Below are 56,378 nucleotides of genomic sequence, written 5' to 3' on the forward strand. Positions count from 1 at the left end.
CTGTCGTTGAAGGGCGGAAGACTCGCTTCATCTCTGATTGCGACGATGACCCGCTCCATCACGCAAGCCGGATGGACGGCAGCTTCGCGACGCCGGCACTCCCTTCGCTTGACCTGCCGTCCGATGAAGCAACACTGCGTCGATCTGATGTCGACAGGTGGCGAGCACACGAAGGCTTCTCAAGGCACACAAGCATCGTGACCGACACACGTAGTGCGTTCCCCGGAGTACGGAATCGAGTCCCTCTCGATTCTGGACGCCCTGACCGATCCTCCCAAAGCTCAATCGTCTCCGATTGAGGCTGTCGCTAGCGAGGAGCCAACGATTCGTAGTCGCGTCAATACAACGAAACGCGCGTTTTCCAGTACTATCACATGCGCAAAGAACAAAAAATAGGCCAAATTTCCCCACGACGGCGCGATCTCGGACGCGCGGCGTCACGGGAACTCGAGGAGAAGAAAAATAATGGGCTGGGGCTTTCGGAAGAGCATCAAGGTTGCACCGGGAATCCGCATCAATCTCAGCAAGAGCGGAGTCAGCACCTCAATTGGCGGAAGGGGATTCACGTACAACACGCGCGGCCGCGTAACGACGAGCATTCCCGGCACTGGAATACGGTTCACACATAACCTGAGAGGCGCGCGGACGTCGCGCCCTGTCAGCTCAGTCCTAACGGCAAGCCGAAGCCTTGATGCGGACGGCTCGGCGCGCCTATCAAAGCGCGAGCAGGCGACGCAAGAGTTCGTGGTCAAGGTCCAGGAGCGCACCGCAAGCGCGCTGGTCGACTACTTTTTTTCTCACGGCGTTTATGTGCGCGCCGAGGACCTGAGCGATGCCGTGACCCTGGAAACGCATCAGGACTTCCTGCAATCGCTCTCACGGGAGTTTGAGGCCACCACAGACGCTATCCGGCTAGCCGTTGACATCGGCTCGATCTCCCTTGCCGAGAAAGAGAAAGCGATGCGCGCGGTCTATGCGATAGAAAAGCAGTGCTCTGAGCATCAGGGCTCAAGAGCGGAACTGAGCCAGGCGTCGTCTGTCCTGCTTACCGCGATACGCAGCTATCCTTCGGCGCCTGCCCTGATAAGCCCGCTCATCATCGGATTGGTGGGTGCTTTCATAACCTACGCGGTCAGTATCGGGGCTGGCCTAGGGTTGACCGCCCTCGCCCTACTGTACGGTTACGTCAACGCATCAAAATACCTTCGCCAGCGCAACGCGACATTGACCAACGTCGAAGCCGCGGCCCAATACTTCGACTCATTGCTCACCGCCGAAGTCACACCCCGCCCCTCGCTTCTAGTCGGCCGCGACATTGTCCGCCCAAAGGCGGTCGGTTTTGCCGCGGTAACGCTGGTTGCGACGTTGTGCGCTATCGTAACGCACTTCTCGCATCCAATTCGGACCGTCGCCGATACCGTCGAGTCGGACGCTCCCAGCCCTGCCGATACCGCCCCTACGCCTTCTCCGTTACCTCTCGCGGGAATGCCGACCACCGGCCTTTTGTGGATGGCCGGCAAGTATCCGTACGATGTCGTGAACGACCGGCGGTTCAGGGCGGCCTTCCAGGGAGTCTCTCGGGCCGATTGGAAAAAAATCGCCGACCGGCTGACCGTGGTCAATGAAGCCGGAATCCAGTCAAAAGACGGCTACCTAGTGGGTGAAGGCTGCAAGGCTCACGAATGCAATTCCGAGAAGGCAGCGTTCGCTATCAATGAGAGCACTGGCAAAGGCGTGCTCATAGTGATGGAGACGCCGGGAAGCTCCCCCATCTTCACAACGTACCGCTGGAAGCAGCTGACCATCGGCCAAACTCCGCTGGCAGCCTGGAAGCAACAGCAACTCGCCGATTCGGTCAGTGTGTCATCGACGTCCTCGCCAGGCTCCCCCACCGCTCCAGCAACCCCGACCTTCGCAGCAAGCTTCGACTGCTCCAAAGCGCGCTCGGATGCTGAGCATCTGATCTGCAGTGACGCAGAGCTTGCCGCCGCCGACGTCGATTTGGTTGCGATCTACGCGAGGGCGAAAGCAGCCGCTATGGACCAGACGGCTTTCCGCGAACGCACGCGCGCAGAGTGGAACTACCGTGAGCAGACCTGCCACGACCGTGAGTGCGTAACTCGTTGGTACGCTGACCAGAAGGTAGCGCTCAACGAGATTGCGGCGACGGGAAATGTCGGCCCGTGACAGCTCTGTCCCGTCGGTCGCCGAAGTTTGTATCCGCGAGCGTAAGTGGTTTAACGCCAGCGATGAGTTCGACAAGCGATCGCACCCCGAAGAAAAGCGTGACTCTCCACGATGAAAGGCATGAACAACGAAAATAGAAACGCTCAGGTGGACGAACCCACGCTGGAGAACTCCTTGGGAAGCGACGCGCCACAAATACATCCCTCCCTTGATGAGTTCGGCTACGCGCCCTTCGCTCGCGCGATTGCTCGGGCCGTCCGAACCACTCCGAGCCCGAAGGGCTTGGTCATGGCAGTCGACGGACCGTGGGGAGCCGGAAAGACAAGCTTACTCAACTTCGTCGCGCACTATCTGACTGAGGCTAACGCACCGCTTGCGGATGGGCTCGTCAGCGATACGCCGGTCATTGTCGCCTTCAATCCGTGGTGGTTCGCTGATGGCGAGCAGCTCGCAATGCAGTATCTAAGGCAACTTCGGGCGCGCTTTCCCTCGGAGAATGCGAAGCTCATGGCCGTCGCGGATACGATCGCAGAGTACGCCGACACCATCGGTTCGGCAGTCGAAAAAAGCATCGCCACGACGGGCTTCGCGATTCCTCTGCTGGGTCCGGTTATTTCATGGCTTCTCAAAAAACTCCGCGGTACCGAGAAAGACGTGCCCACGTTGAAGGCCGAGGTTTCTGAGGCGCTGAGTGAATCACATGTTCGCTTCGTCGTTTTCGTCGACGACATCGACAGACTCGCGCCTGACGAGGTCCGTGAAGTATTCACGGTTATCAAAGCGGTCGCGGACTTTCCGAACGTCGTATACCTCTTGGCGTTCGATCGGAAACTGGTCTCCGGCTCGTTGCAAGCCTCCCTTGGAATAGACAACGGCGATGCTTATCTTGAAAAGATCGTGCAAGCGCAGTTCGTCTTGCCTGCAGTTTCACATGAGCTTCTCATTCAGAAGCTGTTACGAGACCTCGATCGCCTCATCGGTACACCGGGGGACGATGAGTTTCCCGTGGATCCCGCGCATTGGGCCAACGTGCTTCATGACGGGCTGGCGTCGCTCGTTCAAACCCCTCGGGACGTCGTGCGTGTAGTCAACGCGCTTATGGTCACCTTCCCTTCAGTTCGCGGTGAAGTGAATCCGGTTGATTTTATAGCAATCGAGTTTTTGCGTGTCTTCGTTCCCGCGGCATATGCAGTCATACGTGACAACAAAGAGAAGTTCACCGGAGCATCGGATCGCGGAAATCGCGATGAAATGGAGCGATTTCACGATGGCTGGCTTGAGTCAGTGGCAATCAAAGACCGCGGTTCAGTCAAATCGCTAGTCAAGCGCCTGTTTCCCCGCCTTCAATTCGTGTGGGACAATGTTTCATACGGTGAGAATTCACTTCGCAGATGGAGCGCAAAAGGCTTAGTGTGTGCCCCCGAGAAATTCGACCGATACTTCCAGTTCAGCGTCGCGCCTGACACCCTCAGCGAGCGGCAAATTCGTGCCTTCGTAAATCTCGGCGACAACGTAGATGCGCTCGCGAACGCATGGCTCGAGGCTTTCAAAGTTCGCCGCGCCGCCGGCACATGCAAGGCCAGTGACCTAATCAACGCCTTGGTTGATTTCGACGACCTTCCTGAGCCGTTCGCTCTCGCGTGCACTGAGGCTTTCTTTCGAGTCGGGGATACATTTATAGCCGACCCGCGGAACTCGCTACCCGGATTTTTCAGCGTTCACGCTGACATTCAAGCCTTCTGGTTGATCAACCATCTCGCCGCCAGAATCCCGGACGAGTTGCGAGAAACTACATTCATCCGTCTCGCTCGCGATGGTGACGCGTTGGGAGTCGCCCTACGCCTCACGTACAGCATCACCGGGCTCACGCGGCCAGATGCGACCCAGCGGGACTCCATCTTTCAGACGTTCGCGCCTGAGGCCGTGCAGCAAATGAAGGATGCGGTGATCGCGCGCGTGCGTCACGCCGCAGAGAACAATACGCTCACCGCCCTACCGGATGTGTACCTCGCATTACTCGCTTGGAGCAATTGGGTTGATGTCGCTGCGGTTCAAAATTGGCTCGAAGGCGCTCTGCAAAACGACGACACGCTGCTTAAGTTGTTGGTCGAGGCACGCCAGATTGGAACCTCTCATACGCTCGGGGAGCACACGTCGCGTCGCATTGTTTCCATAAATCCCAAGACTATTGGGCAGTACCTGCCGCCGACTATCAGCCTCGAGGACCTATCCCGCCGCGTTCAGGAGGTTAGCGCTCGCCGAACTCTCAGCGATGGCGAGACTGAGGCAGTTCGCGAATTTGCACGAGGCATGGAGGAGCTCCTGAAAGCCGCGTCATCTCCTGATGATGCAACAGCGCCGGAAAACCCATAGGGCCAATCGAGTCGCTCACGCAATTGCACTTGCGGAGTGCGCACTGCGATGCGGTCGTGTGGTAATCACTTCTTCACTGAATTCTCGTTTGAGTCCGCGGTCTTTTCCACACCTGACGGTCTACACGATTGGACGAATTGCTCGCCGCCTGCATGGCGGTCGAAGACGAGTCCTCGTTTCGGATCGACATGAAAGAGCAACTGGAGGGACATGCCTGTGAAGCCGTTGAACACGACCGTCAGCGCGACCGCTTGCTCGCCCGATGCCGACGCGCGCCTCGACGCAATTACTTGGCTCATTCTCCATCGATGGCTCATATCGAGGATGGCAGCATTCCAAGCCGCGCTGTTCGGTGCAAGCGCTTTTCCTGATGTTGAGGGTAGCGACCTGTTGGCTCTATCTCGGATGGTGGACGCATACGGGCTGTTGAGTTGAGCAGCGAGATCAATATCGCACGTGACCCCGTGGTCGGGAACGGCCTGGAGACCGGACGAAGAATCCAAACGGAGCCGCGTGAGAAGTACGTCGAACCGAAGCATTGGGTCAGCGACGTCGTCGGGCGTAGCACACATATCCAGGCCGCGTTGACGTGCGTTCGTGAATCGCGGGAGGAATATCTGGGCCTCGTCCATCTGCGGGAAACGCGCGATGATCGGTGGTATTTCCATGTAGCAGTCACGTGCTTCCGGCATCAAATCCACGAACTTCCCCTCGCTGGGAAGTCCATTCGGACCCAGCAGCCATGTCCTAAGTCGCGGATTCACGTCGCGCCGCTCGCTTTCTTCCTCTCGCCAATCCACCCCGATGAGCGCACTTGTCCCATCACCACGCACACGTACCAGACTCAAGGGTTCGTTCTTTTCCGTGGCATCCAGCATGAAGCGCTGGGTGGCGCCGTCGGGCCCGTCGCCGAGTCCTTGTCTCGTCACGAGGACTTGCTTCGCAAATTCCTTTGCGGAGTTATCGGTCAGATAGTGCCCGCCCGGGTCCACACCCACGCCACGGGCAAGCACCAACACATGCGTCGCATTTCCCTGCGCATCCTTTTCGACGAGCAGGTCATGTACGAGGAAGCGGTACGCGTTGTGGACATTCTGTGTATCCAAGCCGTGAGTACGGTATGCCAGAGGGGGATCGAGGCGATGCTCCAACAGCTTAGGGCCCGTGCCGTTACCAAGCGACCCTCTGTGGGTGAATGAGAGAATCTCTGCTTCGTCGCCTTTTTGCGTAAACTTTGAGACCGAGACATCGCAATCAGTCACCCCGTTAGCGCCTTTACACTGCATCACATCGCGGCGGGATTCGAACTTCAGCGCCGCGTCCTTTTCACCGGTGCTCGAATGGAACATCTCGACTTCCAAGCTCGTGTCCGTGAATCCTGCTCGTGCGAGCGACGACAGCGGCGCATCCGAACGGCCATGCAATACTTGGGGAGGCGTTGCCATTCGTGCATTCGGAAAGGCAACCGGATCCGATATAAGGGGGATCAGCGTGCCTGTCGGCGGGTCTGTCTCTTTCTCACCGACCATCGTTACCGAGTTGCGCTTGAACAGAAAAGCGCGTATTCCGAGATCGCGAGGATCCGCAGTGACCGTGCTCTGTGGCATTGCGCGCGCAATCAGGTAGTTATCCGCGTGCTCGGGCATCGGATCGTATTCAAAGTATGTCGACCTACCGGGGCCCTTGTAAGATCCGGCCCCCCCGAGCGCCACGCCAAGAAGCACCTTCTTCGCTTCTGTCTCGCAGTAGCTATATGGATCAGTCCCCGCTTCCAACTCCCCTTTGGAATCACTGCCGCCCTCGCGTTGAATCTGCCGGCATAACCGAAAAGCCGACTCTTGCAACGCGAGGTCGCAGTCATTTTGGGTATATCCGTAGGTCGCGAAGCCGTGCCGATAGCAGAAGTCATGATTTACGCATGCCTGCCGAAACCGCAAACGGATGTCCGACACGCCATCCGGGCGCTTGAACGCGACGTCGCCTAACGAAGGAATTGAGCAATCAATCCCTCTTCCCTCTCCACCGATGATCGCCTCCGTTTCCAACGAGGAAGGGTAAGCGACGAACGTAGAAGGCGCTTCCGACTCGAACGGTCGCTCAAGGTTGGAATACACCTTGTTTGAGATCTTATCGGTGATCCATGTGCAGCTCGATAACGTTGACCAGGCGAACACGAGAAGTAGGACCCGCGTCCCTGAGGCGAAGCACGTAGGAACCACACCGGGACGAGAGAACCGGATTCGATCCATGATTCACCGCTTATTTGAGGATGACCGTTCGCCGCCCGAGCAGCGGCCGTGTATCTGAATTTAGGTGAACGCTCCAACAACTTCCAGTGTTTGGCGGATAGAATCGCGTTTTGGCGGCCGCGTTCTATGTGAAGAACAGTACCGGTGCTTTCGCCGATCGTTAGCTTCGGGAGACAGAAGCACAACGCTCTCTGTGCGCGAATCACATGCTTGGCGGGCAGCATGGATCAGCAAACGGGCGAGGAGCAGTGATTCGGCGCCAAGCCAGCGACAGCGCGGTTCGAGGATCGCCTGGAAAAACCGAGGGACGCTGTAGTCTGGGCCGACTTTCTAGTCGAAGAAAGCGCCTTTCACGGGCTTTCTTCATTGCGCTCCGCGCACTCCGGGACTGCCGCAAGCGATGCTTGTTCAGCGTGCGAGTCAATGGCCCTTGCGGCTTGGGAGCGGCGCGTTTAAGATTTTTGAAGGCTCTGCTTCCGCCAACCGTCCACCGCGCTGGCTAGCCCGCCGACTTGCGCATCTTTGGCCCAGCATTCCCAGAACTCAACTGTCCCGCTGTTTGGGCGTTGCTGCGGCTCGGTGATTCTAATCCGAGTCGGCAGAAGGCTTGCGTCCCCGACTACAAGTGCTTCGCCCGTGTCCAAAACAGGCAGCAGGTCACCAAACCCTCCAAGAGAATCCGGCAACAGGCGGCGTACCACGGCCTGGTCGTCGCCATTGGTCAGCCGCATCGCGACCAGGTTATTGCATTGACTGAGCACTGTCCGGTTGACTTCGGAGGGTCGCTGGCTGATCACTACCAGACCTACACCGTACTTTCTCCCCTCTTTCGCGATTCGCTCAAAAATCTCGACGGAGATATCAGCCGCGCCGCCCGCTTGGTGCCGCTCGGGAATGTATAGATGCGCCTCATCGCAGAAGATCGCAACGGGATGCCGGTTGTCTGGCAGTGTCCACTGCTGCACAGAAAAGGCCAGTTTCGCCACGAGACTCACGATGAGGGGCAAGATGTCCGACGGTACCTCTGAGAAGTCTATGATCTTGACGCCACCCTTTTTGTCCGCCTGGTCCTTACTGCCAGCAAGCAGCGCAACGACGAGCCTCTCCAGCCAGCCGAACTCCATCGTTTCCGCTGCGCCCTGAAATAAGAACCCAAGCCGTCGATCAGTCCGCTTGTTCTCCAGACGCTGAATCAACCTGCTTAGTTTTCCGTTGAAGTCGCCGGCCTTTTCGGTCCGGGCCCCGGGGACCATTTCGGTGTTGAGGGCGTTCAACTCGTCTACTACCGACTGTAGGCTGAACGGTATCGGACTGTCGATGGTGAAGTTGGCGAGGACTTCCCCATGGTCGCCTGCCGTCAGGTAACTGCGTTTTGCGTCGACCACTGCGCGCGACATCACCATGGTCTGGTTCGGCGCGTTGTTGTCGGAACGATCTACGAACATCGACGTCATGGCTTCGTACCCGAGCAACCAGTAGGGAAGGAAAATCACGCCGTCCTTCAACGTAGAGCCTGCGTCCAGATCAACCGGGCCAGCAATCTTGAAGTGCCTGATACCGTCGCCTTGGAGTGGCGAGTATTCTCCGTGGATGTCGAAGACGATAGCGTTCGCGTTCTTGAGCATAGCCAGTTGTTCAAGAACGCGCGCGGTTGTCCACGATTTCCCTGAACCGGTGCTTCCGACGATGACAGCGTGACGTTGGAAGAACTTGTTGCCGTTCAAAAAGGCTTCTGCCTTTTCGTCCAACGTGTAGTGGCCAAGAGACAACTTCTGGGAGTCCGAACCGATGTTCGCGACAACGCGCATGAAGTCGGTCAGTTGCGCCCCTTCCAATGCGAAACAGTTTGCGTCGATCTCCGGAACCGTTTCGAGCGTTCGGAGAAAGACATTCTGCTTCGCGCCGATCATGTCCGCGAGGGTACCGATGAGAGCTATGCGGACCACGTTGACTTCCGTGATCTCGTCTTCCTCATCGTCGTCTCCTTGCCCCGCACTGCCGCCATCGATCGCCGTGCGAGTGATCTTCTGGATGATGCCGATTAGATGTTGTCCCGGCCGGCTGCTCTGCAGCACGGCAAGACGATTGACCTGCAGCTTACGCAACCGCTCCACGTCCTCCACCGCGACCACTACTGTCGCGGTATCGACGGAGCGAACACGCCCAAAGGCTTCGTTATCGTTGTATCTCAAGATAGCCATTCGGCCCTCACATAACTAGGTTCAAAAAATTGTCCAGTTGCCAGTACTCGACGCCTTCCAAAACCACTCCATCAGGCGTGTCGTTGCAATACATGCGCGTGCCTTCGGAACACTGTTCCAGCGCCATGTATCTGGCGAATCTTCCCCGCTTGAAGAGATCCCTTGCCTTCTCCGTGATCGTCTGCGTCAAGAGAACGAGTGGTACGCCTTTCGTCTGGCACCGCTCAACGAGCAGCGGTTGGAGGTGCGAGTCATTGAAACCGAAGCCAACGCAAAGGAAGGCGTTAGCGGATCTGATGGCCTTGTCCGCATTAGCTTTGATCGAGAGGAACGGTTCTTCATGGGTGAGCCGGTACTTCTCAATTCCTGGGGTGATGATCACGGGTCGCAGTTTTGCCGGGCAGCTTCGACGCGGCGGCAGGCCAGTAACCACGCCATCCTCGTCGACAAACCAGCCGAAGGAACCATGCACCTTCCAAATCGAAACCGTGCGTCCCTCGACTTTTCCATGCTTTATACTGGGCGCTCTCTCTGTTCGTCTTCCGATGAAGCCATAGCTGAAACCAGTGTATGCCGCAAACCCCGCGGCCTCGGCTGCATATTCTCCGAGCCTATCGTAGTTTGGGGTGACGACATGGATTGTCGACACGGTACTGTCAAGCAAGTGGCGGAAAAGTCGAGACAGCGGTAATAGTTGTCGATTCGCGACTACTTGATCGAAGATCTCCAGATCGAATGGATTGAGGTAGTTCCATGTCGTTGTGACGACATGATTCGTCATTGCGCTGGAAAGTTGGACTTCGGTAAGGGCCGACTCGAGGTCAGTCACCTTAACCTTTTCGCAGAATGACTTCCAGCCATCGAGGTCTTGAGCTCCGGCATTTTCAGGTGGCGACGAAGCGACCAGATGGTCGCCCAAGCGCCCCATTCCCGGAATCTTATGGGCTGCGGACGCCCCGCTCCCGAGGACGATGAGCGGCAGTTCTTTAACACACTCTTGCGCAAGTGTCGTTACAAGCTTGTTGTAGTCCATCGAAGGTCAGCCGAAGGTTACGGTAGTTAACGAACCGACCGGGCAAGTTAACTCTGCGGCCGAGATCCTAACAAATTCCAAGGCCGTTGTTTCCTGTTCTGGTCGCTATCCAACAGCGGCATGTCAACTAACACTTTTGGCTGGAAGGATCAGTCAAGTTGGTCGACGATGAAGTTAAGCATGGCGGATCGTTCACGACGTCCAAAGCTTGCACGTCGTGGGACGCGCATCGCAGGCAACGAGTCAATCGACGAATAGCGTTCCCCACCGAGCGCGTTAACTTGTGCGTTCCGTATAGCGTAGATTCTTCGCAGTTGCTGCCCGCTCCGTCGCCAGGAGCCAAGAGCATGCTTGCTTTCCTCAACGAGGCGCAAAGGCAGACGTAGCAAGGCCGGCCAGGCTTTTTGTGCGTCGCCAGCTTCGTCGCTTTGAGCCCGGTACAGACTTTTCGCTCGCTGGGGAGCCGTCCACGGTCCAAAAAACAAGGACTTGGACGATGATTTGGTACGACCTCTTTTGCGCATCATCAGCTTGATCGGCATGATGCGTGGATGTCCGTAATCGAAGAAGTGACCGGATTCTAGAAAGCCGCGCATGAAGCGACATTCAGAACAAGATGAAAGCCATATCGCGCGCGTGAAAAGGAGCATTAACGTCATTGCGATTCGTTCGAGCGCGTGAAACGATGCACGGCGATTAATTCGAATTGCGCCACATTTGGCGCGATGGAAATTTATCGACAGTTGCAAAACCCGCCCTCGACGCCGTGCGATTTTCAACTTGAAAAGATGCATTTCTTAAACCAACAATGGATCCATTTTTCGCGCTGGCCACCCCACTTCGCCAACCGAGATCTGACGCGCCCCATGGATGAGAAAGACGAAATACGCAAATCCGAAGAGTTGCGCAGCTTTCTGTTTCTGACCGTCGTCATGGTTCCCGTGCTCACGGTCATGATCATCGCCACTTACGGATTCGCGGTCTGGTTCTATCAGATGCTGATCGGCGGACCGCCACATCATTAACGAGCGTCGCGACTATTTGAATTAAATGGAGCTCAAACCCGTCGATATCAACGATCGTTACGCCGACAAGACCGACGAGTCTTGCGAGTTTCACATAGCCGGCGTCGTTGTATTCGGCCGTATAGAAGCGCTGCAACGAATTACGCGCGCGCTCGCGGCTTTGCCTGGCGCGCAAGTTCACGGATCGAGCGCCGACGGCAAGATCGTTCTCACGCTCGAAAGCGATCGCTCCGCTTGCGTCGCCGAACAATTGCAGGCGGTGCAATCCATTCCCGATGTCATCAGCACCGCGCTCGTCTATCAGCATCACGAAGCCGCCGATCCGCTCACCGAGGACATCGACGATGAAACTGACTCGTCGCGCGTTCATTAAGCAGACGGCCGCCACCACGGCGGCCGCATCCGCGGGCATCACGCTGCCCGACATGCACGCCGTCGCGCAGAGCGACGACATCGCCTGGTCGAAAGCGCCCTGCCGCTTCTGCGGAACGGGATGCGGCGTGCTCGTCGGCGTGAAGGGCAATCAGGTCGTCGCGACACAGGCCGACCCGCAGGCGGAAGTCAACCGCGGACTCAACTGCGTGAAGGGCTACTTCCTCTCGAAGATCATGTACGGCCAGGACCGTCTGACGACGCCGCTCATGCGGATGAAAGACGGCAAATACGACAAGAACGGCGAATTCCTGCCCGTGTCGTGGGATGTCGCGTTCAACGTGATGGCCGAGCAGTTCAAGCGCGTGCTGAAGGAGAAAGGGCCGACGGCCGTCGGCATGTTCGGTTCGGGGCAATGGACCGTCTGGGAAGGCTACGCAGGCGTCAAGCTGATGAAGGCGGGATTTCGCAGCAACAATATCGATCCGAACGCGCGGCATTGCATGGCATCGGCCGTGACGGGCTTCATGCGGACCTTCGGCATGGACGAGCCGATGGGCTGCTACGACGACATCGAAGCCACCGACGCCTTCGTTCTGTGGGGCTCCAATATGGCCGAGATGCATCCGGTGCTGTGGTCGCGCGTGACGGCGCGGCGGCTTTCGAATCAGGACGTGCGCGTCGTCACGCTGTCGACGTTCGAGCATCGTTCGTTCGATCTCGCCGATCAAACCATCGTCTTCACGCCGCAATCCGATCTCGCGATCATGAATTACATCGCGAACTACATCATCAAGAACGGCAAGGTGAACCGCGATTTCGTCGACAAGCACACGAACTTCAAGAAGGGCAACGCGGACATCGGTTACGGGCTGCGGCCCGACCATCCGCTGCAAAAGGCGGCGAAGAACGCGGGCGATCCGAACGGCTCGCAGCCGATCACCTTCGACGAATTCGCGCAGTTCGTCTCGCGCTACGACGCTGCCTACGTGACGCAAATTTCCGGCGTGCCGAAGAACAAGCTCGACCAGCTCGCGCAGTTGTACGCGGACCCGAAGACGAAAGTCGTGTCCTTCTGGACGATGGGCTTCAATCAGCACACGCGCGGAACCTGGGCCAACAACATGGTCTACAACCTGCATCTGCTGACGGGAAAGATATCGACGCCGGGCAACAGCCCGTTCTCGCTGACGGGCCAGCCGTCCGCGTGCGGCACGGCGCGCGAAGTCGGCACGTTCTCGCATCGGCTGCCCGCCGATATGGTCGTGACCAACCCGAAGCATCGCGAGGAAGCGGAGCATATCTGGAAGCTGCCCGCGGGCACCATCCCCGACAAGCCGGGCTTTCATGCCGTGCTGCAAAACCGCATGCTCAAGGACGGCAAGATCAACGCTTATTGGGTGATGGTCAACAACAACATGCAGGCTGCCGCGAATATCAACAACGAAGCGCTGCCGGGGTATCGCAAGGATTCGAATTTCGTCGTCGTGTCGGATGTGTATCCGACGGTCACGGCCGTCGCCGCCGATCTGATCCTGCCATCCGCGATGTGGGTCGAGAAGGAAGGCGCCTACGGCAACGCGGAACGGCGCACGCAGTTCTGGCATCAGCTCGTACAGGCGCCAGGCGGCGCGCATTCGGATCTCTGGCAGATCGTGGAATTCTCCAAGCGCTTCAAGGTCGAGGAAGTCTGGCCCGCCGAACTGCTCGCGAAAAAGCCCGAATACAAGGGCAAGACGCTCTACGACATCCTGTATCGCAACGGCCAGGTCGACAAGTTTCCCGCTTCGCAAGTCGATCCGAAATATCGCAACAACGAGGCTGCGGCGTTCGGCTTCTATATCCAGAAAGGTTTGTTCGAGGAATACGCGAGCTTCGGACGCGGCCACGGCCACGATCTCGCGCCGTTCGACATGTATCACCAGGCGCGCGGCATCCGCTGGCCGGTCGTCGATGGCAAGGAAACACGCTGGCGTTACAAGGAAGGCTCCGATCCGTATGTGAAGGCCGGCGCCGACTGGCAGTTCTACGGCAATCCGGACGGCCGCGCGGTGATCTACGCGCTGCCTTACGAGCCGCCCGCCGAATCGCCGGACAAGGACTATCCGTTCTGGCTCGCGACGGGCCGCGTGCTGGAGCACTGGCATTCGGGATCGATGACGCGCCGCGTGCCCGAGCTGTATCGCGCGTTTCCGAACGCGGTGTGCTTCATGCATCCCGACGACGCGAAAGCGCTTGGCCTGCGACGCGGCGTCGAGGTGCGCGTGATATCGCGGCGCGGCGAGATGCGTACGCGCGTCGAGACGCGCGGCCGCGACAAGCCGCCGCGCGGGCTCGTCTTCGTGCCGTGGTTCGATTCGAGCCAGCTCATCAACAAGGTGACGCTCGACGCCACCGATCCGATCTCGTTTCAGACCGACTACAAGAAGTGCGCGGTCAAGATCGTGCGGGTCTAGGGTCCGGGAGCCGACGCCATGCGTACGTTGACAGCCATCGTCATTGCATCGCTTCTTGCGCTGGCCGTGCTCGCGATCGCGCAGCCCACGGTGCCCAGTCTGCCGTTCCACGATTCGCTGCGCGGCACGGCACCGCTCGATGAGGAACCGAAAGCCCCGCTCATCGCGCCGACCGAAAACAAGGACGTGATACGCGGACTCAACTACGCACAGCAGCCGCCGACGATCCCGCACAAGATCGACAACTATCAGCTCGACAAGAACGCCAACCGCTGTCTCGGGTGTCACGCGCGCAGCCGCGCCGAGGAAAGCGGCGCGGTGCCGGTGGCGGTGTCGCATTACATGGATCGCGAGGGCGGCGTGTCCGGGCATTTGTCGCCGCGACGCTACTTCTGCACGCAATGCCACGTCCCGCAGGCCGATACGAAACCGCTCGTCGGCAATACGTTCGTCGCCGTCGAAGACGTCAGGCAGCAGCCGGACAAAACCAAGAAGCGATAGACGATAAACAAGCGACCATCATGTGGGCACTGATCAAGCGCTACTGGATCACCATTCGCCGGCCGAGCCTCTATTACAGCCTCGGCTTTCTGACGCTGGGCGGCTTCGTCGCCGGCGTGGTGTTCTGGGGCGCCTTCAACACGGCGATGGAGCTGACCAACACCGAAGTCTTCTGCACCGGCTGTCACGAGATGCGCGACAACACCTACGCCGAACTGAAGAACACGATCCACTTCAGCAACCGCACGGGCGTGCACGCGAAGTGCTCGGACTGCCATGTTCCCCACAACTGGACCGACAAGATCGCCCGAAAGATGCAGGCGTCGAAGGAAGTGTGGGCGAAGATTTTCGGCGCGGTGAACACGCGCGAAAAGTTCCTCGACAAGCGGCTCGAACTGGCCGAGCACGAATGGGCGCGCTTCAAGGCGAACGACTCGCTCGAATGCCGCAATTGCCACTCGTTCCAGTACATGGACTTCACGCGGCAAAGCCCGCGCGCGCAGCAGGCGCATCAGCGCTTTCTGGAGACTGGCGAGAAGACGTGCATCGATTGCCACAAGGGCATCGCGCATGAACTGCCGAACATGGCGAAGGCGCAGGAAATCGACGACAGAAAGAAGCAGTAAACAACGCCAAGAGAGGAAACATTCATGCTCAGCGCCCGGCAACTCGACGTGATGCGCGGCAGCCGCACGATCGTCGCCGGCGTGAATCTGTGCGTCGATGGCGGCGCGGCGTTGCTCATCCACGGCGCGAACGGCAGCGGCAAGAGCTCGTTGATCGCCGCGCTCGCGGGTCTGTTGCCGCCCGCCGCGGGGAAGGTGTCGTGGCGCGGCGTGAACGTGCGCGACGATCCGGCGCGCTTCAGACGCGACCTCGCGTATCTCGGCCATGCCGACGGCTTCAACGGCGAACTGACGGTCGCGGAAAACCTGCGCTTCGCGGCGTTGCTCGGCGCGAACGCCTTGCACGCGAACGAGCGCGACGTGCTCGAGCGCGCCGGTTTGCAGCCGCTGATGCACGCGCGCCTGAACCGGCTGTCGGAAGGTCAGCGGCGGCGCGTGGCGCTCGCACGGCTCGTGCTCGCGGCCAAGCCGCTGTGGCTGCTCGACGAACCCACCGAAGCCGTCGATGACGCGGGCGCGCTCTGGTTCGCCGCATGCATCGACGATCATCTGCGCGAAGGCGGCGCGCTCGTCGCGACGACGCATCGCCCGCTTGCCGTCGATGCCGCGCGCGCACGTCATCTGCATCTCGAACGGAGCGCGGCATGATCGCGCTGACGCTTCGGGTGATCCGGCGCGAGCTGCTCTTGAACTGGCGCTCGCGCACCGTGACGCTTTCCGTGCTGCTTTTCTTCGTGCTGGCGTCGAGTCTGTTTCCGCTCGGCGTCGGTCCCGATCCGAAGCTGCTGCACGCAATCGCGCCGGGCGTGCTGTGGGTCACGGCGCTGTTCGCGGCGCTGCTTTCGGCTGGCCAGCTCTTCAGCAACGATTTCGCGAGTGGCGCGCTCGAACAGATGCTGCTTTCGCCGCAGCCGCTCGCGGGCATCGTGCTCGGCAAGATCGCCGCGCACTGGATCACGACCGGTCTCGCGCTCGTCGTGCTCGCGCCCGTCGTCGCGCTCGAATACGGGCTCGATGCGCGCACGATCCTCATGCTGATGGCGTCGCTCCTGATCGGCACGCCGCTGCTTTCGCTGATCGGTTCGATGGGCGCGGCGCTCACGCTCGGCGTGCGCGGCGGCAGCGTCGTGCTCGCATTGCTGATTCTGCCGCTCTACGTGCCGGTGCTCGTATTCGGCGTCGGCGCGGCCGATCCCGCCGCGAGCGCCGCATGGGCGAACGCGAATTTCTCGCTGCTCGCGGCGGCGTTGTGCATCGCGCTATGGCTGTGTCCGTTCGCGAGCGCGGCGGCCCTGCGCATATCGATGGAATAGCGCCTATGAACTGGTTCCGCTACGCGTCCGCCCGCAACTTCGAACGCTTCGCCGCGCGCGCGACGCCGTGGTTCGCGTTCGCGTCGGTCGTGTTCATCGCGATGGGACTCGTGATCGGCCTCGGCGTCGCGCCCGCCGATGCGCTGCAACGCGACATCTACCGCATCATGTTCGTGCATGTGCCCGCCGCGTGGATGTCGATGCTCATCTACCTCGTGATGGCCGCGTACAGCGCGCTGCATCTCGCGATGAACGCGCGCCTTTCCGCGATGATGGCCCGCGCGCTCGCCCCGACCGGCGCGTCGTTCACGGCGATCGCGCTGATTTCGGGCGCGTTGTGGGGCAAGCCGACGTGGGGCACATGGTGGGTCTGGGACGCGCGGCTCACGTCGGAGCTGATCCTGTTCTTCCTGTACGTCGGCTATCTCGCGCTGCACGCGGCCATCGACGGCACCCGCCGCGCCGATCGCGCGTGCTCGGTGCTCGCGCTGATCGGCGTCGTGAATGTCCCGATCATCTATTTTTCCGTGCAATGGTGGTACACGCTGCATCAAGGACCGTCGCTCGGATTCGGCAGCGGCGTCGCGATGGAAACGTCGATGGCTTGGGGCATCGCCGTGATGACGGCGGGATTCTGGTCGTATGCGATCGCCGTGGCGTTGGCGCGCGCGCGCGTCATCCTGCGCGCGGCCGAACGCGTGCGCGCGAGCGACGAGCGTCCGTCGCGAATCGAGGAGCGTGCCGCATGAACACGCTCGCATCCGTCCCGACGATGCTCGCCGCAAATCCGCTGCTTTGCGCCGCGTTCGCGATCACTTTTCTGCTGATGGGCGCGGAAGCGTGGCTGGTCCACCGCGCGCTGCGCCGATGAAAGCGCGCCATCGCCGCTTCGCGTTCATCGCGCTCGGCCTCGCGAGCGCCGCGCTCGCGTGCGCGTTCGTGCTCAACGCGTTCCGCGCCAACGTGATGTTCTTCGTCAGCCCGAGCGAGATCGCGTCGCACGAGGAAACGCGCACGCAGCGCTTCCGGCTCGGCGGACTCGTCGAACGCGGCTCGCTCTTGAAGCACGCCGACAGCCGCACGGTGAGCTTCGTCGTCACGGACGGGCGCGCGTCGATTCCTGTCGTCTACACGGGCGCGCTGCCCGATCTCTTTCGCGAAGGCAGCGGCGTCGTCGCGCAAGGCACGCTCGGCGCCGACGGACGTTTTCACGCCGACGAAGTCCTGGCCAAGCACGACGAAAAGTACACGCCGCCGCCACTCGAACGCGCGCTGCGTGAAGCGCGCGCATCGGCGGACGGGAACGCGGGAGCGCGCCGATGATCCCCGAGATCGGCCATTTCGCGCTCATCCTCGCGATGCTGCTCGCGCTCGTCGCGGGCATCGTGCCGATGCTCGGCGCGCGACTTGCCATCGAAGGATGGATGCGCGTCGCCGCGCCCGCCGCGTGCGGGCAATTCGGCTTCGTCGCGATCGCGTCCGGCTGTCTCGCGGCGTCGTTTCTCGACGACGATTTTTCCGTGATCTACGTCGTCGGCAATTCGAACTCGGCGCTGCCGGCCATTTATCGGTTCACCGCGGTCTGGGGCGGTCACGAAGGCTCGCTGCTGCTGTGGGCGCTGCTGCTCACGCTCTGGATGAGCGCGGTCGTGTGCTTCGGCAAGCGCCTGCCGTTGCCGTTCGCGGCGCGCGTGCTCGGCGTGATGAGCGGGATCGACGCGGGCTTTCTGCTTTTCATGCTGCTGACGTCGAATCCGTTCACGCGCATCATGCCGCCCGCGATGAACGGCCGCGATCTCAATCCGCTGTTGCAGGATCCCGGCATGGTGATTCATCCGCCGCTGCTGTACATGGGCTACGTCGGCTTTTCGGTGGCGTTCGCGTTCGCCATCGCCGCGCTGCTCGATGGCAAGCTCGACGCCGCCTGGGCGCGCGCCTCGCGCGCGTGGACGCTCGCCGCGTGGACGTTCCTGACGCTCGGCATCATGCTCGGCAGCGCGTGGGCGTACTACGAACTCGGCTGGGGCGGATGGTGGTTCTGGGATCCGGTCGAAAACGCGTCGTTCATGCCGTGGCTCGTCGGCACCGCGCTGATTCATTCGCTCGCCGCGACCGCCAAGCGCGGCGCGTTCCGCGCGTGGAGCGCGCTGCTCGCGATCTGCGCGTTCTCGCTCTCGTTGCTCGGCACGTTTCTCGTGCGCTCGGGCGTCGTGACATCGGTGCACGGCTTCGCGTCCGATCCGGCGCGCGGCGTGTTCATCCTCGCGCTGCTCGCGCTGTTTTCGGGCGGCGGTCTCGCGCTGTTCGCGTGGCGCGCGCCGCGAGCCGTGTCGGCGGTCGGTTTCGAGCCCGTATCCCGCGAGGCGTTGCTGCTGTCGAACAATCTGCTGATGCTCGTCGCCGCTGCATCGGTGATGCTCGGCACGCTCTATCCGATGGTCCTCGACGCGCTCGATCTCGACAAGATTTCCGTCGGCGCGCCGTACTTCGACAGCGTGTTCGTCCCGCTGATGACACCCGCGATCTTTCTGATGGGCGTCGGGCCGCTCGCGCGCTGGAAGGCCGCGCGTCTGCCGCAGCTTGCCGTGCGGCTGCGCTGGGCCGCGCTCGTGAGCGTGGCGAGCGCGTTCGTGCCCGGCGTGTCGCGTCCGTTCGTGAGCCTCGGCTTGCTGCTCGCCGCGTGGACGTTCGCGACGATCGCGACGAGCGTGATCGAGCGCATCATCAAGGGACGGCAGCGCGTGCGGCTCGCGACCGTCGGCATGTGGCTCGCACACGCGGGCGTCGGCGTGTTCGTCGTCGGCGTGACGATGGTGAAGGGCTTTCCCGTCGAACGCGACGCGCGGCTCGCGCCCGGCGAGAGCGTCGATGCGGGCGGATATCGCTTCCGGCTCGGCGACGTGCGCGCGATCGACGGACCGAACTATCGCGCGACGCGTGCGACGATCGCGGTGACGCGCGACGGCAAAGCTATCGCGACACTGCATCCGGAGAAACGCGAATTCCTCGTCTCCAACACGCCGACGACCGAAGCCGCCATCGATCGCGGCGTGCTGCGCGATCTGTACGTCGCGCTCGATCAGCCGGCGGGCGGCGGCGCGTGGACCGTGCGTATCCAGATCAAGCCGTTCGTGCGCTGGATCTGGGGCGGCTGCGTGTTGATGGCGCTCGGCGGCCTGCTCGCGGCGGCGGATCGGCGTTACGCGAAGCTGCGCGCGCCGCAACGGGCCGCCGCCGTTGCGATTGCCGTGGAACCGCGGCGAAGCATCGGCGAGACAGGACGATGAAGCGCTTTCTGATTCCGCTCGCCGTGTTCGGTCTGCTCGTCGCGGTGCTCGCGGCCGGTTTGCGCCACGATCCGCGTCGCCTGCCTTCCGCGCTCATCGGCAAACCCGCGCCGGAGTTCGATCTGCCGCGTCTCGATGCCGCGAACCGGACGATGTCGTCGCACGCGCTGCGCGGACAGGTGTGGATTCTGAACGTGTGGGCGTCGTGGTGCGAAGCGTGCCGCGATGAGCATGCCGTCCTGATGGATTTCGCGGCGAGCGGCGCGGCGCCGGTGTACGGCCTGAACTACCGCGACGAACGTGCGCCCGCGCTGCAATGGCTCGAGACGGCGGGCAATCCGTACGTGACGTCGTTCGTCGATCGCGACGGGCGCACCGGCATCGACTATGGCGTGTACGGCGTGCCGGAGACGTTCGTGATCGATCGCGCGGGCGTCGTGCGCTATCGGCAGGCGGGTCCGCTCACGCGCGCGTCGATCGATGGCGTGATTGGTCCGCTCGTCGGCAAGCTGCAAAAGGAGAACGCGCGTGATTAGGCGGCTCGCGTGGATGGTCGCTGCGTGCATCGGGTGCGCTCAGGCGCAGCAATCGCCCGATGACGAACGCGCGCGCCATCTCGCGGAGCATTTCCGCTGCGTCGTGTGCCAGAACCAGAGCCTCGCCGATTCGACCGCCGATCTCGCCGCCGATCTGCGCGCGCGCATTCGCGAGCAAGTCGGGCAAGGCGCGAGCGACGAGCAGATTCAGGCGTACATGGTGCGCCGATACGGCGACTTCGTGCTGTATCGGCCGCCCGTGAAGCCCGTCACGTGGGCGCTGTGGTTCGGGCCGTTCGCCGTGCTCGCGGCGGGCGCGGTTGCGATGGCGCTGCATATCCGGCGCGCGCATCAGACCCGAAGAAAAAGGAGCATGAGCCGATGATCCCGTTCTGGCTGATCGTTGCCGCGATGCTCTTCGCCGCGCTCGCATGCGTCGTGCCGCCGCTGTTGCGCGCGCGCGTCGCGAATCAGCGAACGACGCACGCCGCGCTCGCCGGCTTGCTGATCGCGCTCGTGCCGGCGTCCGCGCTGACGCTTTACATGCGTGTCGGCGATCCGGCGGCGCTCGCGATTCAAGCGGCGGCGGGTTCATCGGCGAGCGAACACGCGGACACGCCCCGGTCGATGGAAGCGGCCGTCAGTCTTCTGGCCGCGCGGTTGCGGCGCAATCCCGACGACGCCCAAGGCTGGACGATGCTCGCGCGTTCGTACATGGTGCTGACGCGCGCCGACGATGCCGCGCAGGCGTATCGGCGGGCGGTTGCGCTGAATCCGCGCGATGCCGAATTGCTTGCCGATTACGCCGATGCCATCGCGAGCGCGACCGGCGGCGATCTCAACGACGCGGCGCTGAAGGTCATCCACTCGGCGCTCGCGCTCGACGCGACGCAGCCGAAAGCGCTGGCGCTGGCTGCATCGGCGGCATTCGACCGGCGCGAATACACGCAAGCCATCGGATACTGGGAGCGTTTGAGGCAGGTGCCGGATCTCGCGCCGCAGGTCGCGCAGCAGGCGCAGAAGAATATCGACGAAGTGCGGGCGATCGCGGACGGCACCGGTTCGGCGTCGATCGAAGTCCGCGTGCAGTTGAGCCCTGAGTTCGCGTCGCGCGTCCGTCCAACGGATACGGTCTTCGTCTACGCGCTCGCCGATGATGGCTCACGCATGCCGATCGCGGTCCAGCGCCTGAGCGCGAACCAGCTTCCTGCGACGGTTTATCTCAACGATTCAATGTCGATGACGCCGAACCGCCGCCTCTCGGATTTCGAGCGCATCGACATCGCTGCGCGCGTGTCGGCGTCCGGGAAAGCGCGGCCATCGCCCGGCGATCTGAGCGGATCGAGCGGACGGGTATCGACGAAAGATGCGGGCGTGATTGAAGTGACGATCGGCGAAATCGTGCGCTGAAGTCGCGATTCAGCGCGCTTTGGCGACGGACGGTTGAATCGACTTGGCGTTGTCGGCGATTTCGAGGCCCCAATCGCCTTGCTCGTACCAGTCTTCGCCAAGCAACTCGGCCGGATGCTGCGTCCGGCTCGAACCGTTTCCGCAACGCATGGCGTCCGTCGCGCAATAGTGATCGCAACCCCAGCAATTGCGCTCGGGATGCTTTGGGTTCAGGGGAAAGCGCTTCGACATCGTGCGGTACTCCGTGGATTGCGGCGTGCGAGCCAATCGGCATCAAGCCTAAGATCGGCCCCGTTCCGAGCCAATAGGAACGGGACGATCGGTCACGGCTCGCAGCGAAACACGATGTTTCCGCTTCTCAGCACGCCGCCGGGGACGATTTCGTCGCGCCCGTCAACAGGAGTTCGATCAGATCGCGCACGTTGCGGATCGCTGCGCCGAACGGCAGTTTTTCGCGCCCGCGGAAGAACAGTCCATTGCCGACGTCGCCCCGCAATGCCGCGGCAAGCCGCGTATCGATGCAGAAATGCCCGAATTTCTCGATGCCATCGCGCAAGCCGCACGCGCTCAGGCATTCGAGCGCCGACGGACACGTCTGTTTGCGCGCGCCGATTTTCGTTCGAATGCGTTCTTCGTTACGCAGATAGCGCATGAGCCACGGCGTCTTGACGGCGCGCGCGGGCAGGCCGGTCACGCTGATGAACTCGACGATATCTTCGGGCTCCGCCTCGACCAGCACGCGCTTGAACTCCGGATGCGCGTCGCCCTCCTCGGTGACGGCGAACGGCGTGCCGACCTGCACGCCGTTGGCGCCGGCCGTGAGCCACTTGCGCACGGCTTCATGGCTGTTGATGCCGCCCGCGACGATCACCGGCACGTCTTCGCGCTTGAGTCCGAGCGCCGCAAACGATGCATCGAGTTCCTTCAGAACGCGCTCGAAGCCGAAGCGCTCGTCGTTCATATCGGCGACGTCCGCGACGCCGAGATGGCCACCCGCGTGTCCGGGATGCTCGATCACGATGGCGTCGGGCAAGCGGCCTTTCTTCATCCATTTCTTGAGGACGAGCGTGACGCCGCGGCTATCGGAGAGAATCGGAATGAGCGCGATATCGCAACCTTGCGTGAGATCGGGCAAGTCGAGCGGCAGGCCCGCGCCCATCACGATGGCATCGGCGCCCTCTTCGCACGCCACGCGCACGTAATCGGCGTGCGCGCTCACGGCTTTCATCACGTTCACGGCGATCATGCCGCGTCCTTGCGACAACTCGCGCGCCGACTTGATCTCGCGCGCGAGCGCGATGAGGTTGGCGCGCTCGAGCGTCGGCCGCGAGTGGTCTTCGCGGCAAATGGCGAGCAAGTCTTCGTGATGATGACGCAAGTCGATGCTCGCGATGGTGCCGACCGCGCCTTCTCGCGCGACGCTGCCCGCGAGCCGATGCGCGGAAATGCCGACGCCCATGCCGCCCTGCACGATCGGCAGCAGATTGCGGCCGCGAATCGTGAGCGGCGCGAAAGAATGATCGTGAGAGGTCATGGGCAAATCAGTTTGATGTGAATTCATGGTGTACAGCTTGATGTGATCCGAGCTTCGATGCAGCGCGACGACCGTTCAAACGGCTTCCGTTGCCTGCACCGCATCGTGCCCGACCGCGTAGATCGCGACCTGCACGCGGCTCGTGAGATTGAGCTTGCGCAAAATGTTGCGCACGTGGATCTTCACCGTGCTTTCCGCGAGCATCAGCGAGCGCGCGATTTCCTTGTTGCTTGCACCGTGCGACAGTTCGCGCATGATGTCGCGCTCGCGCGTAGTGAGTGGATCGGCGGCGACCGCTGGAGCGGGAACCGGCGCGGCCTTCGGTGCACGCATGCTTGCGATGAACTTCGCCGTCATGTCGTCCGCGATGACGGGCTGGCCCCCCGCCGCCTTGCGGATCGCGCTTGCGAGCGTCTCCGTTTCGATGCTCTTGAGCAGATAGCCGCACGCGCCATCGCGCAATGCCAATGAAAGTTCGTCGAGATCTTCGGATACGGTCAGCATGACGACCGCCGTTTCCGGTACGTCCTGCACGAGCAACTTGAGCGTTTCGAGGCCGGATAGTCCGGGCATGTTGAGATCGAGCAAAATCACGTCCGGGCGAAATTGCTTGGCGCGCTTGAGACCTTCGAGCCCGTCGGACGCTTCGCCGACGACTTCGAAGTCTGACTGCCGTTGCAGGAGCGCGTGAACGCCTGAGCGAAATAACGCGTGGTCGTCGATCAACAGAATGCGGATGGTCATGACACAACTCGAAGCAACTCTCGAAGCGAGCGCGCGTGACCATATTCAGACAGCCTGACGCGCCGGGGCGGGCAAGACGAGTTCGACGCGCGCCCCGCATGCTGGCGCTCCGGTCAGCCGCAGAATTGCGCCGAGCCTTTGCGCGCGCTCGCGCATGATATGAAAGCCGACATGCGTCTCGCCAAGGACGGCCATCTCCTTTGGATCGTAGCCCTGACCATCATCTTCGACAAGGAGGCTAAAGTCACGACCATTGACGATCGTCACGAAAACGCGCTGAGCTTCCGCGTGTTTGCGAATGTTCGACAGCGCCTCCTGCAAAATGAAAAGCACTTGCAACTGCTGATCCGGCGGCAAAGGCAAGCCGCCTTCCTCCCGATAATCGAGCGATGGCGCAATGCCCGTTTGCATGCCAAAGCGTTCGACGGATTCGTTTACCGCCCGCCTCAGATCGCCGGTGCCGAGCCTAGTGCGGAAATTCATCAGGAGTTCCCGAACGTCGTCGTAGCTTTCCGCCAATCCGCCCGTAAGCATAGGCACGATTTCGCGGATTTCGTCCATGCGTTCTTCGCGCGTGGCCGCATCCAGAAGATGTACCTGCATCTTCATGAAGTTCAGGCTTTGCGCGATGCTGTCATGCAAGCCCTGCGCAACGAGATTTCGCTCCTCCGACACCGCAAGCTGCCGCGCCAATGCCGCAAGCCGTCGGTTCTTGAGCGCTGTGCCGAAGTGCGTGCCGAGTGTTTCGAGCAAGTGCGCTTCGGTTGCGGGAATAGTCCGCTCGCCGCCGAAGTGCAGCGAGAACGCGCCGAGCTTCTCGCCTTGCGAAACGATGCTGAACGCCGCGACGCTCGCGAAACCCGCGCGTTGGCATGAACGCTGCGCGCATGCGCAGGCGTCTGCGGCGAAGCAACTTTCATCCTGAAGCAGCGCGGCCGGCAATCCTTCCGAGCCGATCAGACGCACTTGACCATCTTCGGTGAAGAGACGAACCGCCGCGCCGTCGGCGTCGAATTGACGCATGAGGCGTGCAAGAAAGCCTCGGCACAGCGCATCGACGTCATTCGGCTGATTCACGAACGCCGCCATTTCATAAAGGGCCGTCAGTTCGCGGTTCTGCGCGGCCAGCTCGGCGGTCTTCGCTTCGACCCGGCCCGCAAGGTCGCGATAGAGCGTCTGCAATTCCGCGGCCATGCGATTGAAGCCCGCGGCAAGATGTCCGAACTCGTCCTGCGTTTCGACGGGCAGACGCGCATCGAACTCGCGTGCCTCGATGCGCGCAAGCCCGTCCTGCAAGCGCTGAACGGGCACGACGATCCACAAGAAGAGCAAATAGACGATCGCCGCGGTGCCGATACACGCCATCGCCGCAAGCGCCATCTGCGACGTGCGCAGCCACGCGGTCTTGCGTGCGTTCTCCCGCTCGATCAAGCCGACGAGGTCGTCGGCGCCAGTGACGAAAGTGCGCAATTGCAGCAGATAGCGCGCCACCGCCTGTGGGTCTGCGCTCGCCATGCCCTCGCGAACATCGGGTTCGAGTCGCGAATGCCACGCGTTCGCGACGTGATCGAACTGTCGGCGCACATCGACATCGTCTGGAAGGAAGAGCGGGCGCGCTGGATCGCCTTTACGCAGGCGGTCGAGCGTTGCGTTCATCTGCTCGATCTGCAGTTGCAGCAACGGCGATGGCGCCTTTTCACCCTTCAATAGCGCAATTGCGACTGCGTTCGCGCGCATGCGCAGGCTGCCTGCGTCGTTGATCGCGGCGCCTGCACCCTGCAGTTGCCATGAGAGCCAGAGTGTCCCGCCGATCATCGCGAGCACGAGAACCAGCGACACCATCGACAGCGTGACGATGCGTGTGGTTAGACGTTCGCGAAACGACGACAGGAACATGCTTCTCGATCAAGGGAATCAGCGGCTGCGGACCAATTGCCAGGCCCGCCCAAGATAGCCGAGCGAAGCGAAGCCGCTCCACACATGCACGAGACGCGTGAACGGGAATATCACGAAGAGACTCATGCCCATGAACAAATGTATACGGAAGAGCAGCGGCGCATCTGCGACATAGTGCGCGGCATCGGCTCTGAACGTGAAGATGTGCTGGGCCCAGGTCATGAGCCGCACCATCATCGAGCCGTCCATGTGACCGGCCGATACGCCAATCGTCGATAGACCCAGGAGCAGCGTGATCAAGATCCACAGCAACAACACGCGGTCGCCGACTTTCGTCACGGCGGACAGGCGCGCGCTCGTCAAGCGTCGATGCAGCAGGATCAGCAAGCCTGCGAGGCATAACGTGCCCATTACACCCCCAGCGATCATTGCGAATACCTGCTTGACGCTATGCTCGACGCCGAGCGCGTCCCATACGGCGACCGGCGTGAGCAGGCCGACGAGATGCCCGAAGAACAGCCCGAGAATCCCGACGTGAAACAAGATGTTGCCAAGTCTGAGATTGCCGCGATCGACGAGTTGGGTGCTATCCGCCTTCCACGAATATTGCTCGCGTTCGAAACGCACGAAGCTGCCGAAGAGAAAGATGCTGGCGGCGATATACGGATAGATACCGAAAAAGAAGGAGTTGAGCATGTTCATCGTGCGTCCTTTGCGGCAAGAGCGGCCGCGCCGGCAGTCATTGCGCCGCGCGGATGAAAGCGAATGGTCTGCGTATCCTGGCGCATGTGCGGTGCGAGCAGCGGCTCGACGCCGTCCGCGCCGGGACCGAAGGTTTCGAGCATTTCGTCCATGTCGCGCACGGGCGGCTGCGTGAGCGGACGCGGCTCGACCGTCGCGAGCTCGCGCAACACCGCGAAAACCGTCGAATACGGGCTCTCATTGCGCGCGAGACGTTCACCGATGGCATCGAGCACATGAATGGCGTCATTGAGCAGCGACTGCGCGCGGGCCGGCTCGATCGCGCCCAGCGCTTCGAGAAAAAGCGGCACGTAGTCGGGCAGTTCGTTCGATTCGATATCGAGGCCGAGACCGCGATACTCGTCGAGCAGATCGACCATCGCCTGACCGCGATCGCGGCTTTCGCCATGAACGTGTTCGAACAGATGCAGCGAATGCGACGGATTGCGGTCGAACGTGGCCACGTATGTAAGTTGCACTTCGATCAGCGGACGCTTCAGCGACGCGATGAGCGGTGCAAGGCGCGTTTGGGCCTGCGGCCAGTCGTGCAACGCGGCTTCGATTTCTGGCAGCGCGTCATCGTGCAACGCGGCTTCGATTTCTGGCAGCGCGTCAAGAAGCGCGGGCTCGGGATAATCGAGCAGCGCGGAAAGTATGGAATAGAGCGACATGTGTGATCCTCGGTCAGCCTTCCTGCAGTGCCTTCTTGCGCGACTTCGGCAACGCCGCGTAACTTACTTCGCCGTGCGTTCGCGATCCGAAAAGCGATCCGTCCGATACCCCCGATGATCCGCAATTGCCGAACGAGAAACCGCAACTGCCCTTTTCGTCAAAGCTGTCCTGCGCCATTTCCTTGTGCGACGACGGCACGACGAAACGGTCTTCGTAGTTGGCGATCGCCATCAATTGATACATCTCTTCCACTTGCGACGCGGTGAGGCCGACATCGTTCAGCACGGCGTCATCGTTCACGTTGTTCACGTTCTGCGCACGCTTGAACGCGCGCATCGCGAGCATGCGGTTCAGCGCGGAGACGATCGGCGCCTCGTCGCCGGCGGTGAGCAGGTTCGCGAGATAGCGCATGGGAATGCGCAAGCTCTTCACGTCCGGAATCACGCCGTTCATGCCCATGTGACCGGCATCCGCGGCCGACTGGATCGGCGAGAGCGGCGGCACGTACCAGACCATAGGCAGCGTGCGGTATTCCGGATGCAACGGGAACGCGACCTTCCACTCGCACGCCATGCGATACACCGGCGAGCGCTTCGCCGCGTCGAGCCAGCTTTGCGCGATGCCCTGACGGAGCGCTTCGGCCTGAACTTGCGGGTCGTGCGGATCGAGGAACAGATCGAGTTGCGACTGATAGAGATCCGTCGTCGCTTCGACCGACGCAGCCTCGGCAATGCGGTCCGCGTCGTACAGCATCACGCCGAGATAGCGGATACGGCCTACGCAGGTTTCCGAGCACACCGTCGGCTCACCCGCTTCGATACGCGGATAACAGAACACGCACTTCTCGGCCTTGCCCGACTTCCAGTTGAAATACATCTTCTTGTACGGGCAACCGGACACGCACATGCGCCAGCCGCGGCACTTGTCCTGATCGACGAGCACGATGCCATCGTCTTCGCGCTTGTACACCGAACCCGACGGGCACGACGCCACGCATGCCGGATTCAGGCAGTGCTCGCACAGTCGCGGCAGATACATCATGAAGGTGTTCTCGAATGTCGAGTACATCTCCTTCTGCACGTTTTCGAACAGAGCGTCGCGTCCGCGCGAATCGAATTCGCCGCCGAGATCGTCTTCCCAGTTCGGGCCCCAATGGATCTTGTCCATCTTCTTGCCCGTGATCGCGGACACCGGGCGCGCCGTGGGCGGCGTTTCCGAAAGCGGCGCGTTCTGCAGGCGCTCGTAGTCGTATGTAAACGGCTCGTAGTAGTCGTCGATGGCAGGCAGATTCGGATTCGCGAAAAGGTTCGCGAGCACTTTCAGCTTGGGCCCTTGGCGCGGCTCGAGGCGTCCGTCGCTTTTGCGAATCCAGCCGCCGTTCCACTTCTCCTGGTTCTCCCACTGCTTCGGATAGCCGATGCCCGGCTTCGTCTCGACGTTGTTGAACCACGCGTACTCGACGCCATCGCGCGATGTCCACACGTTCTTGCACGTCACCGAACACGTATGGCAGCCGATGCACTTGTCCAGATTCAGGACCATCGCCACCTGGGCGCGGATCTTCATGATGCTGCTCCTTCCTTCAGCGGGCCTTCGAGCCAGTCGACTTTCTTCATCTTGCGCACGATCACGTATTCGTCGCGGTTGCTGCCCACGGTGCCGTAATAGTTGAAACCGTAAGCCTGTTGCGCATATCCGCCGATCATGTGCGTCGGCTTGAGCACTGTGCGCGTGACCGAGTTATGGATACCGCCGCGCATGCCGCTCGTCTCCGCGCCCGGCACATTGATGATCTTTTCCTGCGCGTGATACATGAGGCACATTCCGCGCGGCACCCGCTGACTGACGACGACGCGCGCCGTCAGCGTGCCGTTCACGTTGAACACTTCGACCCAGTCGTTGTCCCTGAGACCGGCTTCCTTTGCTTCCGCTTCCGAGACCCACACATGCGGGCCACCGCGCGACAGCGTGAGCATGCGCAGGTTGTCCGTGTACGTCGAGTGAATGCCCCATTTCTGGTGCGGCGTGATCCAATTCAGCACCAGTTCGTGCTCGCCGTTAGGCTTTGCACCGAGCATCGGCGCAATGGTTTTCGTGTCGATCGCGGGCTTGTAGACGCACGAGCCCTCGCCGAAATCGAGCATCCAGCGGTGATCCTGATAGAACTGCTGACGCCCCGTGAGCGTGCGCCATGGAATCAGTTCGTGAACGTTCGTGTAGCCCGCGTTGTAGCTGACTTCTTCCGACTCGAGCCCGGACCATGTGGGCGCGGAAATGATCTTGCGCGGTTGCGCCTGAACGTCGCGGAAACGGATCTTGTCGTGCTCGCGACCGAGCGCGAGGTGCGAATGATCGCGTCCCGTGATCTTCGAGAGCGCTTCCCACGCCTTCACCGCGACGTGGCCGTTCGTTTCAGGCGCAAACGTGAGAATCATCTCGGCGGCGTCGATGGCCGTCTCAAGACGCGGACGTCCCTTGCTCTGACCGGATAGATTCCCGAGCTCTTCGACTTCGTACGCCGTATTCCAGTTGATGCCCTTGCCGCCGTTCCCTAGTTTCTCCAGCAGCGGACCGACCGACGTGAACTTCTCGTAGATCGCGGTGTAGTCGCGCTCGACGACCGTCATCGAGGGCGCCGTCTTGCCCGGGATCAGGTCACATTCGCCGCGACGCCAGTCCTTCGGCTCGAACGCCTGGCCAAGTTCGCCCGGCGTGTCGTGCATGAGCGGCGTGCAGACGAGGTCCGTGCGCGTGCCGAGATGCTTTCCGCCGATTTCCGCAAACTTCTTCGCGATGGTCTTATAAATTTCCCAGTCGCTCTTGCTTTCCCATAACGGTTGCACCGCTTCTGACAACGGATGGATGAACGGATGCATGTCCGACGTGTTGAGGTCGTTCTTCTCATAGAACGTCGCGCTCGGCAGCACGATGTCGCCATAGAGGCAAGTCGTGCTCATACGGAAATCGAGCACGGTCAGCAGATCGAGTTTGCCTTCCGCCGCGTCGCGCACGTTCACTTCGCCGGGTTTGATCGCGTCGGCTTCATCGCCGAAGAGCGCGTTCTGCGTACCGAGAAGATACTTCAGGAAGTATTCGTGTCCCTTGCCGGAGCTGCCCAGAATATTCGACCGCCACACGAACATGTTGCGCGGGAAGTTCGCCGGATTGTCGGGGTCGTCGCATGCGAAATCGAGCTTGCCCGACTTGAGTTGCTCCACCGTGTATTCAATCGGATCGCGACCCGCGCGCTTCGCGGCGTCGACGATATCGAGCGGATTCGCACCGAGTTGCGGCGCCGAGGGCAACCAGCCCATGCGCTCGGACTTCGCGTTCATGTCAAGCATCGAGAGATTCTCGTAACGCGACTTGTCGGCGGTCGGCCCGAGAATTTCGTCGACGGCGACTTTCTCGTGACGCCATTGGCTCGTATGGTTATAGAAGAACGACGTGCCGTTCATCTGGCGCGGCGGACGGGACCAGTCGAGTGCGAACGCGAGCGGCGCCCAGCCGAATTGCGGACGGAGCTTTTCCTGGCCGACGTAATGCGCCCAGCCGCCACCGCTCTTGCCGACACAGCCGCACATCATCAGAAGGTTGATGATGCCGCGATAAATCATGTCGTTGTGATACCAGTGATTCAGCGCTGCGCCGACGATCACCATGCTCTTGCCTTGCGTACGGTCCGCATTGTCGGCGAACTCACGCGCCACCTGGATCACGAGACGGCGTGGCACGGTCGTGTGCTTTTCCTGCCATGCGGGCGTGTACGGGGTGTCGTCGTCATAGGACGTCGCGACGTTCGCGCCACCGAGGCCCTGATCCACGCCGTAGTTCGCCATCTGCAAGTCGTACACGGTCGCAACGCGCGCGCCCGTGCCGTCTGCGAGCGTGATGCGCTTCACCGGCACGCGACGCGCGAGCAGTGCGTCATGCTCCGCGCCGAAGTATGGGAAGCTCACCTCTGCAATCTCGTCATGAGCGTCGATCAGCGACAGGCACGGATCGATGTCGCGACCCGAACCGCCGTCCTTCTGTTCGAGGTTCCAACGGCCGACTTTCGCGCCGTCGTTGTGATTCGCCTCGCCCCAGCGGAACCCGATCGTGCCGTTCGGCGCGACGATCTTGCCGCTCGTCTCGTCGATGACGAGCGTCTTCCATTGCGGATTGTTCGCTTCGTCGAGATCGTTCTGCAGTTGCGATGCGCGCAGGAAATGATCGGGCACGAGCGTGCCTTCGTGTTCGCGCAGCACGACGAGCATCGGCATGTCGGTATAGCGCTTCACGTAGTCACGGAAGTACGCTGACTTGCCGCTCGCGTGGAATTCCTTCAGCACGACGTGGCCCATCGCCATGGCGAGCGCGGCGTCCGTGCCCTGCTTCGGCGCGAGCCAGATGTCGCCGAACTTCACCATTTCGCCGTAATCCGACGACACCGCGACCGTCTTCGTGCCCTTGTAGCGCACTTCGGTGTAGAAGTGCGCGTCGGGCGTGCGCGTCTGCGGCACGTTCGAGCCCCAAACCATCAGGTACGTGGAGTTGTACCAGTCGGCGGATTCGGGCACGTCGGTCTGCTCGCCCCAAATTTGCGGCGATGCGGGCGGCAGATCACAGTACCAGTCGTAGAACGACAGGCATGCGCCGCCGATCAGGCTCAGATAGCGCGCGCCGGCCGCATAGGAAACCATCGACATCGCTGGAATCGGCGAGAAACCGATCACGCGGTCAGGCCCGTACTTGCCAATGGTGTACGCATTCGCCGCCGCGATGATCTCGCTCGCGGTGTCCCAGTCGGCGCGCACGAAACCGCCGAGGCCGCGCACGCTCTTGTAGCGCTTTGCCTTCACGGGGTCTTCGCAAATGGACGCCCACGCCGCGACCGGATCGAGCGTCTTGCGCGCTTCGCGCCACATTTCGATGAGACGGCCGCGAACCATCGGATGCTTCACGCGCTGCGCGGAATACACGTACCAGCTATACGACGCGCCGCGCGGACACCCGCGCGGTTCGTGATTCGGCAAATCGGGGCGCGTGCGCGGATAATCCGTCTGCTGCGTTTCCCACGTGATCAGGCCGTTCTTCACGTAGACCTTCCACGAGCACGAGCCCGTGCAGTTCACGCCATGCGTGGAGCGCACGATCTTGTCGTGCTGCCAGCGGCTGCGATAGCCGTTTTCCCATTTGCGGTCTTCGTTCACGACCGCGCCATGTCCATTCGAGAACGTGGACTTGATGCGCGACATGAACTTCAGCCGATCCAGAAAGTGACTCATCCGTTTCTCCGGGCGTGGCGGCCATGCGCCGCCATGAATACGTTGATTCGAGTGTAGGGACGCGATCGCCGCGCGCCCATTCCCCGAAAGGAGGCGTCGACGCGCATCAGACGGACTAGTGCGCGTACTCCTTTCGGACTAGGTCTATCTCCGCGCACGCGGACGAACTTGAGGCCCGACTACGCGCCCCGCGTGCCGGAGGGTTCAGCAAGGCATGTCCGCATTGCGGCGTGCGTAGCAGAACCACGTCACCGCCGCGCACAGCGCATAGAAGGCGATGAAGCACCAGAGCGCGGTGTCGGGCGAGCCGGTCATGCTCATCGACGTGCCAAAGCTGCGCGGAATGAAGAAGCCGCCGTACGCGCCGATTGCACCGGCAAAGCCGAGCACCGCCGCCGATTCTTTTCCCGCTTCGTGCAGCGCCTGCTTTTTCGCCGAGTCGGATTCGCCTTCGGCTTCGCGCTGCTTCTGCGTCAGGAAGATCACGGGGATCATGCGGAAGGTCGAGCCGTTGCCGATGCCCGTCAGCGCGAACAGTGCGATGAACATCGCGAGGAAGCCGGCGAAGTTGCCGCTCGCGCCGTCGTGCGGCAGAAACGCCATCACGCCGAACACCGCCGCGATCATCGCGATGAAGGTCCACAGCGTCACGCGCGCGCCGCCGAGGCGATCCGAGATCCAGCCGCCGACCGGCCGCGTGAGCGCGCCAGCGAGCGGCCCGAGGAACGCGTAAGCAGTGGGATTGACCGATGGGAACTCAGCCTTCGTCAGCAACGCGAGGCCCGCCGAAAAGCCGATGAACGAACCGAACGTGCCGATGTACAACAGGCACATGAGCCAGTTGTGCTTGCGCCGGAATATGACGGCCTGTTCGGCGAACGAGGCTTTTGCATCGGCGATGTCGTTCATCCCGAACCAGGCCGCGAGCGCCGAGATGACGATGAACGGCACCCAGATGAAGCCCGCATTCTGCAGCCAGATGCTGTGCTCGACGCCGTTCACGTCGTAGGACTGGCCTGCGCCCGCGAATGCGCCGAACACGCTCGCCGAGATCACGAGCGGCGTCACGAACTGAACGATCGACACGCCCAGATTGCCGATGCCTGCGTTCATGCCCGTCGCGAAACCCTTCTTCGCCTTCGGGAAAAATAATGCGCAGCTAAAAATTATGCCGAGTTTGCGTCGTCCGGCTCGTCACGCACACCGGTGCGACGCGCCTTGCAGAGATCTGTGGCTTGCAGGAAACTGCACATAAAAAAGGTGCTTTCCTGTTTGGGTTGTAACCCATTCAGGAGAATCATCATGATCGGCTTGGTTCCTCTTCGACCGCAGCCTCAGGCGTGGTTGTGGCGCAGCGTCCTTTCTCCCTTCGCAGCGCGCTACTGCGAATATCTCGTTGATACCGGCTACGCAGCTCGTACCATCAACATCTACGTAAGGTGCGTCGCGCACTTTGCGTATTGGCTTACAACCCACCGTTTTGCCGTAGCTCACGTCGACGATCGACTTGTTTGCAGCTTCGTGAACGATCATTTGCGGCGGTGTACATGCCCCGATCCAATTCCAAGGGGTCGGGCGGACGTAAATGCTGCACTTCGGCATTTGCTGGTCGTCATGGGCGCGTGCGCTGTCCCGCGGTTTCTGCGGGCGGAATCGGACTCGGTGCAACAGGAGGTGCGTCGCTTTACTGACCATCTCAGGGACGTTTGCGGCCTAGCCGAATGCACGCGATATCAGCGCGGGCGAATCATTCGCGATTTCTTGCATCAGCGCTTTGGTCGAAAACACATAGACATGAAGCTGGTAACGATTCAGGATATTCGTCGTTTCGTTACGCACTACCCTGACGGATGCAATGCTGGAGCCGCTCACGTAGCGGGCGTAACGTTGCGCAGTTATCTGCGATTCAGGACCATGCAATATAACGATCAGGTCGAAGAGTTGATCGCAGCTGTGCCAAACGTGGCTGGATGGAGGTTGGCGGCGCTGCCTGAAACGCTTTCTGACGCCGCGATCGAGCAGTTTCTGAACTCCTTCAATCGCGAAACTGCGGCCAGCTTGCGTGATTACGCCATGGTCCGCTGTCTAGCTGATCTTGGGTTGCGGGCTGCGGAAGTCGTGCAGATCCAACTCGACGATTTAAACTGGCGCGAAGGCACGCTGCAAATCCGTCGCACCAAATCGCGGCGGGGCTACATCATTCCGCTGCCGGAGCCGACCGGTCAAGCGATCGCCGACTATATCCGGTCAGGCCGACGGGCAACGACAACCTCCCGCGCCGTCTTTGTACGCCATTACGCACCTGCTGACCTTCCATTAGGAACGGGCCGCCTCCACAAGGCCGTGCATGACGCATATGTCCGTTGCGGTTGGACTGACCGCTCTGGAACCCATCTACTGAGGCACAGCGTTGCCCGACGGCTGCTTCGTTCCGTATCGTCGTTGAAAGAAGTGGCTGACGTAATGCGCCAACAGAGCATCGATAACACCGCGATCAACACGAAGATCGACCTGCGAAACCTAGAGGCCGTGGCGCTTCCCTGGCCGGGGAGCAAATCATGAAGCGTCCCGTCAAATCGGCACACACAATGGTATCGCTGGTGGAAACGTATCTCGCAGAGCGACGCTCTCTCGGCTTCGACCTTGTGATCTCGGGTCAGGTGCTGATGAACTTCGCTCGCTTCGCGGATACGGTGAACCACCGCGGTCCGATCACCGAAAGTCTGGCCCTTGCCTGGGCACACTCGACACCGAGCGAAAGGTCCATTACCTGGGCGCGTCGGATCGAGGTAATGCGCCCCTTCGCGAAGTATCTCAGGCAGTTCTATCCCGATGCGGTTGTTCCGCAACGCGAATTGTGCGGGCGGGCCCATCGTCGTCTGGCACCGCACATCTACACGGAGCAGGAGCTCGGCGAACTCCTCACGGCGTCGGCGGCGATGTTACCCGTCGGTTCGATCAGACCGCTTACATATGAAGCGTTGTTTGGTTTGATTTCGGCAACCGGCATGCGTATCTCGGAAGCTATCAATCTCTCTCGAGACGACGTGAATCTCGCCGAGCGCACGCTCACGGTGCGTGAGACGAAGTTTCACAAATCGCGCCTCATTCCGATGCATCCTACCGTAACTCTGGCCATGAAGCGTTACGCTGCTCGCCGTGCGCTGGTCGTCGCCGCAGAGCCTTGCGATTCGTTCTTTGTGAATCTTGATGGCAGAAAGTTGCAGGCCCGAACAGTGCACTGGGTGTTCGGGCGGCTTCGCGAGCAACTCGGGTGGACCTCTCGGGGTGACCACGCGTTGCCTCGAATCCATGATCTTCGCCACACGTTCGTGTGCCGGTGCATCCTCAAGTGGTATCAGGACGGCGTGAACGTCGACAACCGGATGATTGCGCTGTCGACATATCTGGGGCACGTGAAGCCGAGCGATACCTACTGGTATCTGACTGCGGTTCCCGAGCTCATGGAAATCGTGAGCCAAAAATTTGCGTGCTTTGCCGAAGGGGTACGTCATGACTAAAGCCTGCAAGGTTCCTACCTTCGCGACGCTTCTGCAGGACTTCTTCGTCGAACGGTTGATGCAGCAACGTGCGGTGAGCCCGGAGACGATATCGAGCTATCGCGATTCGTTTCGTTTGTTTCTTCAGTTCGCATCGGATCGCCTTGGCAGGCCCCCAACTGATCTGACGCTGTCGGACATGGATGCGCCGCTGATCCTGGCCTTTCTGCGACATCTCGAGGTTGAGCGGCGCAACAGCACGCGGACCCGTAACGTTCGACTCGCAGCGTTGCGTTCGTTCCTGAAGTACGCGGCACACCGTGACGTCGCGTCGTTGGCCGTTATACAGCGCGCACTCTCCGTGCCGATGAAGCGTTGCGATAAACCTATGGTCGGATTCCTGTCACGCGACGAGATTCAGCAACTGTTAACGGCGCCAGACCCGGACACCTGGTCGGGCCAACGCGACAGGGTTCTGCTGGCAACGATGTATAACACGGGGGCGCGCGTCTCGGAGATCCTGGCACTACGCGTCAGTGATGTCGTCCTGGGTACGTCACCTTTCGTTCATATTCTTGGCAAAGGACGCAAAGAACGAACAGTACCTTTATGGCGATCCACGGCCAGGCTCATCAAGGCGTGGTTGCCGCAGATCCAGGATGCATCAAGTCAGAGGCTCTTTCCAAATCGATCGGGAAACACAATGACGCGCTCCAATGTCGCCGATCGGATGAGAATTGCCGTAACCCGCGCGAAGGACCAATGTCCGCAGCTCGCCAGACGGCGTGTTTCTCCTCATCTGGTTCGGCATGCTACTGCCATGCATCTACTTCAATCAGGCGTCGACCTGTCGGTCATCGCTTTGTGGCTGGGACACGAAAGCCCATCGACAGCACATGGCTATATGGAAGCTGATCTGACAATGAAGGAGCAAGCGTTGAACAGGATTCAGCCGCCGCAAGTAAAGAATCGTCGATATCGACCACCGGACCGCATCCTGCAGTTCTTGGAGTCGTTGTAATTATGTGTAGCTCGCCGAACCGCGAATCCTTGCGGATCGCTTCGGCGACTCGCAAGGCATTCTTCGACAGTGACGGACTCCGCATAACTTCTGGCTGCGCATTATTCCTACAATGCAATTATGTGCATTGACGCAAGAAGCTGATGTTCGCCATCGACGAACTGAAATTCGCGCCGCCGAGGCCGCACAGCAACGCCAGAACGAGCAGCGTCGGATAGCCCGTCGACGGATCGCGCAGCGCCAAGCCCATGCCGAGCGCTGGAATCAGAAGACTCGCGGTGGAGAACGCTGTAAAGCGGCGTCCGCCGAATATCGGCACGAGAAACGAGTAGAAGATGCGCAGCGTCGCGCCAGAAAGCGGAGGCAACGCGGTGAGCCAGAACAACTGGTCCTTCGTGAAGTGAAAACCACCCTTATCGAGATTGACGACGACGACGCTCCATAGCGACCACACGGCGAACGCCAGCGCGAGCGCGGGAATCGAGATCCAGAGGTTGCGGCGGGCGACCGATTCGCCCGTTGCGCGCCAGAAGGCGGCGTTCTCGGGATCCCAGCGAGTGAGCAGATAGCGTGAAGACATGGTTAGTGCTTGGGTTGAAACGTGAAGTGCATGCAGATGAGACTGACCGCGGTCGCGCCGAACATCAGCATGAAACAGGTGGTACGCACGCCGGTGAGGTCGACGAGCAAGCCAAAAAGAATCGGCAACAGGAAGCCGGCAAGTCCGCCCGCGAGGCCGACGATGCCCGACACGGCGCCGATGTTCGTCGAGAACTCGTCCGACACGAACTTGAACACCGACGCCTTGCCGACCGCCATCGCAACGCCGACGACAAACATGAGCACCGTATAGGCGACCGGTCCCATTTCGATGTGGAACGTGCGCGGGCCGTCTTTCGCATGGACGACGAAATCCGTCACCGGATAGCTCAGCAGGAAGAAGCACGCGAGCGCGACCCACATGACGATCCAGGTCGTGCGGTACGCGCCGAAGCGGTCCGACATCCAGCCGCCGAGCGCGCGCAGCACGCCGCCCGGCAACGAGAAGCAAGCGGCGAGAAACGCGGCCTGTTCAATGCCGAAGCCGTACTGATTCACGTAGTACTGCGGCATCCACAATGCGAGGCCGACGTAGCCGCCGAACACGACCGAGTAGTACTGCGCGTAACGGAGCACGCGCCGGTCTTTCAGCACGGTCATCTGCGCGGCGAAACTCTGCGTGCTGGCGCTGCGATGCGCGGGATTGGATGCCGACACGAACCAGAAGACGATCGCGGTGAAGAGCATCGCGACGGAATAGACCTTCGGCACGATCGTCCATGTGCCCGCCGCGAGAATCAGCACGGGCGCGACGAACTTGGTCAGCGCCGCACCCGAATTGCCCGCGCCGAAGATGCCCATCGCGAGGCCTTGACGCGACTTCGGGAACCAGCGCGCGACATACGGCGTGCCGACTGAAAACGACGCGCCCGCGACGCCGACGAACAAGCCGAGCACGAGGAATTGCCACAGTTCCGTGGCATAGCCGATCAGCCAGATTGGCACGATAGTGACTGCCATCGTGCAGAAAAAGACGATGCGGCCGCCGAAACGGTCGGTCCAGATGCCGAGCGGCACGCGCAGCAACGAACCCGTGAGCACCGGCGTCGCGGCGATGAGGCCGAACTCGGTATCGGTGAGATGAAGCTGCTTTTTGAGAGGGATGCCGAGAATGGCGAAGACCATCCAGATGGCGAAGCAGATCGTGAATGCGAAGGTGCTTGCGCCGAGCACGCGCCAGGCGCGCGTGTCGGTCGATGCTTTTGTAGCGAGGGTTGAGTCGACGACGCTCATCGTCCTTTCCTTGTCGTTGTAACTTTCCCGACAAGGGTAAGGAGCGTCGCGCGAGACGCCTATCCGCCGTGCGGATGCGGCGGCGCTGTGCCGCTAGCTCATGCGGCGTAGTCCGGACGGAGTAGTGCCTGTCGCGTCACGCGTTCTGCGATGCCAGCGCGATGCAACTCGCCGGATCGATCGAAAAATGGATGGTCTCCCGGACCGGCGTTTTGTGCGATGGATGCACACGCGCGAGCACGATCTCTCCGCCGATCATGAAATCGGTCGTGCCGAAGCTCGAAACGCATCCTGTCGCGTAGCTTTGCGTCGAGGTTCGAGAGCGGTTCGAACACCATGCCGGACTTGCGGCGATTCGGCGGTACGAAGGTCTCGTCGCGCGCCGAGAAAACGGTCACGCCGTTCACCGAAATCGATCCGCCGACCGGACGTTCCAGCCCGGCAATGGAGCGCAGCGTCGTCTTGCCGCAACCGCTCGGGCCGAGCCGCGTGGAACGCGATATGGCTGCTTTCATCGCGTCGAATGTCAGTTCCAAGCATGGCGCCCGGCGAGCGCGCCTTTTTTTAACCACCGCATCGTCAAAGAGTGTCAACCGACGGTGTAACGGTCAACGCCGGACGCAAAACACCGTTATCCGCAATGACGAATTGCCGCTTCGCCTCGTGCAATTTGAGATAGAGCGATATTCAGCAGATTCGAACTCGCTGCTTCCGCCGCCGCTGGCTTTTGCCGGCGTCGCATCCGCCAAACACTCCGATCAACACCACAAGCGCGGCATGGCAAAAGTGCGCCACTTCGCCTTTTTGCCGGCACCGAAGCTTAAAGAAGTCCAAATGATTAGCTCTGTCCAATCGCGCCGCCTGTCGTGCGCAGCATGTCTTGCCGTCGTCTTCAGCTTCGTTCTTGGCGGATGCGCCAGTCGAACGCTCGAGCAGACCGCGACCAAGCCAGCTTCGCAAACCGACGCTGCCGCTGCCCCGGCGGCACCTGCCGGCTTCTACCGCGTCACAGGCGCGGACACCCTCGCTTCGATCGCAGCCGCCTACGGTCGCGACCCGAACGCGATTGCCGCCTGGAACGGGCTTTCCGCCAGCACTCCACTGACGAACGGCCAACTGCTGCGGGTCGGTCCGCCATCGGCATCGGTTGCCGGCTCGGACGATTCCACGCAGCGGAGTGTGAACGCAACACGCTGCCGATCCGATTCCTTGTCCTGGCCGATAAAGGGCCCAATCCTGAAGCGCTTCGGTGTGGACGGGGTCCGGGGCGTTGTCATCGGTGGCGCAGCGGGAGACACGATCCGTGCGGCGAAAGGAGGACGCGTGGTGTATGCGGGTAACGAGATCGCGGGCTACGGCAGCCTCGTAATACTGAAGCATGACAGTCGCTACCTGACTGCCTATGGCCATATCCAAAACGTTCTGACCAAGGAAGGGGCCGACGTAACGAAGGGGCAAGCCATCGCGACGATGGGCGCTCAAACGAATGGTCAGCCATCGCTGCTTTTCGAGGTGAGACGGGATCGTCAGCCAGTCGATCCCCTGCCCTACCTTTCCGACTGCGCTTCGTGATCCGTCGAACGTCAGGTCAGGTTACTTGCTCTCGAACAAAGCGATATGCACCGAATGAACATGCTTCAGCCGCGCATCCTCAGCGCCTTCGCCTGCATCCTGTTGATCGCCGGATGTGCAGCCTCTCTGTCGGAGCTAGGCAATGAGGGCGCTTCGACAAACCAACCGGCGAGCGCGTCGAGCCTGCCGGTTCAATCCGCAAACGACGATTCCGTTTCGACCGAAATCACTTCATCCGACCGGCCGGACGAGACACCGACCGCGCGCGCGTACCATCAAGCCGGGATTGCATCCTGGTACGGGCGAACGTTTCACGGTCGACGCACCGCCAGCGGCGAGCGCTTCGACATGTATGCCATGACAGCGGCACATCGCACGCTACCGCTCGGATCGTGGATCCGCGTCACGCTTCCGGGAGGGAGCCCGTCCGTCCTCGTCCGAATCAACGATCGCGGTCCGGTTTCACGCAACAGAATCATTGATCTGTCATACGGGGCAGCCGCTGCGCTGGGCATTGTCCGGCGTGGTTCGGCCCAAGTCGAACTATCGACCGATTCCGGTTTCCACACTCCGTCGTAGACTGCCGCTCCCATGTCTCGACTCTCACACAAGCGGGCACCATCCCCCCGCCTCCCGCTCACCAAGGCAATGCTCCTGCCATTGCCGCCTATGCACCGCAACTCATGACGCGCCGGTCTTGCATCTTCCTGTTCGTGCTGACCTACCTTCTGGGTTGCGTCCTGGCTGCGATCGACACCAAGGGGAGTCCGATCGACGTGATGCAGGCGACCATGTCCGCATGGAGCGCTTCGAACCGCGAGGCCATTGCCGATGCGAGCCAGCGACGGCGCGATGAAATCGAGCGATCGAATGCCATTCGGGAATCCCGGCCTCTCGCCGGCCTTTAGCGAGAAGAACCGAAGAAGGCGCCTGGGCCGTGGCTTCACCCGGGCACGCGGCTCGGCTTCACCACGTGAGACGATCGAACCCGGCGAAGTTATCGCGGCGATCCATCGCGCGGCTCGAACACGCTTTGACGTCGCTTTATCACACTCGCAATTCCATCCCTTCGTTGTAGACTCGCCTGCTCCTTTCGGAGTAGGCAAAAAGTTCCGCCTTCGCGCGACACTCCGTCGCATCAACTTGATCTGAAACAAAATTTCAACCATTCGCGTCATCGCGAAAAATCGCGCGTGGCATGATCTTGACGCGGCGCAAAGCCGTGCAACGGCGTTCTTCCCTGGACGCTTCGATCATCGAAACCAGCGAATGCAATGAATGAAAATACCCAACGTTTAGCAGTGCCATTGTTATCGGGGTTGATAGCCAGTCTTTGTCTTTCGGGATGCAAGCTGGAGGTGTTGGACTCGAAAGGCGTGATTGGCGCAGCGGAATCGTCGCTGATCGCCACCGCGACTTACGCCATGCTTCTCGTCGTAGTCCCGGTGATCCTGCTCACCCTGTTCATCGCATGGCGCTATCGCGCGTCCAACACGAAGGCCACGTATGCGCCGAAATGGGCGCATTCCACGGCCATCGAAGTCGTGGTCTGGGCGATTCCCGCAGCCATCATCCTGTACCTCGGCATCCTCACGTGGAAAACCACGCACGAGCTCGATCCGTACAAGCCGCTGCAATCCGAAGTCAAGCCGATCAACGTCGAAGTCGTGGCGCTCGACTGGAAGTGGCTGTTCATCTATCCGGATCTTGGCGTCGCGTCGGTGAACCAGCTCGCGTTCCCGGTCGGCACGCCGGTGAACTTCCGCATCACGTCCGATTCGGTGATGAATTCTTTCTTCATCCCGCAACTCGGCAGCCAGATCTACGCGATGGCGGGCATGCAGACGAAGCTGCACCTGATGGCCGATCACGCAGGCGACTACGCAGGCATCTCGGCGAACTACAGCGGCAAGGGCTTCTCCGACATGAAGTTCCGTGCACTGGCCATGTCCAACGAAGACTTCGACGCGTGGCTGAAGCAGGTCAAGAACGCGCCCGAGAATCTGAGCATGGACGTCTACGCCGGCGTCGCGCGTCCGAGCGAAAAGGTCGCGGTGCGCTACTTCTCGACCGTCGATCCGAAGCTCTTCAACAACATCGTCGCGAAGTACAACTACGGCAACTCGGTCGTAGGCGCAAATTGTGTAACCAAGGGGTAAGCCATGTTCGGCAAACTAACGCTTGAGGCGATCCCGTACCACGAGCCAATCATCATGGGGGCGACCGTCTTCATGGCGGTCCTCGCGCTCGGTACGGTCGGCCTTATCACTAAACTCGGCAAATGGGGCTGGCTCTGGCGCGAGTATCTGACTTCGGTCGATCACAAGCGCATCGGCGTCATGTATCTGGTCGTCGCCGGGCTGATGCTCGTGCGCGGCTTCGCCGACGCCGTCATGATGCGCGTGCAACAGGCCATCGCGCTCGATGGGCCCGGCTATCTGCCGCCGCATCACTTCGACCAGATCTTCACGGCCCACGGCACGATCATGATCTTCTTCATGGCCATGGCGCTGCTGGTCGCGTTCTTCAACCTCGTCGTGCCCCTGCAGATCGGCGCGCGTGACGTGGCGTTCCCGTTCATCAACTCGCTGTCGTTCTGGATGACGGCCGTCGCCGCCATTCTGATCAACCTGTCGCTGTTCATCGGCGAGTTCTCGACGACGGGCTGGCTCGCGTATCCGCCGCTCTCCGAGACGCAGTTCAATCCGGGCGTCGGGGTCGACTACTACATCTGGGCGTTGCAGTTGTCCGGCGTCGGCACGCTGCTCACCGCGGTGAACTTCTTCGTGACGATCGTGAAGATGCGCGCGCCCGGCATGACGTGGATGAAGATGCCGGTCTTCACGTGGACGGCGTTCTGCTCGAACGTGCTGATCATGGCGACGTTCCCGATCCTGACCGTCGCGCTCGCGCTGCTGGCGCTGGACCGTTACCTCGGCATGCACTTCTTCACGAACGACGGCGGCGGCAACCCGATGGTCTACCTGAACCTGATCTGGGCCTGGGGTCATCCTGAGGTCTACATCCTGGTTCTGCCCGCCTTCGGCATTTACTCGGAAGTGGTCGCGACGTTCTCGAAGAAGCCGTTGTTCGGCTACAAGACGATGGTCTGGGCCACGTGCTGCATCATGGTGCTGTCGTTCCTCGTGTGGCTGCACCACTTCTTCACGATGGGCTCGGGCGCTAACGTCAATGCCTTCTTCGGCATTATGACGATGGTCATTTCCATCCCGACCGGCGTGAAGATCTTCAACTGGCTCTTCACGATGTATCGAGGCCGCGTGCAGATGACTTCGCAAATCCTCTGGACCATCGGCTTCGTCATCACCTTCACGCTGGGCGGCATGACGGGCGTGATGCTCGCGATTCCCGGCGCGGACTTCGTGCTTCACAACAGCCTGTTCCTGATCGCGCACTTCCATAACGCGATCATCGGCGGCGTGGTGTTCGGTTACTTCGCCGGCATTTCGTACTGGTGGCCGAAGGTGTTCGGCTTCAAGCTCGACGAAAAGCTCGGCAAGAGTGCGTTCGTGTGCTGGTTCGTCGGCTTCTTCGTCGCGTTCGTGCCGATCTACATCCTCGGCTTCATGGGTGCGACGCGCCGCCTGAATCACTACGACGACCCGTCGTGGCAGCCGTTCTTCATCGCCGCTGCCGTGGGCGTGGGCATCATCGCGCTGGGCGTCGTGTTCCAGGTCGCGCAGATCGTGGTCAGTATCATCCGCCGCAATCAGCCTGCGTATCGCGATGTCACCGGCGATCCGTGGGGTGCGCGCACGCTCGAGTGGTCCATCAGCTCGCCGCCGCCGGTCTATAACTTCGCGAATATTCCCGCTGTGCGCGAACTCGACGACTTCGCCGATGCCAAGGAACACGGCCGCATCGATACGCGTCCGTACCGCGACATCCACATGCCGTCGAATACGAGCGCGGGTCTGGTCATCGGCCTGTTCGCGCTGGCCTTCGGTTTCGCGGCTATCTGGCACATCTGGTGGCTCGCTGCTGCAAGCATGGTCGGCATCTTCGCGACGGCTATCGGTTACAGCTTCCGCGATAACGCCGGCTTCATCATCCCGGCCGCGACCGTGAAGTCGACCGAAGAGCGCAACCGTCCGCCCAAGACGCCTGCGAAGGCCGGCTCGGCTCGCGAACTCGAACTGGAGGCAATGTAATGTCGCAATCGACGCTATCCGCGCAACACGCGCATGGCCATGAGCACGAGCACCAGTCGCATTCGGTGTTCGGCTTCTGGGCCTATCTGATGACCGACTGCGTGCTGTTCACGTCGCTCTTTGCAACCTTCGCGATGTTCGCGATGCAGACCGCAGGCGGCCCGACGCCCAAGGATCTCTTCAACCTGAAGGACGTCGCGTACGAAACGGGCCTGCTTCTCACGAGCAGCCTGACCTTCGGTCTCGCGATGATCTCGGCGACGCGCCGCAAGTCGGGCGCGGTGCTCGCGTGGCTGTTCGTCACGTTCCTGCTGGGTGCGGGCTTCCTCTTTCTGGAAATGCAGGAGTTCGCGCATCTGATCGCTGAAGGCGCGGGTCCGCAACGCAGCGCATTCTGGTCGGCGTTCTTCACGCTCGTCGGCACGCACGGTTTGCACGTGTCCATCGGCATGATCTGGCTGGTCGTGTTGGCCGTGCAGATCGCACGCAATCCGCAAATGAACGAACGCGAATTGCGCCGTCTCGCTTGCCTGAGCCTTTTCTGGCACTTCCTCGACATCGTCTGGATTTGCGTGTTTTCCTTCGTCTACCTTGGGAGCGTCGTCTGATGGCACATGCTCATACCGAAACAAGCGATTTCCCGCACGTCACCGTGCGCGGTTATCTCATCGGCTTCGTGCTGGCTGTCGTGCTAACTGTGGCGTCGTTCTGGGCCGCGACCTCGGGCGCGTTCAAGGGCGAAAGCGCGATCGTCGCGCTCGCCGTGCTGGCCGCGGTGCAGGTGATCGTGCATGTGGTGTTCTTCCTGCACGTCAACTCGTCGAAGGGACAGCGCTGGCATGCGATCTCGTTTGCCTACACCATTCTCATGTCGCTGATTCTTATCGTCGGCACGGTTTGGGTGATGCATAACGTGCACATGCTGATGATGGCGCGCTAATCGCTCGGCTTCATCGCGTAATCTAAGGCGGACCTGCCGGTCCGCCTTTTTTTTCGTCCGTCGAAAAGGCGGTATCTGCACGAATTCATCATCCGTTGAAGAATCTTGACAATTCGCGGAACGAGGAAGAATATCTGTCCATAATTTGATTCACGAATCCACAATATGGACAAGGAGACGCGATGACCGCGCCAAAACCCGCGGCGGATGCCATGACGCCGTATCAACTTCCCTTCCCTAAAGAAGCGCAAAAGGAAATCGTCGTGCCGAGCGCGATTCCTGCCGACGAGCGCGAATGGGTGCCGCAGGCCGAAAACGTCTGGTTCCGTCCGCTGTGTCTGAACGTGTCGACCGGCTACTGGATGAACCTCCTGCGCGTGCGCAAATCCGGCGTGCTGTCGCGTCATCGTCATCCGCAGGCGGTCCACGGCATGGTGCTCAAAGGCCGCTGGCGCTATCTCGAACATGACTGGGAAGCGACCGAAGGCAGCTATGTCTTCGAGCCGCCCGGCGAAACGCACACGCTCTATGTTCCCGAAGACGTCGAGGAAATGATCACGTACTTCCAGGTGAACGGCGTGATGTTCTATTGCGACCCGTACGGCAACTACACCGGCTACGAAGACGTCTTCACCAAAGTCGACATGTGCCGCAAGCATTACGAATCGGTCGGACTCGGTGCCGACTTCGTCGATCAATTCATTCGCTAGCATCCACCCAAACTCAACCCTCTAACAGACTCGACAGAGCATTCGGAGGAGACAACATGCTGGAAAAATCACCGCGCCTGAAGCGCATTCAGTGGGTCGCGCTCACTTTTCTGACGCTCGCGGGCATCGTGAATTATCTCGATCGCAGCACGCTCTCGATCGCGAATCACTCCGTCACGCAGGAGCTCGGCCTCTCCGCCTCGCAGATGGGCCTGCTGCTCTCCGCGTTCTCGTTCGCGTACGCGTTCTCGCAGTTGCCCATCGGCGTGATGCTCGACCGCTTTGGCGCGCGCATCATGCTCGGCCTCGGCATGTTCGTGTGGTCGGTCGCGCAGTTGTTCGGCGGGCTCGTCACGAATCTGCATCAGTTTCTCGCGGCGCGCATCGCGCTCGGCATCGGCGAGGCGCCGCAATTTCCGGCGGGCGCAAAGGTCGTGTCCGAATGGTTCGCGCAACGCGAACGCGGCAAGCCGACTGGCATCTTCGTCACGTCATCGACCATCGGACCCGCGCTCGCGCCGCCCATTCTCACCGTGCTCCTGCTGTCCTTCGGCTGGCGCAACATGTTCATCATCATGGGCGCGCTCGGGATTGCGGTGTCGATCGGCTGGTACATCGTCTATCGCAACCGGAAGGACGTGAAGCTCGAATCGCAAGAACTCGCGCATCTGACCGAGGGCGAACCGGCGCAGCGCAAGGAACGCAACATGACGTTCGCGGAATGGCGCGGCCTTTTCGGCAAGGCGACGACGTGGGGCATGATCTTCGGCTTCATGGGCGTGATCTACATGGTGTGGCTGTATCTCACGTGGCTGCCCGCGTATCTCGAACACGAGCGTCATCTGACGATCGCGAAGACCGGCTGGGTCGTGACGATTCCGTATCTCGCGGGTACGCTCGGGATGCTGTCCTCGGGCTTCATCGCCGATGGTTTGATGGCGCGCGGCGTCGCCCCGATCCGCAGCCGCAAGTGGCCGATCTGCTCGGGACTCATCGGCGCGGCGCTGTTCACCGTGCCCGCCGCGTTCACGCCGAACCTGACGCTCGCGATCGCCTATCTGTCGGCCGCGATGTTCTTCGTCAACATGGCGAGCGGCGCCGCGTGGGCGCTCGTTTCCGTTGCCGCGCCGCGCCACATGGTCGCGTCGCTCGGCAGTATCCAGAACTTCGGCGGCTACTTCGGCGGCTCGTTTGCGCCGTTCATCACGGGCCTCGTCGTCGACAAGACGCATTCGTTCGTGAACGCGTTCCTGATCAGCGCGGGCGTCGCGTTCGCTGCTGCGCTCGTCTACATGTTCGTCGTGCGCGCGCCGATCGAGGACGCGGAGCGCCAGACGGAACCCGTTCCCGCCGTATGAATCGCACCGATATGACTTTTCAAGCTGATCTCTTCAAGGGCAAGACCGTCGTCGTGACCGGCGGCACGCAGGGCATCGGCGCGGGCATCGCGCAGCAATTCGCGGCGCTCGGCGCGCGCGTGATCGCCGCCGGCCTAGCGCCGACCGACGCGCCCGGCATCGAAGTCGTCGAACTCGATGTCGCCGATGCCGCCAGCGTCGCCGCGCTCTTTGCGCGTATCGATTCGCTCGACGTGCTCGTCAACTGCGCGGGCATGATCCGGCGCGGCGACGAGCACGACATCGAAACATTCGAGCGCGTGATCGCGGTGAATCTCAACGGCACGATGCGCATGTGCGCCGCCGCGCGTCCACTGCTCGCGCGCAGCAAGGGTTCGATCATCAACACGGCGTCGATGCTGACGTTCTTCGGCGGCGGACTCGTGCCCGCGTACAGCGCGAGCAAGGGCGGCGTCGCGCAACTGACGAAATCGCTGGCGATCGCCTATGCCGCCGAGGGCATCCGCGTGAATGCCGTTGCGCCCGGCTGGATTGCGACGCCGCTCACGCAAGCGCTGCAGAACGACGACGGCCGCTCGCAAGCGATCCTCGACCGCACGCCGATGAAGCGCTGGGGCTTGCCGGAAGACGTCGCGCGCGTGACGGCGTTTCTCGCGTCACCGGCGGCGTCGTTCATGACGGGCGCGATCGTACCCGTCGATGGCGGCTATCTCGTGGCATGATTCCCGCATCATGCCCTCAGACACCGCTTCCCTCGACGCCGCCAAGGCCACCGGCACCGCCGCCTTCTCGAAGTTCATGGCGGTGCTGCAACTCATTGCCGATGCCGGCGAACCGCCGACCATCGCGCGTCTCACCACGGCGAGCGGTTATCCGCGTCCGACGGTCTATCGCATCGTCGGCGCGCTAATCGCGGAAGGCCTGGTCGTCGAAAGCGTGCGCGGCGGATGTTACGCGCCCGGCCCGCGGCTGATGTCGCTCGCGAGCCGCAGTTGGGAGCGCTCCGATTTGCGCATCGCGGCCACCGACGCGTTGCAGGCACTGCGCGACGCGACGCAGGAGACGGTGCATCTGGCAGTGCGCAGCGGCTCGGAGATGGTGTACATCGAGAAGCTCGAAAGCCCGCATGCGGTTCGCATGGCGTCGCGCATCGGCACGCGCGTGACGCTGTATTCGAGTTCCGTCGGCAAGGCGTATCTGTCGACGCAATCGCCCGCCGAACGCGATGCATTGCTGCATGGCCTGAAGTTCGAACGCTTCACACCGAACACGATCACCGATCGCGCCGCGCTCGACGCCGAACTCGATGCAACTCACGCGCGCGGCTATTCGGAAGACCGCGAGGAAAACGAGGCGCAGATTTTCTGCTACGGCAGCGCGATCGTCGGCGCGAATGGCGTGACGCTCGGCTGCGTGAGCATCAGCATTCCGCTGTTCAGAAAGAGCGCGACGCCGCTCGAAACCTACGTCGAGCCGCTGAAGGACGCGTCGCGCGCGATCGCGGAGCGTATGTCGCCGGGTACGCGTTGACGCGCTAATGCCCGCGCCTTGGCTCGGAACCAGCGCCCTTCAGTCCCGCCGAAACGCGCCCGCCGCATCCGCCCGCTGTGCGATGAGCCGCGGCAGACGCGGCAGTGTGTGCGGCCAGTGCGTCGCTTCGTGCGCAAAGCGCGCCGCCATGCTTCTGAAGCCGATCTGATCCGCCGCGAGCCGCACGATGACCCTGCGCGCGATCTTCCATACGTCGACGTCCGGCGCGATGTCCTCCGCAAGGCGCTCGATGCGTTCCGCCGAACGCGCGAGCAGCACCGCGCGCGACGCGATGCGCCCGTGCGACGCGCTGAACATATGTTCGGCGGGCGCCTTGCCGATCGCGCCGAACAGATGCGCGACACCGACCTTGCTGCGTGCGTGCGGCGAAGCAAAGCGCTCGGCTTCGCGCCGATACGTCGCTTCGACGCGCACTTCGTGATGCGTCGCATGCGTCTCGGGCCGGCCGTGCTCGAGATGTGCGCGCGCGGCCGCCTTGTGATCGCCCTCCATCAGCGCATGCGATACGCCGACGATGAAGTCGCGCTCGTGCGCCGCGAAGAACATCATCGGATTGTCGGCTTCCAGCACGATCTGGCCGCGCGTCTCGCCTTCGATGCCCACGCGCGCGCCCGCCGCGTCCAGTCCCGCGTGATACAGCCCGACGCCCAGCGCCATTTCGAAGAACGCTTCGATGAGCGTCGCGAGGACATCGGCCTGATCGAGCCCGCATGACGCGAGCGCTTGCGCATCCGACAGTGCGGCCGTTTCGATCGCGCGTGTCGTCAGCACCGAGTCGTTGCAATAGTCCCAGAGCACTTCGGGCACGGCGAGACGCGCGTCGTCGCGCAGGCGAAAGCGCAAGTAGCTCTGATCGGCGGCGCGCTGGCGCAAGTCGATCATCGCATCGACGCTCTCGCGTGAACGGCGCACCCATTCCACCGGATGCATCTCGCGCGCCTTCGCCGAACGGCGTTCCGCGAAACGCGCAGCCGCGAGCGCGAGGTCGAGATCGTCAGCGAGTTCGGCATGCGCGTCGGCGCGCAATAGCGTGACGCGCACCGCCATATCGCGGAGGCGCGCACGATGCGTCTGCTCCGCGATGCCCGAGCGCAACGGCACCGCGCTCAACTCGGTGAGCTCGAAGGAAAGCGCGGGCGGGAATGCGGCTCTGCAAGCGTCGCGAAAGCGCGTTGCGTCGTACGGCGTGAAGAGCCCGTCGAGTTCGGACAGCGCGACGCGCACCGCCGTTTCGGCAAGCGCCGGATGACTCGCGAGCGCGCCGGACGCGTTCTCCAGCACGCGCGAAAGTTGCGAAAGCGCGGGCACGCCCGCCGCCAGCGGCGCGGCGCGCGCGCCATGCGTGGCGAAGAAGCGCGCGACGCGCGTCATCGCTGCGCCGTCGCCGGTCAGATGGCTTTCGCGGACGAACGCCCGGCCAAGACGCCAGAGCGTCGCGAGTCGTCGGACTGACAAATTCGGGCTCGCTGAAAGTGAGTTGAAACCGCTGAAAGGCTGCGATGCCGCCGTGCGTGGCATCCGGATTGCTGACTGTGTAACACGATTCGTTCCTGCATGCACGCGGACGAAACGAAGCCTTCCTCATTTACTTCGTGATCCTTTTTAAATGACGACTTCTTCCTTACGCGAAGCGCTGACGAACGAATCCGGCGTGCGAAGCTTCATCGTCGCGCACGACGATGCGATCGCGTTCGAACATTATCGTGAGGACGTGACGCCGGAATCGCTCGAAAACATCAACTCGGCCACGAAGACCAGCGTCGCGCTTGCCGTCGGCGCGGCGCTTCGCGAAGGCGCGCTTCCGCCACTCGATACCCCCGCCGCGCGCCTTGTGCCGCCCATGTGCGACACGGCGCTCGATCATCGCGTGCAGCGCATCACGCTCAGGCATCTGCTCACGATGACATCGGGATTCGAATGGGACCAGCGCACCATCGACGACTGCGTGCTCGGCAGTTGCGAGCGCTTCTCGGACGATGAAAGCCGGCTGCGCTTCATTCTCTCGCGGCCCTTCGCGAGCGAGCCGGGCACGCGCTTTCAATACGATTCGCACGCGGTCCAGTTGCTGTCGCTGGCGCTCGAATCCGCGACGGGGCGCACGCTCGCCGATTACGCGCGCGACACGCTGTTCGCGCCGCTGGGCATCGAAGCGAGCGAATGGATCAGCGACGAGGACGGTCACACGTTCGGCGGGCGCGGTCTCCTGCTGCGCGCACGCGACATGATTTCGCTCGGCGTTCTGATGATGCATCGCGGCGCATGGCGTGGCGCGCGCATCGTCGAGGAAGCGTTCATCGACGATGCCATGTCGGTGCAATGCGACGGCGGCCCGCCGATGGACGCGCAATACGGCTATCTCTGCTGGATCGATCCGCGTTATGTCTTCGCGGCGGGACACGGCGGCCAGTTCATCTTCATCGCGCAACGAGAGCGGATCGTCGCGGCCACGACGTGCGACAGCGGCGATGCACATCGCAACATGCGCGACCTGTTCGAGCGCCATGTGCTCGACATGGCGTGAAAGAGACGGCGCGACTGTATCTTTTTGTCGACGCACATTTCGGATTAATCTCAATACGGTATCTTATAAATGCGTCGCCTGGACGCATTCACATCAAGATCGAGAAGACTTCGAGCGCCGTGCACGAAGACTCATAACGATAAAAAGAGAAGCGCCATGCAATACCATTCCGAACCGCCGATGGCGAAAGCGATGTACATCCTTGGGCAGATCGGCGCGATCATCTGTCACGAACGCGGGCCGCGCCCGCAGACCGCGGTGCTGACGAAAATGGCATCGCGCCCCGCCGAGGGTTTCTCGATAGCTGTTGCGAGCATGAACGAAATGTGCCCGCCGCGGCGCGGAGAGCGCCGCGCGCTGCTGCAATGGAAGCACAAGGAGATCGGACGCCTGCGCCGAATGCTGCCCGATCCGCTGCCGACGGCTGCATCCGCGCATACGCAGATGCCGTTCTGGGCCGGCTATTGTCAGTACTGGGAAGACATGTTGAAAGCGGACGCAGAGCGCGATGTCGAACCATTCGCGCCGAAGCTCGAACTCGTTCAGCGCAAGCGCACCGATGCATGATCGCCCTCGCCTTGACGCGCCGAGAAATAATCGCGCAGCACCGCGATCATGCCGTCGAGTTCCGTCGGCTTGACAAAGTAGCCGTTGAAGCCGGTGCGCTGCGCGCGCGACAGATCCTGCGGATCCGTGCAACTCGTATGCGCGAGCAGCAACATCGACAGATCGATGGCGCGGATCGCTTCGGCCGCTTCCCAGCCATCGCCGAGCGGCATCATCAGATCGAGCAGTACGACGCCCGGCCGCCACTTGCGCGCGAGCGACACGGCGTCGAGGCCCGTGTGCACCGCGCGCACGGTGAAGTCGGCGTCTTCGAGCGCGAGACAGATCGCGCGCGTCGCGTCCATGTCGTCATCGGCGATGAGCACGCGCGGCTCGTCGCAGCACGTCGCGCGCGGCGGAATCTGCCACAGCGCTCGCGTGGAAACACGTTCGTGTCGTTGCATCGTTCGGGCCTCGGAATGAACGGAGATGAGAGCAACGATCATTCCCTCGCGGGCCCGCAAAAGCGTGGCGTCAGGCGGCATGCGGCGCGCCGACGTTACACTTCGGGATTACCCGGTGGCTGTCGCGGCGCGTCGATGCACGCGCGCCGTGCAGGATTTGCATCGTCGTCGCATGAGCGTCGACGATGGTGCATTCATCTCCAAACGAGAGGCTAATCGATGTTCGTCGTGTATTGGCTTGGCGACAACCCTGACGCCGAAGGCGCGGCACGCTACAAGCGCTTCGATGCGAACGCGCTCGCCGATGCGCTGCGCTTCGCTGAAGACCTGCGCCGCCGTCAAGCCGCTGGCGAGAACATCGGCTTCGTCACGCTATGCAGTGAAAACCCGCATTCGGTCGGCAAGCCCGGCGTCGCCGATCCGCCCGCCGACTACGACTGGAAAAAGCGCAGACGTTAGTTTTGCGCGGTCGCGGATGCGTCGTCCTGCCATCCGCCGCCGAGCGACTTGTACACGGCGATGAGATCGGTCGTCACGTTGACGGTCGATTGCGCGAGCTGCTCGCGCGTCTGCGCAAGCTGACGTTCGGCATCGAGCACGGTCACGAAAGGCGTGAGTCCTTTGCGATAACTGTCCGTCGCGAGTTGCAGGCTGACGCGATTCGCCTCGACCGTGCGCGTGAGCGCCGCGCGCCGGTCCTGTTCGGTCCGATACGAAACCAGCGCGTTATCCACTTCCTGCAACGCGTTGAGCACCGTCTGCCGATACTGCAACGCCGCTTGCCCCGCCTGCGCCTTCGCCACGCGCACGTTCGCGCGCAACGCGCCGCCTTCGAAAATCGGCAGCGAAATGCTCGGCCCGACCGACCAGAACAGGCTCGACCAATGCGCGAGATAGCGCGCCTTCGTTGCACGCGTGCCGACCTGCCCAGTTAGTGAGATATCCGGATACATCTGCGCCACCGCGACGCCGACTTCAGCGGTCGCGGAATGCAGTTGCGCCTCCGCGCGGCGAATGTCTGGACGACGGCGCGCGAGCGTCGACGGCAAGCCGATCGGCACGACCGGCGGCACCGGCGGCAACGCGCGCGCATCGGACAGTTCCGCGTCGAGCGTGCCCGGCGCGTTGCCGGTCAGCACGGCGAGACCGTTCATCGCCTGCGCGATTTGTGCATCGAGCGTCGGCAGTTGCGCCTGCAACGATCCGACTTGCGCGCTCGCGCTCTGCACGTCCTGCTGGCTCGTCAGGCCGACGCGTGCCTGTTCGCGCGTGAGATCGAGAATCTGCTCTTCGGCGTCGATCTCGGCGAGTGTGATCTGCTTGATCGCCTGCGCGCCGCGCAATTGCGCATACGTGCGTGCGACTTCCGATTCGAGCGAAACGAGCGCGTCGTTGCGACTTTCGATTTCAGCCTGCGTCTGCGCATTCGCCGATTCCACCGAACGCCGCACGCGGCCAAAAAGATCGAGTTCCCACGATGCGTCGAAGCCGTCCTGAAACAGCGTGACCGGACCGGTCGCGGAATCGAGTCCCTGACGGATCTGCGCGCCGTTCGCGCCGAGACCGTCGAGCTTGTCGTACACGCCTTGCGATTCGAGCAGGCCTTTCAAGCCGAGTTGCTGACGCTTCACGCTCGCATTCGCGCTCAACTGCGGCAAGCCCTGCGCCGCCGCCGACACGCTCTCTTCCCGCGCCGCCGCGATGCGCAGCACCGCGCTCTGCAAATCGAGATTGCCCGCGATGGCGCGTTCGATCAGCGCATCGAGCGTCGCATCGTTGAACTGCTTCCACCAGCGCGGATCGGGATCGGCGGAAGTCTGCGCCGTCGATGGCGCGTCGGCATGGGGCACGCGCGGATCGTCCGGCGCGTTCTGCGCGCGCTGCGTGTCGCGCCAGTTATCGGGAACATCGGCTTTCGGCGGCGTGAAATCCGGGCCGACCGCGCACGCGCTCAATGCGAGCGCGAACATCGGAATGAACGGAATGATTGGACGCAGCTTCATCTCAATGCCCTCCCGCCTGGCCCGAAGCCTTCACGGGCGAAAAGAAAAACGTGAGCGGTATGAACATGAACGCGAAGATCGCGCACGCGGCGAACACGTCGAGATACGCGAGGATGGTCGCCTGCGATACGAGCGTCTTGTACATCTGCCCGGTCGCGGCGGACATCGCTTGCGACATCGTCTGGCCACTGTCCATCAGCGTGCGCGCGATGCGTTGCACCGACTCGTTGTACGGCTGATTGAGCGGCGTCAGATGCTCGACCATATGCGCCATGTTCGCCTGCGTGCGCTCGCGGATCATCGCGGTCGCGAGCGAGATGCCGATCGATCCCGCGACGTTGCGAAACATCGTGAAGAGCGCGGAGGCATCGTTGTTCAGCGACTTCGGCAGTGACAGATACGCGAGCGTCGTGACCGGCACGAACAGAAAGCCGATGCCGATGGATTGCGCGCTGCGCATCTTCGTCAGCGTCACGTAATCGACGTTCGGCACGAGATGATGCGAATACAAGAGCGCGCATCCCATCAGAAAGAAGCCGAACGCGACGAGAAAGCGCGTCTGGATCACGTTCATCAGCTTGCTGACGACGGGAATCAGGAACACGATGCAGATCGCGCCCGGCGAGAGCACGAGGCCCGCGAGCGTCGCCGTGTAGCCGAGCTGCTGTTGCGCGAGCTGCGGTATCAGCACGGCGCTGCCGTACAGCACCGATGCGAATCCGACGATAGCCGCCGAACCGAGCGCGAAGTTGCGATCTTTCATCACGCGAAGATCGACGACGGGCCGCTTCGCGTACAGCAGCCAGAATGTCGCGCCGACGATGCCTACCGCCGCGAGCACCGCGAACGTCACGATGAAGTTCGACGCGAACCAGTCGTCGTCCTCGCCGCGATCGAGAAATACTTGCAGACAGCCGAGCCCGAGCGCGATGAGGCTGATGCCGACCACATCGATGCCGATCTTCTTCGGGTCTTGCCGTTTTTCCCACGGCGGATCTTCGACGAACTGCATCACCGCGATGGTCGTCAGCACGCCCACCGGCACGTTGATGAGAAAGACCCAGCGCCAGGTGAAGTTATCGGTGATCCAGCCGCCGAGCGTCGGTCCGAGCACCGGCGCGACGACGATCGCCACCGCCGAGATCGAGAACGCGCGGCCGCGCTGCTCGGGCGGAAAGGTATCGAGAATGATCGATTGCTGGCTCGGTTGCAGGCCGCCGCCGAAGAAGCCCTGCAGAATCCGGAAGACGATCAGTTCACCGAGATTCGACGCGATGCCGCACATGAACGAGCAGACCGTGAACGCCCCGATGCAGATGAGAAAGTAGCGCTTGCGCCCGAGTATCTTCGAGAAGTACGCCGAAAGCGGCAGCACGATGCCGTTCGCGACGAGATAGGACGTGAGTGTCCACGTCGCTTCGTCGTAGCTCGCGGACATCGTGCCGGAAATGTGCGGCAGCGCGACGTTCACGATGGTCGTGTCGAGCACTTCCATGAACGCCGCGAGCGTGACGACCACGGCGATGAGCCACGGATTCGCGCTCGGCTTCCAGCCGCTGTGGTCGCGTTCCGCGGTGCTGTCGCTCATGATGTCAATGGCGCAGCATGACGGTCGGCACGACCGAAAGCCCGAGCGGCAGCGATGTGCCCGGCTTCAATCCATCGTCGATGACGATCTTCACCGGCACGCGCTGCACGATCTTCACGAAGTTGCCCGTCGCGTTTTCGGCGGGGAACGCGGAGAAGCGCGAGCCGCTGCCG

Annotated in this window: 52 protein-coding genes and 2 pseudogenes (1 of these 54 only partly in view); 33 read left to right on the top strand and 21 right to left on the bottom strand. The window is 61.7% G+C overall.

The window, feature by feature from the left end; genetic code table 11:
* The first annotated feature begins 465 nt into the window (after nt 1-465).
* Together QCE49_RS24260 and QCE49_RS24265 are read left to right on the top strand one after the other, a co-directional pair.
* Nucleotides 466-2,187 carry a DUF4236 domain-containing protein gene (locus QCE49_RS24260; protein WP_250458162.1) on the top strand — a complete coding sequence of 574 codons (1,722 nt, stop codon included), beginning with the start codon at nt 466-468 and terminating at the stop codon, nt 2,185-2,187.
* A gap of 120 nt (nt 2,188-2,307) precedes the next feature.
* A complete protein-coding gene (locus QCE49_RS24265; protein ID WP_250458163.1) occupies nt 2,308-4,560 on the top strand; it encodes a P-loop NTPase fold protein in 2,253 nt (750 codons plus the stop codon).
* Between the two features lie 65 nt (nt 4,561-4,625).
* On the opposite strand, the gene QCE49_RS24270 is transcribed toward QCE49_RS24265, so the two are convergent.
* The 4 genes from QCE49_RS24270 to QCE49_RS24285 all read right to left on the bottom strand — a co-directional run bounded on the left by QCE49_RS24270 (nt 4,626) and on the right by QCE49_RS24285 (nt 10,837).
* Nucleotides 4,626-6,734 (bottom strand): hypothetical protein, encoded by a 2,109-nt coding sequence (locus QCE49_RS24270; RefSeq protein ID WP_250458164.1) that lies wholly within the window; start codon nt 6,732-6,734, stop codon nt 4,626-4,628.
* Between the two features lie 527 nt (nt 6,735-7,261).
* A complete protein-coding gene (locus tag QCE49_RS24275; RefSeq protein WP_250458165.1) occupies nt 7,262-9,010 on the bottom strand; it encodes an ATP-binding protein in 1,749 nt (582 codons plus the stop codon).
* Nucleotides 9,011-9,017: 7 nt separating this feature from the next.
* Nucleotides 9,018-10,043, bottom strand: coding sequence for an SIR2 family protein (locus QCE49_RS24280; protein ID WP_250458166.1), 1,026 nt, complete (start codon nt 10,041-10,043; stop codon nt 9,018-9,020).
* 149 nt (nt 10,044-10,192) lie between these two features.
* Entirely contained in the window at nt 10,193-10,837 is a 645-nt protein-coding gene (locus tag QCE49_RS24285; RefSeq protein ID WP_250458167.1) for a hypothetical protein, read from the bottom strand.
* Between the two features lie 72 nt (nt 10,838-10,909).
* Here QCE49_RS24285 and napE point away from each other — a divergent pair, with 72 nt between their 5' ends.
* Genes napE through QCE49_RS24355 form a run of 14 tightly spaced genes read left to right on the top strand, consistent with a single transcriptional unit; the run spans nt 10,910 to nt 21,569 of the window.
* Complete coding sequence (gene napE / locus QCE49_RS24290; RefSeq protein WP_008349047.1) at nt 10,910-11,068, top strand: periplasmic nitrate reductase, NapE protein; 159 nt, start codon at nt 10,910-10,912, stop codon at nt 11,066-11,068.
* 25 nt (nt 11,069-11,093) lie between these two features.
* Nucleotides 11,094-11,441 carry a chaperone NapD gene (locus QCE49_RS24295; RefSeq protein WP_008349049.1) on the top strand — a complete coding sequence of 116 codons (348 nt, stop codon included), beginning with the start codon at nt 11,094-11,096 and terminating at the stop codon, nt 11,439-11,441.
* Nucleotides 11,413-13,896, top strand: a complete 2,484-nt coding sequence (gene napA, locus QCE49_RS24300; RefSeq protein WP_250458168.1) for a periplasmic nitrate reductase subunit alpha — start codon at nt 11,413-11,415, stop codon at nt 13,894-13,896. The genes QCE49_RS24295 and napA overlap by 29 nt, the downstream gene beginning before the upstream one ends.
* An 18-nt stretch (nt 13,897-13,914) precedes the next feature.
* Nucleotides 13,915-14,397 carry a nitrate reductase cytochrome c-type subunit gene (locus tag QCE49_RS24305; RefSeq protein ID WP_008349053.1) on the top strand — a complete coding sequence of 161 codons (483 nt, stop codon included), beginning with the start codon at nt 13,915-13,917 and terminating at the stop codon, nt 14,395-14,397.
* 20 nt (nt 14,398-14,417) lie between these two features.
* Nucleotides 14,418-15,023, top strand: a complete 606-nt coding sequence (locus tag QCE49_RS24310; RefSeq protein WP_008349056.1) for a NapC/NirT family cytochrome c — start codon at nt 14,418-14,420, stop codon at nt 15,021-15,023.
* Nucleotides 15,024-15,047: 24 nt separating this feature from the next.
* Nucleotides 15,048-15,671 carry a cytochrome c biogenesis heme-transporting ATPase CcmA gene (gene ccmA / locus QCE49_RS24315; RefSeq protein ID WP_008349058.1) on the top strand — a complete coding sequence of 208 codons (624 nt, stop codon included), beginning with the start codon at nt 15,048-15,050 and terminating at the stop codon, nt 15,669-15,671.
* Nucleotides 15,668-16,336: a heme exporter protein CcmB gene (gene ccmB, locus QCE49_RS24320; RefSeq protein WP_008349060.1), complete on the top strand. Its 669-nt coding sequence runs from the start codon at nt 15,668-15,670 to the stop codon at nt 16,334-16,336. The genes ccmA and ccmB overlap by 4 nt, the downstream gene beginning before the upstream one ends.
* A gap of 5 nt (nt 16,337-16,341) precedes the next feature.
* Nucleotides 16,342-17,085 (top strand): heme ABC transporter permease CcmC, encoded by a 744-nt coding sequence (gene ccmC, locus QCE49_RS24325; protein WP_250458169.1) that lies wholly within the window; start codon nt 16,342-16,344, stop codon nt 17,083-17,085.
* The gene (locus tag QCE49_RS24330; protein ID WP_268811663.1) at nt 17,082-17,207 is read left to right on the top strand and encodes a hypothetical protein; all 126 of its coding nucleotides are present in this window, start codon (nt 17,082-17,084) and stop codon (nt 17,205-17,207) included. Before ccmC ends, QCE49_RS24330 begins: the two co-directional genes overlap by 4 nt.
* Nucleotides 17,204-17,659 (top strand): cytochrome c maturation protein CcmE, encoded by a 456-nt coding sequence (gene ccmE / locus QCE49_RS24335; RefSeq protein ID WP_175982644.1) that lies wholly within the window; start codon nt 17,204-17,206, stop codon nt 17,657-17,659. Before QCE49_RS24330 ends, ccmE begins: the two co-directional genes overlap by 4 nt.
* Nucleotides 17,656-19,623 (top strand): heme lyase CcmF/NrfE family subunit, encoded by a 1,968-nt coding sequence (locus QCE49_RS24340; protein WP_250458170.1) that lies wholly within the window; start codon nt 17,656-17,658, stop codon nt 19,621-19,623. Before ccmE ends, QCE49_RS24340 begins: the two co-directional genes overlap by 4 nt.
* Entirely contained in the window at nt 19,620-20,159 is a 540-nt protein-coding gene (locus QCE49_RS24345; protein ID WP_250458171.1) for a DsbE family thiol:disulfide interchange protein, read from the top strand. The genes QCE49_RS24340 and QCE49_RS24345 overlap by 4 nt, the downstream gene beginning before the upstream one ends.
* Nucleotides 20,152-20,544 (top strand): cytochrome c-type biogenesis protein, encoded by a 393-nt coding sequence (locus QCE49_RS24350; RefSeq protein WP_250458172.1) that lies wholly within the window; start codon nt 20,152-20,154, stop codon nt 20,542-20,544. Before QCE49_RS24345 ends, QCE49_RS24350 begins: the two co-directional genes overlap by 8 nt.
* Nucleotides 20,541-21,569: a hypothetical protein gene (locus QCE49_RS24355; RefSeq protein ID WP_250458173.1), complete on the top strand. Its 1,029-nt coding sequence runs from the start codon at nt 20,541-20,543 to the stop codon at nt 21,567-21,569. The genes QCE49_RS24350 and QCE49_RS24355 overlap by 4 nt, the downstream gene beginning before the upstream one ends.
* A 9-nt stretch (nt 21,570-21,578) precedes the next feature.
* On the opposite strand, the gene QCE49_RS24360 is transcribed toward QCE49_RS24355, so the two are convergent.
* The 9 genes and pseudogenes from QCE49_RS24360 to QCE49_RS24400 form a co-directional block, all read right to left on the bottom strand.
* Entirely contained in the window at nt 21,579-21,800 is a 222-nt protein-coding gene (locus QCE49_RS24360; RefSeq protein ID WP_008349074.1) for a DUF3079 domain-containing protein, read from the bottom strand.
* A 127-nt stretch (nt 21,801-21,927) separates the two neighbouring features.
* Nucleotides 21,928-23,103: a nitronate monooxygenase family protein gene (locus QCE49_RS24365; protein WP_250458174.1), complete on the bottom strand. Its 1,176-nt coding sequence runs from the start codon at nt 23,101-23,103 to the stop codon at nt 21,928-21,930.
* 75 nt (nt 23,104-23,178) lie between these two features.
* Entirely contained in the window at nt 23,179-23,847 is a 669-nt protein-coding gene (locus QCE49_RS24370) for a response regulator transcription factor (RefSeq protein ID WP_250458175.1), read from the bottom strand.
* Between the two features lie 45 nt (nt 23,848-23,892).
* Nucleotides 23,893-25,743, bottom strand: a complete 1,851-nt coding sequence (locus tag QCE49_RS24375; RefSeq protein ID WP_008349083.1) for a type IV pili methyl-accepting chemotaxis transducer N-terminal domain-containing protein — start codon at nt 25,741-25,743, stop codon at nt 23,893-23,895.
* An 18-nt stretch (nt 25,744-25,761) separates the two neighbouring features.
* On the bottom strand, nt 25,762-26,445 hold the full coding sequence (gene narI / locus QCE49_RS24380) for a respiratory nitrate reductase subunit gamma (protein ID WP_008349085.1): 684 nt from the start codon (nt 26,443-26,445) through the stop codon (nt 25,762-25,764).
* Nucleotides 26,442-27,155 (bottom strand): nitrate reductase molybdenum cofactor assembly chaperone, encoded by a 714-nt coding sequence (narJ, locus tag QCE49_RS24385; RefSeq protein WP_250458176.1) that lies wholly within the window; start codon nt 27,153-27,155, stop codon nt 26,442-26,444. The genes narI and narJ overlap by 4 nt, the downstream gene beginning before the upstream one ends.
* 13 nt (nt 27,156-27,168) lie before the next feature.
* The gene (gene narH / locus QCE49_RS24390; RefSeq protein ID WP_250458177.1) at nt 27,169-28,722 is read right to left on the bottom strand and encodes a nitrate reductase subunit beta; all 1,554 of its coding nucleotides are present in this window, start codon (nt 28,720-28,722) and stop codon (nt 27,169-27,171) included.
* Entirely contained in the window at nt 28,719-32,426 is a 3,708-nt protein-coding gene (locus tag QCE49_RS24395) for a nitrate reductase subunit alpha (protein ID WP_250458178.1), read from the bottom strand. Before QCE49_RS24395 ends, narH begins: the two co-directional genes overlap by 4 nt.
* A gap of 204 nt (nt 32,427-32,630) precedes the next feature.
* Nucleotides 32,631-33,581 (bottom strand): annotated as a pseudogene (locus QCE49_RS24400) (MFS transporter); the annotation flags it as partial.
* Nucleotides 33,582-34,220: 639 nt separating this feature from the next.
* Here QCE49_RS24400 and QCE49_RS24405 point away from each other — a divergent pair.
* From QCE49_RS24405 to QCE49_RS24415, 3 genes are read left to right on the top strand one after another with little or no spacing between them, the layout of a single operon-like run.
* Nucleotides 34,221-34,988, top strand: a complete 768-nt coding sequence (locus tag QCE49_RS24405) for a tyrosine-type recombinase/integrase (RefSeq protein WP_309806531.1) — start codon at nt 34,221-34,223, stop codon at nt 34,986-34,988.
* Nucleotides 34,985-35,947 (top strand): tyrosine-type recombinase/integrase, encoded by a 963-nt coding sequence (locus tag QCE49_RS24410; protein ID WP_239295057.1) that lies wholly within the window; start codon nt 34,985-34,987, stop codon nt 35,945-35,947. Before QCE49_RS24405 ends, QCE49_RS24410 begins: the two co-directional genes overlap by 4 nt.
* A complete protein-coding gene (locus tag QCE49_RS24415; RefSeq protein WP_239295058.1) occupies nt 35,940-36,947 on the top strand; it encodes a tyrosine-type recombinase/integrase in 1,008 nt (335 codons plus the stop codon). The genes QCE49_RS24410 and QCE49_RS24415 overlap by 8 nt, the downstream gene beginning before the upstream one ends.
* Before the next feature lie 136 nt (nt 36,948-37,083).
* On the opposite strand, the pseudogene QCE49_RS24420 reads toward QCE49_RS24415, so the two are convergent.
* From QCE49_RS24420 to QCE49_RS34615, 3 genes and pseudogenes are all read right to left on the bottom strand, one after another.
* A pseudogene (locus QCE49_RS24420) lies at nt 37,084-37,527 on the bottom strand (nitrate/nitrite transporter); the annotation flags it as partial.
* Between the two features lie 2 nt (nt 37,528-37,529).
* Nucleotides 37,530-38,780 carry a nitrate/nitrite transporter gene (locus QCE49_RS24425; protein WP_250441232.1) on the bottom strand — a complete coding sequence of 417 codons (1,251 nt, stop codon included), beginning with the start codon at nt 38,778-38,780 and terminating at the stop codon, nt 37,530-37,532.
* A 98-nt stretch (nt 38,781-38,878) separates the two neighbouring features.
* Nucleotides 38,879-39,235, bottom strand: a complete 357-nt coding sequence (locus tag QCE49_RS34615) for a hypothetical protein (RefSeq protein WP_350029570.1) — start codon at nt 39,233-39,235, stop codon at nt 38,879-38,881.
* Between QCE49_RS34615 and QCE49_RS34620 the strand changes: the two genes are divergently transcribed.
* From QCE49_RS34620 to QCE49_RS24485, 11 genes are all read left to right on the top strand, one after another.
* Nucleotides 39,117-40,352 (top strand): peptidoglycan DD-metalloendopeptidase family protein, encoded by a 1,236-nt coding sequence (locus tag QCE49_RS34620; RefSeq protein ID WP_350029569.1) that lies wholly within the window; start codon nt 39,117-39,119, stop codon nt 40,350-40,352. The two genes, QCE49_RS34615 and QCE49_RS34620, sit on opposite strands and share 119 nt — an antisense overlap.
* A gap of 54 nt (nt 40,353-40,406) precedes the next feature.
* Complete coding sequence (locus QCE49_RS24440; protein ID WP_409017470.1) at nt 40,407-40,931, top strand: septal ring lytic transglycosylase RlpA family protein; 525 nt, start codon at nt 40,407-40,409, stop codon at nt 40,929-40,931.
* Between the two features lie 104 nt (nt 40,932-41,035).
* Nucleotides 41,036-41,260, top strand: a complete 225-nt coding sequence (locus tag QCE49_RS24445; protein ID WP_250458180.1) for a hypothetical protein — start codon at nt 41,036-41,038, stop codon at nt 41,258-41,260.
* Between the two features lie 366 nt (nt 41,261-41,626).
* Nucleotides 41,627-42,511: a ubiquinol oxidase subunit II gene (gene cyoA / locus QCE49_RS24450; protein WP_008349099.1), complete on the top strand. Its 885-nt coding sequence runs from the start codon at nt 41,627-41,629 to the stop codon at nt 42,509-42,511.
* Nucleotides 42,512-42,514: 3 nt separating this feature from the next.
* Complete coding sequence (cyoB, locus tag QCE49_RS24455; protein WP_175982659.1) at nt 42,515-44,524, top strand: cytochrome o ubiquinol oxidase subunit I; 2,010 nt, start codon at nt 42,515-42,517, stop codon at nt 44,522-44,524.
* Entirely contained in the window at nt 44,524-45,132 is a 609-nt protein-coding gene (cyoC, locus tag QCE49_RS24460) for a cytochrome o ubiquinol oxidase subunit III (protein WP_250458181.1), read from the top strand. Before cyoB ends, cyoC begins: the two co-directional genes overlap by 1 nt.
* Complete coding sequence (gene cyoD / locus QCE49_RS24465) at nt 45,132-45,464, top strand: cytochrome o ubiquinol oxidase subunit IV (protein ID WP_008349105.1); 333 nt, start codon at nt 45,132-45,134, stop codon at nt 45,462-45,464. Before cyoC ends, cyoD begins: the two co-directional genes overlap by 1 nt.
* Before the next feature lie 182 nt (nt 45,465-45,646).
* On the top strand, nt 45,647-46,174 hold the full coding sequence (locus tag QCE49_RS24470) for a 2,4'-dihydroxyacetophenone dioxygenase family protein (RefSeq protein WP_008349107.1): 528 nt from the start codon (nt 45,647-45,649) through the stop codon (nt 46,172-46,174).
* 56 nt (nt 46,175-46,230) lie between these two features.
* Entirely contained in the window at nt 46,231-47,532 is a 1,302-nt protein-coding gene (locus tag QCE49_RS24475) for an MFS transporter (RefSeq protein ID WP_008349109.1), read from the top strand.
* An 11-nt stretch (nt 47,533-47,543) separates the two neighbouring features.
* The gene (locus QCE49_RS24480) at nt 47,544-48,254 is read left to right on the top strand and encodes an SDR family NAD(P)-dependent oxidoreductase (protein WP_033536512.1); all 711 of its coding nucleotides are present in this window, start codon (nt 47,544-47,546) and stop codon (nt 48,252-48,254) included.
* Between the two features lie 10 nt (nt 48,255-48,264).
* Nucleotides 48,265-49,062, top strand: coding sequence for an IclR family transcriptional regulator (locus QCE49_RS24485; protein ID WP_175982662.1), 798 nt, complete (start codon nt 48,265-48,267; stop codon nt 49,060-49,062).
* A gap of 39 nt (nt 49,063-49,101) precedes the next feature.
* On the opposite strand, the gene QCE49_RS24490 is transcribed toward QCE49_RS24485, so the two are convergent.
* Entirely contained in the window at nt 49,102-50,538 is a 1,437-nt protein-coding gene (locus tag QCE49_RS24490; RefSeq protein ID WP_250458182.1) for an AarF/UbiB family protein, read from the bottom strand.
* Nucleotides 50,539-50,689: 151 nt separating this feature from the next.
* Between QCE49_RS24490 and QCE49_RS24495 the strand changes: the two genes are divergently transcribed.
* The gene (locus QCE49_RS24495) at nt 50,690-51,604 is read left to right on the top strand and encodes a serine hydrolase (RefSeq protein WP_250458183.1); all 915 of its coding nucleotides are present in this window, start codon (nt 50,690-50,692) and stop codon (nt 51,602-51,604) included.
* A 156-nt stretch (nt 51,605-51,760) separates the two neighbouring features.
* On the top strand, nt 51,761-52,171 hold the full coding sequence (locus tag QCE49_RS24500; RefSeq protein WP_250458184.1) for a hypothetical protein: 411 nt from the start codon (nt 51,761-51,763) through the stop codon (nt 52,169-52,171).
* Here the strand turns inward: QCE49_RS24500 and QCE49_RS24505 are convergent.
* Nucleotides 52,147-52,614, bottom strand: coding sequence for a response regulator (locus tag QCE49_RS24505; protein ID WP_175982666.1), 468 nt, complete (start codon nt 52,612-52,614; stop codon nt 52,147-52,149). The genes QCE49_RS24500 and QCE49_RS24505 overlap by 25 nt on opposite strands.
* Before the next feature lie 219 nt (nt 52,615-52,833).
* On the opposite strand from QCE49_RS24505, the gene QCE49_RS24510 reads away from it, so the two are divergent.
* On the top strand, nt 52,834-53,073 hold the full coding sequence (locus tag QCE49_RS24510) for a hypothetical protein (protein ID WP_175982667.1): 240 nt from the start codon (nt 52,834-52,836) through the stop codon (nt 53,071-53,073).
* Here the strand turns inward: QCE49_RS24510 and QCE49_RS24515 are convergent.
* The 3 genes in view from QCE49_RS24515 to QCE49_RS24525 are tightly spaced (at most 4 nt apart) and all read right to left on the bottom strand, a layout consistent with a single transcriptional unit that may run on beyond the window.
* Nucleotides 53,070-54,617, bottom strand: coding sequence for an efflux transporter outer membrane subunit (locus QCE49_RS24515; protein WP_250458185.1), 1,548 nt, complete (start codon nt 54,615-54,617; stop codon nt 53,070-53,072). The two genes, QCE49_RS24510 and QCE49_RS24515, sit on opposite strands and share 4 nt — an antisense overlap.
* Nucleotide 54,618: 1 nt before the next feature.
* On the bottom strand, nt 54,619-56,205 hold the full coding sequence (locus QCE49_RS24520; RefSeq protein WP_250458186.1) for a DHA2 family efflux MFS transporter permease subunit: 1,587 nt from the start codon (nt 56,203-56,205) through the stop codon (nt 54,619-54,621).
* Between the two features lie 4 nt (nt 56,206-56,209).
* Nucleotides 56,210-56,378, bottom strand: partial view of an HlyD family secretion protein gene (locus QCE49_RS24525; RefSeq protein ID WP_250458187.1) — the 3' end only. 983 nt of this gene lie beyond the right edge of the window; 169 of the gene's 1,152 nt are visible here — the last part of the coding sequence; its start codon lies off the right edge, out of view — the gene reads right to left on this strand; it ends in the stop codon at nt 56,210-56,212.

The sequence above is a fragment of the Caballeronia sp. LZ008 genome, from assembly GCF_031451435.1.
Taxonomy (GTDB): domain Bacteria; phylum Pseudomonadota; class Gammaproteobacteria; order Burkholderiales; family Burkholderiaceae; genus Caballeronia; species Caballeronia zhejiangensis.

What these genes read in the sequence shown, in the direction of transcription:
- QCE49_RS24375 (WP_008349083.1), bottom strand. Translation starts at nt 25,743, where the DNA reads ATGTTCCTGTCGTCGTTTCGCGAACGTCTAACCACACGCATCGTCACG.
- QCE49_RS24340 (WP_250458170.1), top strand. Translation starts at nt 17,656, where the DNA reads ATGATCCCCGAGATCGGCCATTTCGCGCTCATCCTCGCGATGCTGCTC.
- QCE49_RS24330 (WP_268811663.1), top strand. Translation starts at nt 17,082, where the DNA reads ATGAACACGCTCGCATCCGTCCCGACGATGCTCGCCGCAAATCCGCTG.
- QCE49_RS34620 (WP_350029569.1), top strand. Translation starts at nt 39,117, where the DNA reads ATGCCGGACTTGCGGCGATTCGGCGGTACGAAGGTCTCGTCGCGCGCC.
- QCE49_RS24275 (WP_250458165.1), bottom strand. Translation starts at nt 9,010, where the DNA reads ATGGCTATCTTGAGATACAACGATAACGAAGCCTTTGGGCGTGTTCGC.
- QCE49_RS24440 (WP_409017470.1), top strand. Translation starts at nt 40,407, where the DNA reads ATGAACATGCTTCAGCCGCGCATCCTCAGCGCCTTCGCCTGCATCCTG.
- QCE49_RS24485 (WP_175982662.1), top strand. Translation starts at nt 48,265, where the DNA reads ATGCCCTCAGACACCGCTTCCCTCGACGCCGCCAAGGCCACCGGCACC.
- QCE49_RS24395 (WP_250458178.1), bottom strand. Translation starts at nt 32,426, where the DNA reads ATGAGTCACTTTCTGGATCGGCTGAAGTTCATGTCGCGCATCAAGTCC.
- QCE49_RS24280 (WP_250458166.1), bottom strand. Translation starts at nt 10,043, where the DNA reads ATGGACTACAACAAGCTTGTAACGACACTTGCGCAAGAGTGTGTTAAA.
- napE (WP_008349047.1), top strand. Translation starts at nt 10,910, where the DNA reads ATGGATGAGAAAGACGAAATACGCAAATCCGAAGAGTTGCGCAGCTTT.
- QCE49_RS24285 (WP_250458167.1), bottom strand. Translation starts at nt 10,837, where the DNA reads ATGCATCTTTTCAAGTTGAAAATCGCACGGCGTCGAGGGCGGGTTTTG.
- ccmB (WP_008349060.1), top strand. Translation starts at nt 15,668, where the DNA reads ATGATCGCGCTGACGCTTCGGGTGATCCGGCGCGAGCTGCTCTTGAAC.
- narI (WP_008349085.1), bottom strand. Translation starts at nt 26,445, where the DNA reads ATGAACATGCTCAACTCCTTCTTTTTCGGTATCTATCCGTATATCGCC.
- QCE49_RS24370 (WP_250458175.1), bottom strand. Translation starts at nt 23,847, where the DNA reads ATGACCATCCGCATTCTGTTGATCGACGACCACGCGTTATTTCGCTCA.
- QCE49_RS24415 (WP_239295058.1), top strand. Translation starts at nt 35,940, where the DNA reads ATGACTAAAGCCTGCAAGGTTCCTACCTTCGCGACGCTTCTGCAGGAC.
- cyoD (WP_008349105.1), top strand. Translation starts at nt 45,132, where the DNA reads ATGGCACATGCTCATACCGAAACAAGCGATTTCCCGCACGTCACCGTG.
- QCE49_RS24475 (WP_008349109.1), top strand. Translation starts at nt 46,231, where the DNA reads ATGCTGGAAAAATCACCGCGCCTGAAGCGCATTCAGTGGGTCGCGCTC.
- QCE49_RS24360 (WP_008349074.1), bottom strand. Translation starts at nt 21,800, where the DNA reads ATGTCGAAGCGCTTTCCCCTGAACCCAAAGCATCCCGAGCGCAATTGC.
- QCE49_RS24520 (WP_250458186.1), bottom strand. Translation starts at nt 56,205, where the DNA reads ATGAGCGACAGCACCGCGGAACGCGACCACAGCGGCTGGAAGCCGAGC.
- QCE49_RS24355 (WP_250458173.1), top strand. Translation starts at nt 20,541, where the DNA reads ATGATCCCGTTCTGGCTGATCGTTGCCGCGATGCTCTTCGCCGCGCTC.
- QCE49_RS24480 (WP_033536512.1), top strand. Translation starts at nt 47,544, where the DNA reads ATGACTTTTCAAGCTGATCTCTTCAAGGGCAAGACCGTCGTCGTGACC.
- ccmC (WP_250458169.1), top strand. Translation starts at nt 16,342, where the DNA reads ATGAACTGGTTCCGCTACGCGTCCGCCCGCAACTTCGAACGCTTCGCC.
- QCE49_RS24265 (WP_250458163.1), top strand. Translation starts at nt 2,308, where the DNA reads ATGAACAACGAAAATAGAAACGCTCAGGTGGACGAACCCACGCTGGAG.
- QCE49_RS24445 (WP_250458180.1), top strand. Translation starts at nt 41,036, where the DNA reads ATGACGCGCCGGTCTTGCATCTTCCTGTTCGTGCTGACCTACCTTCTG.
- ccmA (WP_008349058.1), top strand. Translation starts at nt 15,048, where the DNA reads ATGCTCAGCGCCCGGCAACTCGACGTGATGCGCGGCAGCCGCACGATC.
- cyoC (WP_250458181.1), top strand. Translation starts at nt 44,524, where the DNA reads ATGTCGCAATCGACGCTATCCGCGCAACACGCGCATGGCCATGAGCAC.
- QCE49_RS24515 (WP_250458185.1), bottom strand. Translation starts at nt 54,617, where the DNA reads ATGAAGCTGCGTCCAATCATTCCGTTCATTCCGATGTTCGCGCTCGCA.
- QCE49_RS24505 (WP_175982666.1), bottom strand. Translation starts at nt 52,614, where the DNA reads ATGCAACGACACGAACGTGTTTCCACGCGAGCGCTGTGGCAGATTCCG.
- QCE49_RS24305 (WP_008349053.1), top strand. Translation starts at nt 13,915, where the DNA reads ATGCGTACGTTGACAGCCATCGTCATTGCATCGCTTCTTGCGCTGGCC.
- QCE49_RS24425 (WP_250441232.1), bottom strand. Translation starts at nt 38,780, where the DNA reads ATGAGCGTCGTCGACTCAACCCTCGCTACAAAAGCATCGACCGACACG.
- cyoA (WP_008349099.1), top strand. Translation starts at nt 41,627, where the DNA reads ATGAATGAAAATACCCAACGTTTAGCAGTGCCATTGTTATCGGGGTTG.
- narH (WP_250458177.1), bottom strand. Translation starts at nt 28,722, where the DNA reads ATGAAGATCCGCGCCCAGGTGGCGATGGTCCTGAATCTGGACAAGTGC.
- narJ (WP_250458176.1), bottom strand. Translation starts at nt 27,155, where the DNA reads ATGTCGCTCTATTCCATACTTTCCGCGCTGCTCGATTATCCCGAGCCC.
- QCE49_RS24365 (WP_250458174.1), bottom strand. Translation starts at nt 23,103, where the DNA reads ATGACCTCTCACGATCATTCTTTCGCGCCGCTCACGATTCGCGGCCGC.
- QCE49_RS24495 (WP_250458183.1), top strand. Translation starts at nt 50,690, where the DNA reads ATGACGACTTCTTCCTTACGCGAAGCGCTGACGAACGAATCCGGCGTG.
- QCE49_RS24260 (WP_250458162.1), top strand. Translation starts at nt 466, where the DNA reads ATGGGCTGGGGCTTTCGGAAGAGCATCAAGGTTGCACCGGGAATCCGC.
- QCE49_RS24410 (WP_239295057.1), top strand. Translation starts at nt 34,985, where the DNA reads ATGAAGCGTCCCGTCAAATCGGCACACACAATGGTATCGCTGGTGGAA.
- cyoB (WP_175982659.1), top strand. Translation starts at nt 42,515, where the DNA reads ATGTTCGGCAAACTAACGCTTGAGGCGATCCCGTACCACGAGCCAATC.
- QCE49_RS24510 (WP_175982667.1), top strand. Translation starts at nt 52,834, where the DNA reads ATGTTCGTCGTGTATTGGCTTGGCGACAACCCTGACGCCGAAGGCGCG.
- QCE49_RS24345 (WP_250458171.1), top strand. Translation starts at nt 19,620, where the DNA reads ATGAAGCGCTTTCTGATTCCGCTCGCCGTGTTCGGTCTGCTCGTCGCG.
- QCE49_RS24295 (WP_008349049.1), top strand. Translation starts at nt 11,094, where the DNA reads ATGGAGCTCAAACCCGTCGATATCAACGATCGTTACGCCGACAAGACC.
- QCE49_RS24405 (WP_309806531.1), top strand. Translation starts at nt 34,221, where the DNA reads ATGAAGCTGGTAACGATTCAGGATATTCGTCGTTTCGTTACGCACTAC.
- QCE49_RS24470 (WP_008349107.1), top strand. Translation starts at nt 45,647, where the DNA reads ATGACCGCGCCAAAACCCGCGGCGGATGCCATGACGCCGTATCAACTT.
- napA (WP_250458168.1), top strand. Translation starts at nt 11,413, where the DNA reads ATGAAACTGACTCGTCGCGCGTTCATTAAGCAGACGGCCGCCACCACG.
- QCE49_RS24500 (WP_250458184.1), top strand. Translation starts at nt 51,761, where the DNA reads ATGCAATACCATTCCGAACCGCCGATGGCGAAAGCGATGTACATCCTT.
- QCE49_RS24310 (WP_008349056.1), top strand. Translation starts at nt 14,418, where the DNA reads ATGTGGGCACTGATCAAGCGCTACTGGATCACCATTCGCCGGCCGAGC.
- ccmE (WP_175982644.1), top strand. Translation starts at nt 17,204, where the DNA reads ATGAAAGCGCGCCATCGCCGCTTCGCGTTCATCGCGCTCGGCCTCGCG.